The organism is Anaeromyxobacter soli (assembly GCF_022808855.1).
In the GTDB taxonomy this organism is placed as follows: Bacteria; Myxococcota; Myxococcia; order Myxococcales; family Anaeromyxobacteraceae; genus Anaeromyxobacter; species Anaeromyxobacter soli.
Genome location: NZ_JAKZLF010000016.1, coordinates 56,263 through 97,463 on the forward strand (window position 1 = coordinate 56,263; position 41,201 = coordinate 97,463).

45 protein-coding genes (1 of these 45 running past the window's edge) are annotated in these 41,201 nt (G+C 74.0%); 39 read left to right on the top strand and 6 right to left on the bottom strand.

Going from position 1 to position 41,201, the window contains the following annotated elements; genetic code table 11:
• The 3 genes in view from MLV88_RS12800 to plsY are tightly spaced (each overlapping or abutting the next) and all read left to right on the top strand, a layout consistent with a single transcriptional unit that may run on beyond the window.
• Nucleotides 1–511: the final stretch of a YIP1 family protein gene (locus tag MLV88_RS12800; RefSeq protein ID WP_243337636.1), read on the top strand. 629 nt of this gene lie to the left of the window's left edge; the window shows 511 of its 1,140 coding nt (coding positions 630–1,140); the start codon falls outside the window, past its left edge; the stop codon is at nucleotides 509–511.
• On the top strand, nucleotides 508–918 hold the full coding sequence (locus tag MLV88_RS12805; RefSeq protein ID WP_242337089.1) for a DUF2752 domain-containing protein: 411 nt from the start codon (nucleotides 508–510) through the stop codon (nucleotides 916–918). The genes MLV88_RS12800 and MLV88_RS12805 overlap by 4 nt, the downstream gene beginning before the upstream one ends.
• Nucleotides 915–1,526 (top strand): glycerol-3-phosphate 1-O-acyltransferase PlsY, encoded by a 612-nt coding sequence (gene plsY / locus MLV88_RS12810; protein ID WP_243337638.1) that lies wholly within the window; start codon nucleotides 915–917, stop codon nucleotides 1,524–1,526. The genes MLV88_RS12805 and plsY overlap by 4 nt, the downstream gene beginning before the upstream one ends.
• 28 nt (nucleotides 1,527–1,554) lie before the next feature.
• On the opposite strand, the gene MLV88_RS12815 is transcribed toward plsY, so the two are convergent.
• On the bottom strand, nucleotides 1,555–4,332 hold the full coding sequence (locus tag MLV88_RS12815; protein ID WP_242337096.1) for a DNA translocase FtsK: 2,778 nt from the start codon (nucleotides 4,330–4,332) through the stop codon (nucleotides 1,555–1,557).
• Between the two features lie 194 nt (nucleotides 4,333–4,526).
• On the opposite strand from MLV88_RS12815, the gene MLV88_RS12820 reads away from it, so the two are divergent.
• From MLV88_RS12820 to MLV88_RS12865, 10 genes are all read left to right on the top strand, one after another.
• Nucleotides 4,527–5,954: a zinc-ribbon domain-containing protein gene (locus MLV88_RS12820; RefSeq protein ID WP_242337099.1), complete on the top strand. Its 1,428-nt coding sequence runs from the start codon at nucleotides 4,527–4,529 to the stop codon at nucleotides 5,952–5,954.
• Nucleotides 5,955–5,959: 5 nt separating this feature from the next.
• On the top strand, nucleotides 5,960–6,301 hold the full coding sequence (locus MLV88_RS12825; protein WP_242337102.1) for a TFIIB-type zinc ribbon-containing protein: 342 nt from the start codon (nucleotides 5,960–5,962) through the stop codon (nucleotides 6,299–6,301).
• Between the two features lie 7 nt (nucleotides 6,302–6,308).
• Nucleotides 6,309–6,596, top strand: coding sequence for an Asp-tRNA(Asn)/Glu-tRNA(Gln) amidotransferase subunit GatC (gene gatC, locus MLV88_RS12830; RefSeq protein WP_242337105.1), 288 nt, complete (start codon nucleotides 6,309–6,311; stop codon nucleotides 6,594–6,596).
• Nucleotides 6,593–8,068: an Asp-tRNA(Asn)/Glu-tRNA(Gln) amidotransferase subunit GatA gene (gene gatA, locus MLV88_RS12835; RefSeq protein ID WP_243337640.1), complete on the top strand. Its 1,476-nt coding sequence runs from the start codon at nucleotides 6,593–6,595 to the stop codon at nucleotides 8,066–8,068. The genes gatC and gatA overlap by 4 nt, the downstream gene beginning before the upstream one ends.
• Nucleotides 8,069–8,070: 2 nt before the next feature.
• Nucleotides 8,071–8,508, top strand: a complete 438-nt coding sequence (locus tag MLV88_RS12840; protein WP_242355424.1) for a hypothetical protein — start codon at nucleotides 8,071–8,073, stop codon at nucleotides 8,506–8,508.
• A complete protein-coding gene (gene gatB, locus MLV88_RS12845; protein WP_242355426.1) occupies nucleotides 8,508–9,959 on the top strand; it encodes an Asp-tRNA(Asn)/Glu-tRNA(Gln) amidotransferase subunit GatB in 1,452 nt (483 codons plus the stop codon). The genes MLV88_RS12840 and gatB overlap by 1 nt, the downstream gene beginning before the upstream one ends.
• A 76-nt stretch (nucleotides 9,960–10,035) precedes the next feature.
• Nucleotides 10,036–10,248, top strand: a complete 213-nt coding sequence (locus MLV88_RS12850; RefSeq protein ID WP_242337117.1) for a hypothetical protein — start codon at nucleotides 10,036–10,038, stop codon at nucleotides 10,246–10,248.
• Nucleotides 10,245–11,258, top strand: coding sequence for an S-methyl-5-thioribose-1-phosphate isomerase (mtnA, locus tag MLV88_RS12855; protein WP_242337120.1), 1,014 nt, complete (start codon nucleotides 10,245–10,247; stop codon nucleotides 11,256–11,258). Before MLV88_RS12850 ends, mtnA begins: the two co-directional genes overlap by 4 nt.
• A gap of 52 nt (nucleotides 11,259–11,310) precedes the next feature.
• Nucleotides 11,311–12,210: a potassium transporter gene (locus MLV88_RS12860; RefSeq protein WP_242337123.1), complete on the top strand. Its 900-nt coding sequence runs from the start codon at nucleotides 11,311–11,313 to the stop codon at nucleotides 12,208–12,210.
• Nucleotides 12,211–12,274: 64 nt separating this feature from the next.
• Nucleotides 12,275–12,739: a YkvA family protein gene (locus tag MLV88_RS12865; RefSeq protein WP_242337126.1), complete on the top strand. Its 465-nt coding sequence runs from the start codon at nucleotides 12,275–12,277 to the stop codon at nucleotides 12,737–12,739.
• 30 nt (nucleotides 12,740–12,769) lie between these two features.
• Here MLV88_RS12865 and MLV88_RS12870 read toward each other — a convergent pair whose 3' ends face one another.
• Nucleotides 12,770–13,651 (bottom strand): MBL fold metallo-hydrolase, encoded by an 882-nt coding sequence (locus MLV88_RS12870; RefSeq protein ID WP_242337129.1) that lies wholly within the window; start codon nucleotides 13,649–13,651, stop codon nucleotides 12,770–12,772.
• A gap of 59 nt (nucleotides 13,652–13,710) precedes the next feature.
• Nucleotides 13,711–14,205, bottom strand: a complete 495-nt coding sequence (locus MLV88_RS12875) for a hypothetical protein (protein WP_242337132.1) — start codon at nucleotides 14,203–14,205, stop codon at nucleotides 13,711–13,713.
• A gap of 210 nt (nucleotides 14,206–14,415) precedes the next feature.
• Between MLV88_RS12875 and rplU the strand changes: the two genes are divergently transcribed.
• The 6 genes from rplU to MLV88_RS12905 all read left to right on the top strand — a co-directional run bounded on the left by rplU (nucleotide 14,416) and on the right by MLV88_RS12905 (nucleotide 19,304).
• Nucleotides 14,416–14,721 (top strand): 50S ribosomal protein L21, encoded by a 306-nt coding sequence (gene rplU / locus MLV88_RS12880; RefSeq protein ID WP_242337135.1) that lies wholly within the window; start codon nucleotides 14,416–14,418, stop codon nucleotides 14,719–14,721.
• Between the two features lie 47 nt (nucleotides 14,722–14,768).
• On the top strand, nucleotides 14,769–15,026 hold the full coding sequence (gene rpmA / locus MLV88_RS12885) for a 50S ribosomal protein L27 (RefSeq protein ID WP_242337138.1): 258 nt from the start codon (nucleotides 14,769–14,771) through the stop codon (nucleotides 15,024–15,026).
• Between the two features lie 105 nt (nucleotides 15,027–15,131).
• A complete protein-coding gene (gene obgE, locus MLV88_RS12890) occupies nucleotides 15,132–16,199 on the top strand; it encodes a GTPase ObgE (RefSeq protein ID WP_242337141.1) in 1,068 nt (355 codons plus the stop codon).
• Nucleotides 16,196–16,909, top strand: a complete 714-nt coding sequence (locus tag MLV88_RS12895; RefSeq protein ID WP_242337144.1) for a TrmH family RNA methyltransferase — start codon at nucleotides 16,196–16,198, stop codon at nucleotides 16,907–16,909. The genes obgE and MLV88_RS12895 overlap by 4 nt, the downstream gene beginning before the upstream one ends.
• 206 nt (nucleotides 16,910–17,115) lie before the next feature.
• The gene (locus MLV88_RS12900) at nucleotides 17,116–17,964 is read left to right on the top strand and encodes a hypothetical protein (protein WP_242337147.1); all 849 of its coding nucleotides are present in this window, start codon (nucleotides 17,116–17,118) and stop codon (nucleotides 17,962–17,964) included.
• A 146-nt stretch (nucleotides 17,965–18,110) separates the two neighbouring features.
• Nucleotides 18,111–19,304 carry an aminotransferase-like domain-containing protein gene (locus tag MLV88_RS12905; RefSeq protein WP_242337150.1) on the top strand — a complete coding sequence of 398 codons (1,194 nt, stop codon included), beginning with the start codon at nucleotides 18,111–18,113 and terminating at the stop codon, nucleotides 19,302–19,304.
• Here MLV88_RS12905 and MLV88_RS12910 read toward each other — a convergent pair.
• Together MLV88_RS12910 and MLV88_RS12915 are read right to left on the bottom strand one after the other, a co-directional pair.
• Nucleotides 19,301–19,660 (bottom strand): hypothetical protein, encoded by a 360-nt coding sequence (locus tag MLV88_RS12910; RefSeq protein ID WP_242337153.1) that lies wholly within the window; start codon nucleotides 19,658–19,660, stop codon nucleotides 19,301–19,303. The genes MLV88_RS12905 and MLV88_RS12910 overlap by 4 nt on opposite strands.
• A complete protein-coding gene (locus MLV88_RS12915) occupies nucleotides 19,657–20,622 on the bottom strand; it encodes an RluA family pseudouridine synthase (RefSeq protein WP_242337155.1) in 966 nt (321 codons plus the stop codon). The genes MLV88_RS12910 and MLV88_RS12915 overlap by 4 nt, the downstream gene beginning before the upstream one ends.
• Nucleotides 20,623–20,800: 178 nt before the next feature.
• Between MLV88_RS12915 and MLV88_RS12920 the strand changes: the two genes are divergently transcribed.
• From MLV88_RS12920 to MLV88_RS13000, 17 genes are all read left to right on the top strand, one after another.
• Nucleotides 20,801–21,439, top strand: a complete 639-nt coding sequence (locus MLV88_RS12920) for a hypothetical protein (protein ID WP_242337157.1) — start codon at nucleotides 20,801–20,803, stop codon at nucleotides 21,437–21,439.
• A gap of 249 nt (nucleotides 21,440–21,688) precedes the next feature.
• Nucleotides 21,689–22,420 (top strand): 3-deoxy-manno-octulosonate cytidylyltransferase, encoded by a 732-nt coding sequence (gene kdsB, locus MLV88_RS12925; RefSeq protein ID WP_242337159.1) that lies wholly within the window; start codon nucleotides 21,689–21,691, stop codon nucleotides 22,418–22,420.
• A gap of 20 nt (nucleotides 22,421–22,440) precedes the next feature.
• A complete protein-coding gene (locus MLV88_RS12930) occupies nucleotides 22,441–24,114 on the top strand; it encodes a CTP synthase (protein ID WP_242337161.1) in 1,674 nt (557 codons plus the stop codon).
• A complete protein-coding gene (gene kdsA, locus MLV88_RS12935; RefSeq protein ID WP_242337163.1) occupies nucleotides 24,111–24,941 on the top strand; it encodes a 3-deoxy-8-phosphooctulonate synthase in 831 nt (276 codons plus the stop codon). Before MLV88_RS12930 ends, kdsA begins: the two co-directional genes overlap by 4 nt.
• Nucleotides 24,938–25,441, top strand: a complete 504-nt coding sequence (locus MLV88_RS12940) for a KdsC family phosphatase (protein WP_242337165.1) — start codon at nucleotides 24,938–24,940, stop codon at nucleotides 25,439–25,441. The genes kdsA and MLV88_RS12940 overlap by 4 nt, the downstream gene beginning before the upstream one ends.
• A 100-nt stretch (nucleotides 25,442–25,541) precedes the next feature.
• Nucleotides 25,542–26,516, top strand: coding sequence for a lysophospholipid acyltransferase family protein (locus tag MLV88_RS12945; RefSeq protein ID WP_242337167.1), 975 nt, complete (start codon nucleotides 25,542–25,544; stop codon nucleotides 26,514–26,516).
• Nucleotides 26,517–26,715: 199 nt separating this feature from the next.
• Entirely contained in the window at nucleotides 26,716–27,117 is a 402-nt protein-coding gene (locus MLV88_RS12950; protein WP_242337169.1) for an LptA/OstA family protein, read from the top strand.
• Nucleotides 27,114–27,665, top strand: a complete 552-nt coding sequence (locus MLV88_RS12955; RefSeq protein WP_243337643.1) for an LptA/OstA family protein — start codon at nucleotides 27,114–27,116, stop codon at nucleotides 27,663–27,665. Before MLV88_RS12950 ends, MLV88_RS12955 begins: the two co-directional genes overlap by 4 nt.
• Nucleotides 27,662–28,417 (top strand): LPS export ABC transporter ATP-binding protein, encoded by a 756-nt coding sequence (lptB, locus tag MLV88_RS12960; protein WP_242337173.1) that lies wholly within the window; start codon nucleotides 27,662–27,664, stop codon nucleotides 28,415–28,417. The genes MLV88_RS12955 and lptB overlap by 4 nt, the downstream gene beginning before the upstream one ends.
• The gene (gene rpoN, locus MLV88_RS12965; RefSeq protein WP_242337175.1) at nucleotides 28,414–29,919 is read left to right on the top strand and encodes an RNA polymerase factor sigma-54; all 1,506 of its coding nucleotides are present in this window, start codon (nucleotides 28,414–28,416) and stop codon (nucleotides 29,917–29,919) included. The genes lptB and rpoN overlap by 4 nt, the downstream gene beginning before the upstream one ends.
• Before the next feature lie 218 nt (nucleotides 29,920–30,137).
• Nucleotides 30,138–30,698, top strand: a complete 561-nt coding sequence (gene hpf, locus MLV88_RS12970; protein ID WP_242337177.1) for a ribosome hibernation-promoting factor, HPF/YfiA family — start codon at nucleotides 30,138–30,140, stop codon at nucleotides 30,696–30,698.
• Nucleotides 30,699–31,039: 341 nt separating this feature from the next.
• Nucleotides 31,040–31,498, top strand: a complete 459-nt coding sequence (locus MLV88_RS12975) for a PTS sugar transporter subunit IIA (RefSeq protein WP_242337179.1) — start codon at nucleotides 31,040–31,042, stop codon at nucleotides 31,496–31,498.
• A 172-nt stretch (nucleotides 31,499–31,670) separates the two neighbouring features.
• Nucleotides 31,671–31,898 (top strand): sulfurtransferase TusA family protein, encoded by a 228-nt coding sequence (locus MLV88_RS12980; protein WP_242337181.1) that lies wholly within the window; start codon nucleotides 31,671–31,673, stop codon nucleotides 31,896–31,898.
• A gap of 6 nt (nucleotides 31,899–31,904) precedes the next feature.
• The gene (locus MLV88_RS12985) at nucleotides 31,905–33,857 is read left to right on the top strand and encodes a 4Fe-4S dicluster domain-containing protein (protein ID WP_242356331.1); all 1,953 of its coding nucleotides are present in this window, start codon (nucleotides 31,905–31,907) and stop codon (nucleotides 33,855–33,857) included.
• Between the two features lie 6 nt (nucleotides 33,858–33,863).
• A complete protein-coding gene (locus tag MLV88_RS12990; protein ID WP_242340062.1) occupies nucleotides 33,864–35,381 on the top strand; it encodes a hydrogenase iron-sulfur subunit in 1,518 nt (505 codons plus the stop codon).
• On the top strand, nucleotides 35,378–36,895 hold the full coding sequence (locus MLV88_RS12995) for a Ni/Fe hydrogenase subunit alpha (protein ID WP_242340061.1): 1,518 nt from the start codon (nucleotides 35,378–35,380) through the stop codon (nucleotides 36,893–36,895). Before MLV88_RS12990 ends, MLV88_RS12995 begins: the two co-directional genes overlap by 4 nt.
• Nucleotides 36,892–37,359, top strand: a complete 468-nt coding sequence (locus MLV88_RS13000) for a hydrogenase maturation protease (protein ID WP_242340060.1) — start codon at nucleotides 36,892–36,894, stop codon at nucleotides 37,357–37,359. The genes MLV88_RS12995 and MLV88_RS13000 overlap by 4 nt, the downstream gene beginning before the upstream one ends.
• Before the next feature lie 51 nt (nucleotides 37,360–37,410).
• On the opposite strand, the gene MLV88_RS13005 is transcribed toward MLV88_RS13000, so the two are convergent.
• A complete protein-coding gene (locus MLV88_RS13005) occupies nucleotides 37,411–38,229 on the bottom strand; it encodes an SIR2 family NAD-dependent protein deacylase (RefSeq protein WP_242340059.1) in 819 nt (272 codons plus the stop codon).
• Between the two features lie 101 nt (nucleotides 38,230–38,330).
• Between MLV88_RS13005 and MLV88_RS13010 the strand changes: the two genes are divergently transcribed.
• From MLV88_RS13010 to MLV88_RS13020, 3 genes are all read left to right on the top strand, one after another.
• Nucleotides 38,331–39,890, top strand: coding sequence for an ATP-dependent DNA ligase (locus tag MLV88_RS13010; protein ID WP_242340058.1), 1,560 nt, complete (start codon nucleotides 38,331–38,333; stop codon nucleotides 39,888–39,890).
• A 13-nt stretch (nucleotides 39,891–39,903) separates the two neighbouring features.
• Complete coding sequence (locus MLV88_RS13015) at nucleotides 39,904–40,518, top strand: peptidylprolyl isomerase (RefSeq protein ID WP_242340057.1); 615 nt, start codon at nucleotides 39,904–39,906, stop codon at nucleotides 40,516–40,518.
• Between the two features lie 138 nt (nucleotides 40,519–40,656).
• On the top strand, nucleotides 40,657–41,097 hold the full coding sequence (locus tag MLV88_RS13020; RefSeq protein ID WP_242340056.1) for a carboxymuconolactone decarboxylase family protein: 441 nt from the start codon (nucleotides 40,657–40,659) through the stop codon (nucleotides 41,095–41,097).
• Nucleotides 41,098–41,201: the final 104 nt, after the last annotated feature.

Below are 41,201 nucleotides of genomic sequence, written 5' to 3' on the forward strand. Positions count from 1 at the left end.
GCTGTTCCAGGGGCTCTACAGCCTCGCGACCGGCAGCCGCGTCGCGGAGATGCTCGAGTCGGTGGCGGAGAACATGCCCGAGGAGCAGGCGCGCTACGTGCGCATGTACGTCGAGAGCATGTCCGGCGCGTCCACGATCGCGCAGATCGTGCTCGCGCCCCTCGCCGCGCTCGTCGGCGTCTACCTGTGGGCGGCGATCGTCCACGGGATCCTGCTGCTCGTCCGCGGCGCGCCGCGCGGCTTCGGCGCGACGCTCACCGCCGTCGGCTACGCGCTCGGCCTCAACGTGCTGCTCATCGTGCCCGGCTGCGGCGGGTTCCTCGCGCTCGTGTGGGGCGTCGTCGCGATGATCATCGGCCTCGGCGAGACCCAGCGCTGCGGGCCCGGGAAGTCCACGCTCGCGGTGCTCTCGCCCGTGCTGCTCGTGCTCGTCTGCTCGTGCTGCGCCGCGATCGGCCTCGGCTTCGGCGGCATGCTGCAGGGCGGGCGCGGCCACTCGGTGAGCCTGTGACGGAGGCGGTGCGCTGGCAGCGGACGGCGCGGTTCGGGCACGCCGAGGTGTTCGCGGTGATCGGCGCGCTCTCGTTCTTCGCGGCGCGCTTCCTGCCCCTCCTCTCCCTGCCCTTCGTGTGCCCGCTGCGCGGGCTCGCCGGCATCCCGTGCGCCACCTGCGGCATGACGCACGCCTTCGTCCACCTGGCGCACGGCGAGCTCGGCCGCGCGATCGCCGCGAGCCCGCTCGGCGCCGCGCTCGCCGCCGCCGCCTGGCTCTTCGCCGCGCTCGACCTGTCGCGCGCGGCGCTGGGCGCGCCGCTGCCGGTGCCCTCCGAGCGGCTCGCCCGCGGGGCCGTCGCGCTCGGGGTGCTCGCGCTGTTCGTCAACTGGGCGTACCTCGTCCTCCGGGAGATCGGCTCGTGAGCCACAGCGCGCTCGGCGTCCTGCTCGTCGTCGCCGGCTACCTGGCGGGCTCGATCCCGTTCGGCGTCCTCCTCGGCCGGCTGGTGCTCGGCGTCGACGTGCGCACCGTGGGCTCCGGGAACATCGGCGCGACGAACGTCGCGCGCGCCGGCGGCAAGAAGATGGGCGTCCTGGTCCTGCTCCTCGACGCGGCGAAGGCCATCGTGCCCGTCCTCGTCGCGCGGGCGCTCCTCGCCGGCACGCCGCGGGCGGAGCTCTTCACCGTGCTCGTGGCGCTCGCCGCCTTCGTCGGCCACCTCTTCCCGGTGTGGCTCGGGTTCAAGGGCGGCAAGGGCGTCGCGACCGGGCTGGGCATCTTCGTCGTGCTCGCGCCGTGGGCCGCGCTCGGCGGGGTCGTCGCGTACCTCGTCGCCTACGGGACGACGCGCATCTCCTCGGTGGGCTCGCTCGCGGGCACCGCCGTCTGCGCGATCGTGACCTTCGCGCTCCACGGCCCCGCGAGCCCGGTGAGCTGGGCGGGGGTCGCCCTCGCGGCGCTCATCGTGCTGCGCCACCGCGAGAACATCGGGCGGCTCGTGCGCGGCGAGGAGAAGCGGATGCGCGTTTGAGCGCCGCGGCCTTCCCGCGCGCGCCGCGCTACACGTTCGGGATCGGCGAGACCTCGCCCACCGGCCGGATGAGCACCTGGCGAGGCTTCACGCCGTTCGCCGGGCCGACCACGCCCTCGCGCTCCATGCGCTCGATGATCTTCGCGGCCTTGTTGTAGCCGAGGCGCATCTCGCGCTGGAGCTTCGAGACCGAGACCTCCTCCATGCGCGAGACGAGGTCGAGCGCCTGGTCGTAGACCGGGTCGTCGTCGTCGGAGTCGTAGCGGCCATCCCCGCCGCCCTCGCGCGTCTTGAGGATCGAGTCGTCGTAGACCGGCTTGCCCTGCTCCTTGAGGAACTCGACGACGCGCTGCAGCTCCTCCTCGGAGACGAAGGCGCCCTGAACGCGCGTGACCGGCTGCGTGGCGGTCAAGACGAGCATGTCGCCGTCGCCGAGCAGGGCCTCCGCCCCCGGGCCGTTGATGATGGTCTGCGAGTCGTGGCGCGAGGCGAGCCGGAAGCTGATGCGGGCCGGGAAGTTGTTCTTGATCATCCCGGTGATGACGTCCGTCGACGGGCGCTGCGTCGCGACGATGAGGTGGATGCCGGTCGCGCGCGCCTTCTGGGCCAGGCGCGCGAGCGAGATCTCGACCTCGCGCGGCGCGGTCATCATGAGGTCGGCGAGCTCGTCGATGACCACCACGATGTAGGGCAGCTTCTGCGGCAGCTTCTTCTCGTCGCGGGCCGCCACCGGGTCCGCCGGCGGGGGCGCGGTGGGATCCTCGAACTCGGGGCTCGCGAGCACGGGCTCCGGCGCGGCCTCGGCGGCCGCCGCGCGCGCGGCGGCCTCCTCCTCGGTCTCGCCGGCGACCTCGTCGACCACCACGAGCTTCCGGGGCGGCGGCGCGTCCTTCTCCTCGAACGTGCGGCTCTCGGCGCGGAGCTTCTCGACCTTGCCGTTGTAGCTCTTGAGGTCCTTGGAGCCCGTGTCGGCGAGGACCTGCGTCCGGCGCTCCATCTCGTCCACCGCCCACTGCAGCGCCCGGGCGGCCTTCTGCGGATCGGTCACGACCGGGAGGAGCAGGTGCGGGATGTCCTCGTAGAGCGACAGCTCCGTCATCTTCGGGTCGACCATGATCATCCGCACCTCCGCCGGCGTCTGCCGGTAGAGGAGCGAGCAGATCATGGTGTTGAGGCCGACCGACTTGCCCGAGCCGGTGGTGCCGGCGATGAGGAGGTGCGGCATCCGCTGCAGATCCACGCAGTACGGGATGCCCTCGATGTTCTTGCCCAGGCCGAGCGGCATGAACCCGCCCGCGGAGGCGAACGCCTCGGACTCGAGGATGTCGCGCAGGTAGACCGTGGCGCGGTCGCGGTTCGGGACCTCGATGCCCACCACGCCCTTGCCCGGGATCGGCGCGATGATGCGGATCCGCGTGGCGCTGAGCGCCATCGTGAGCTCCTTGTCGAGGTTCTCGATGCGGGCGAGCTTCACGCCCGCCACCGGAGAGAACTCGTAGAGCGTCACGACCGGGCCGGGCCGGATGTGCTTGATGACGCCGTCGACGCCGTGCTGCTCGAGCGTCGCGACGATGACGTCGGCGACGCGCGTGAGGGCCTGCTCGTCGACGGCCTTGGCCTTCTCCTCGTGCGCGTCGAGGATCTCCGCCGAGGGGAGCTTGAAGACGTCGCCCGCCTTGGTGAAGGCGAACGCGGGGACCTCCTTCTTCTTGTCCTTCTTCTTCCCGCGCTCGAGCATCGCCTGCGAGACGATGATCTCCGGGCGGGCGGGCGGCGTCGGCGGCTCGGGCAGCGGCTCGGGCGCGGCGGCCTCGGCGGCCGGCAGCTCCACCACCGCAGCGGCCTTCGCCGCGGCGGGCTCCTGCTCCTCGCGCGCCTTGCGGCGCTTCCGGGCCGGGGGCTCGGCGGGCTCCGGCTCCTCGGCGGGGGCCGGGGCGGCGAGGCCGCTCACCCAGGCCGGATCCTCGAACCCGGTGCGGCGCGCGTGCTCGATGGCGAGCGCGGTCGCGACGGCGCGCGCCTCCTCGCGCGAGTCGTCGTCATCCGCCTCGACCGAGGCGGCGTCCGCGAGCGCCTCCTCGCCGGCGCGGCGCTTCCGGTCGGCCTCCTCGTCCGCGCGCAGCTCGGCGACGGCGATGCGGTGCTCCTCGACCGCGGCCGCCACCCGGTCCGACGCGAACCCGAACAGCCCGCGCGCGAGGTCGGTGAGGAAGCCGCCGATCGTCTGCGGCTTCACGTCGGCCGCCACGATGAGGGCGACGACGCCGGTGGCGGTCACGACGATGGCGCTGCCCCAGGTCGAGAGGAGCCCCTCGGCGTTCGCGCTGAGCGCGCGCCCCACCGCGCCGCCCGCCGGGAACGACGCGACGACGTGGGCGCCGAGCGCGAGGTGGCCGAGCGTCGCCACGCAGAGCGTGAGGACGGCGTAGGCGACCGCGGAGACGATGGAGAGCCGCGGCGACGCGCCGCGGAAGAGCCGCCAGGCGGCGGCCCCGAGCGCGACGGGCAGGACGAGCGCGGAGAACCCCAGCACGCCGTAGACGGCCGCGGCGAGGCTGTGCCCGACCGGGCCGACGAGGTTCGAGGGGGCCATGCCGCGCGCGATGAGCGCGCCGTCGAGGGACGAGTAGGTCGCGAGGGCGAGGCCGCTCGTCGCCGCGAGGGCGAGGAGCACCACCGCCCCGACGTCGCGGGCCATCCCGGTGCGCGGCGCCTTCTGCGCCCCGCCGCGCGGCTCCGCCTTCCGATCGCCCTTCTTCGGGCGCTCCTTCTCGGGAAGACGACGGTTGGACCTGGCCTTGCCCATGCGCGCGACCACCTGCCCCTCGCTCCGTGAAACGCCCGCGCCGCGGTGCTGCCACGCGGGCGCACCCGGGCCCGCCTCGAACGGACGAGGTCCCGTCCAGCCGAGGATATCGGGGTGACCCCGGGGGTCAATTTTTCGGCGGACGGCGAAACCTCGCGTAAAATCCGCGGAACTCGCGACTTTTTCGGAGCGCCATGGACGTCCGCTGCGAGCGCTGCAAGGCCCAGTACGTCTTCGACGACGAGCAGATCACGCCGTCGGGGCTGGCGGTCCAGTGCACCAACTGCGGGCACCTCTTCAGGGTGAAGAAGAAGGAGCTCGTGGTGACCGTGCCGGTGAAGCCCGGCGAGCTCGACTTCGCGCCCATGCCGGCGAGCGCGGCCGCGCCCGGCGCGACCGCCTCGGCCGCAGCGCGGAGCAGCGCGCGAGAGTGGCGCGTGAGGCGCCCCGGCGGTGCCGTGCTCACCTGCCGCGAGCTCACGACCGTCCAGAAGTGGATCGTGGAGGGGAAGGTCGCGCGCGAGGACGAGATCTCGGCCGGCGGCGACTCCTGGAGGCGGCTCGGCGAGATCGAGGAGCTCTCGAGCTTCTTCTCGGTGGTGGCGGAGGCGGAGCGCGCTCGAGCGACGCCCGTCGAGACGCCGCGCCCGCCCACGCGCGTGCCGCCACCGCCGCCCTCCGGCTTTCCGCCGCCTGCGCTGCCGCTCCCCCCGCCCGGAGAGCTCACGTGGCCGGCGCGAGCGAGCGAGGCACGCGCGGCCGAGCCGTCGGCGCGGCCTCGCCGCCGGGGCCTGCGCGCCGCTCTCCTCGTCGCGCTCCTGGCGGTCGCCGCGGGCGCCGGGGCCTACGCGCTCGTCCCGGGCAGGATGGGACGGATGGTGCGCGGGGTCCTGGGGCGCGGCCCGACCGAAACCACGATCCCGACCGCGACCGCGACCGCGACCTCAACCCCGACCGCGACCGCGAGCGCGACCCCGTCTGCGACTCCGACCGCGCCCTCGGACGCGCCCGCTACCCCGACGGCGAGCGCGGCGGCGACACCAGCGGCCGACCCCTCCGCAGCGCCAGCCGGGCGCGCCCCCGAGCCCGCGCCTCCCGCTGAAGCCGCCCACGCGGACGGACGCCCTGCTGGCTCACCGGCTGCCCCGGGCCCTGAGCTCTCGCCCTCCGCCACGCCTGCCGTCCTCGCGCCCGGGGCGGCGCCCGCCGCCGTGGTCCCTGCCTCGGCAGAGGCCGCCCCGGCGGCGAAGCCGGCGCGCCCCCGCGGCCCCAAGGCGCTCCTCGCCGAGGCGGGGCGGCTCCGCGCGCGAGGCGATGCCACCGGTGCGCTCGAGCTCTACGGCCGGCTCGTCTCGGACGATCCCGAGAACGTCGCGGCCCTGACGGGCCGGGGGCTGTGCTATCTCGATCTGTCTCGTTACGCCCCGGCCGCGGCCAGCTTCGAGAGCGCGCTGAAGCTCGTCCCGTCGCACGCGGACGCGCTCCTCGGCCTCGCCGAGGCGTACCGGGCGCAGGGACGGGACGCGGACGCCATCCGCTGCTACGAGAGATACCTGGCGGAGCACCCCGACGGCGAAGAGGCCGCCGTCGCGCGCAACGCCATCGCCGAGCTGAGGAGATGACCGACATGCCGGATCGCGGAACCCCTGGGAAGCCGTCCACCACCGAAGACGAGTACTTCGTCCGCGAGGACGCGGAGAAGAAGCGCAGGCTCGCCCTCCAGGTGAAGAAGCAGACCGAGGCGGCCGAGCTGCAGCGGCTCAAGGAGCTGCACTGGATGCGCTGCCCCAAGTGCGGGATGCAGATGCACGAGGTGCGGCTGCGCGGGGTGGACGTCGACGTGTGCTTCTCCTGCAACGGCGTCTTCCTCGACGAGGGAGAGCTGAGCCACCTCGAGAAGCCCGAGTCGAAGGGCGTCATGGCCTCGATCCTGAACTGGTTCAAGCCCGAGACGAAGAAGCCGGTCTAGGCGCGACATGGCCCTCACGCTCGACGAGGTCCGGCGCATCGCGGCGCTGGCGCGGCTCCGGCTTTCGCCGGAAGAGGAGCAGACCTTCGCTGGTCAGCTCTCGGCCATCCTCGATCACGTCGCGCAGCTCTCCGAGCTCGACGTGTCGGGGGTGGAGCCGATGACGCACGCCCTCGCCGAGGGCGTGCCCCTCCGCGCCGACGAGGTCCGCCCCGGCCTCCTTCCCGACGAGGCGCTCGCGAACGCGCCCGCCCGCGAGGACACGTTCTTCGTCGTGCCGAGGATCATCGAGTGAGCGCGCCGTCCACGGAGCTGACCACCCTCTCGCTCGCCGACGCGAGCGCGCTCCTCGCCGGGAGGGGCGCCTCGTCGCGGGAGCTCGTCGCCGCCGCGCTCGACCGCATCGCCGCGACCGACGGCCGGATCGGCGCGTTCCTCCGGACGACGCCCGAGCGCGCCCGCGCGGCCGCGGAGGCCGCCGACGCGCGCGCGGCGAAGGGGGCGCGCCGCTCGCCCCTCGACGGCGTCCCCATCGCCCTCAAGGACATCTTCCTCACGAAGGGCGTCGAGACGACCTGCGCGTCGCGGATCCTCGAGGGCTTCGTCCCGCCCTACGACGCCACCGTCGTCGAGCGGCTCGAGCAGGCCGGCGCCGTGGTCGTCGGCAAGCTCAACATGGACGAGTTCGCGATGGGCTCGTCGAACGAGAACAGCGCGTTCAAGCCGTGTCACAACCCGTACGACCTCGCGCGCACGCCCGGCGGCAGCTCGGGCGGCAGCGCCGCGGCCGTCGCCGCCCGGCAGGTGTACGGGACGCTCGGCACGGACACGGGCGGCTCGATCCGGCTCCCGGCCGCGTTCTGCGGGGCCGTGGGCGTGAAGCCCACCTACGGCCGCGTCTCGCGCTACGGCGTCATCGCCTTCGCCTCCTCGCTCGATCAGGTCGGCCCGCTCGGCCGCACCGTGCGCGACGCGGCGCTCCTGCTCCAGGCCATCGCCGGCCACGACCCGCGCGACCTGACCTCCTCGACCCGGCCCGTGGACGACTACCTCGCAGGCCTCGAGGGCGGCGCGCGCGGGCTGCGCATCGGCGTGCCCCGCGAGTGGCTCGCGGGCGGGCTCGCGCCCGGGGTCGAGCGCGCGGTGCGCGAGGCGCTCGCACGGTACGAGCGGCTCGGCGCGACGCTCGTCGACGTCTCCCTGCCGCACTCGCGCTACGGCATCGCGGCCTACTACCTCATCGCCCCCGCGGAGGCCTCCTCGAACCTCGCCCGCTACGACGGCGTGCGCTTCGGGCTCCGCGCGGGCGAGGCGCGCGGCCTCAAGGAGATGTACTCGGAGACGCGCGAGCGCGGGTTCGGCGCGGAGCCGAAGCGCCGCATCATGCTCGGGACCTACGCGCTCAGCGCGGGCTACTACGACGCCTACTACCTGCGCGCGCAGAAGGTCCGCACCCTCGTCCGGCGAGACTTCGACGAGGCGTTCCGGGCCTGCGACGTGGTCGCCGGCCCGGTCGCGCCCACGGTCGCCTTCCGCCTGGGCGAGAAGACCGCCGATCCGCTGCAGATGTACCTCGCCGACGTGTTCACCATCACCGCGAACCTCGCCGCGCTCCCCGGCCTGTCGGTGCCCTGCGGGCTCGAGCGCGAGAGCGGGATGCCGGTGGGGCTCCAGCTCGTGGGGCGCCCGTTCGACGAGGCGACGCTGCTCCGGGCGGCGCGCGCGCTGGAGCGCGAGGCGGGGCCGCTGCCGGCGCCGGAGGTGTGACCATGACCCGCCGGATCGCCACGCTCCTGTGGGCGGCGCTCCTCGTCCTGCCCGTCGCCTTCCTGGGCGTGGCGGTGACCCGCGCGCGCGGCGCCTCGCCCGGCGGGCACGCCGCGCTGCTCCTCTGGCTCGCCGTCGTCGCGTCGGCCTTCAACGTGGCGCTCTCGCGCGTCATCCCGCCGCGCCTCGAGGCGGCGCGCCGCGGCGGCCGCGACGCGGTCACGCTCACGCGCTTCCTCGTCGCGTGGGCGCTGTGCGAGGCGGCGGCGCTCTGTCCGCTCGTCGCCTATCTCGTCACGCGCGATCCCCGCCTCGTCGTGGTGCTCCTCCTCGACCTGGCGGCGCTCGCCTTCCTCTATCCGAGCGATCGGCGGTGGGACCGGCTCGCGCCGGCCGGCCCCGGCGGCGCCGCGCTCGGGCCACGCCGGGAGGCGCGCTGATGCCGGTCTCGGACTTCCAGGTGGTCCTCGGGCTCGAGGTCCACGCCCAGCTCCTCACCCGCAGCAAGATCTTCTGCGCCTGCTCGACCGCGTTCGGCGCGGCGCCCAACACGCAGGTCTGCCCGGTGTGCCTCGGGCTGCCCGGCGCGCTGCCCGCGCTGAACGCCCAGGTGCTGGAGCTGGCGGTCCGCGCCGGGCTCGCGCTCGGCTGCGAGATCCGCGCGAAGAGCGTGTTCGCGCGGAAGAACTACTTCTACCCGGACCTGCCGAAGGGCTACCAGATCTCGCAGTACGAGCTGCCCATCTGCGTGGGGGGCGGGGTGGAGATCGCGGTCGACGGGGCGACGCGGTCCATCCGGCTCACGCGGATCCACATGGAGGAGGACGCCGGCAAGAACGTGCACGACGTCACGGCGGCCGGCTCCGGCGTCGACCTCAACCGCGCCGGGGTGCCGCTCCTCGAGATCGTCTCGGAGCCGGACCTGCGCTCGATCGACGAGGCCATCGCGTACCTCAAGACCCTGCGCGCGATCCTCATGACGCTCGGGGTGAACGACGGCAACCTGCAGGAGGGCTCGTTCCGCTGCGACGCGAACGTGTCGGTCATGCGGAAGGGCGCGACCGAGCTCGGCACCCGCTGCGAGCTCAAGAACATGAACTCGTTCCGCTTCCTCCGGCAGGCCATCGACTTCGAGGTGCGCCGACAGGTCGAGCTCATCGAGGCGGGCGGCAAGGTCCAGCAGGAGACGCGGCTGTTCGATCCCGATCGCGGCGAGACGCGCTCGATGCGCTCCAAGGAGGAGGCGCACGACTACCGCTACTTCCCCGAGCCGGATCTCCCGCCGGTCCTGGTCGACGAGGCGCTCGTCGAGCGGGTGCGGCGCGCGCTGCCCGAGCTGCCGCGGGCGCGCTCGGCGCGCTACCAGCGAGCGCTCGGGCTCTCCGCCTACGACGCGGAGCTGCTCGTCGCCGACAAGGCGGTGGCCGAGTTCTTCGACGCGACGCTCGCCGCGTACGGCAGCTCGCCGGAGGCGGCCAAGCGGGCGGCGAACTGGCTGAACGGCGACCTCGCCCGGCTCGCGAACGAGCTCGGGCAGGAGCCCGCCGCCTGGCGCATCACGCCGGCGCAGCTCGCCGAGATCCTGCGACTCCAGGACGCGCAGACCATCGGCGGCCCGGGCGCGAAGCAGGTGGTGGAGGAGGTCTTCCGCACCGGCGCCGCGCCGGCCGAGGTCGTGCGCGTGAAGGGGCTCGCGCAGGTGTCGGACGAGGGCGCCATCGAGGCGGCGGTGGATCGCGTGATCGCCGCGAGCGCGGCGGAGGTGGAGCGCTACCGCGGCGGCAACACGAAGCTCCTCGGCTTCTTCGTCGGGCAGGTCATGAAGGAGATGCGGGGCAAGGGCAACCCGGCCGTCGTGAACGCCCTCCTCAAGAAGAAGCTGGGCGAGTAGAGTCCCCGCGCGGGGTCCGCGCGTGACGGCGCCGGCGCGGGCGGTCTCGTGGCGCGGCGACGGATCGGAGCGAGCCATGGCGAGGTGGGCGGGATGGGGCGCCGGGCCGGCCGGTGCGGGCGCGGCGGGTCCGACGAAGGTGTTCCTGGGGATCGCGCTCGTGAGCTGCGTCGTCGTCGCGGGGGTGCTCGCGAGCGAGCGGCGCCTGCCGGCGGCCGCGGTGGCCGCGCTCGCGGCCGTTTACTTCGCCCTGCGGCTCTTCGCGGGGCTCGGAAGGGAGAGGCGATGAACGCGGAGCCGCTCAGGCCGGTGCTCTACGACGAGGCGCGGGACGTGGTCCGCGTGCTCGACCAGCGGCGCCTGCCGGCCGACGAGGTCTGGCTCGAGCTCGCCTCCGCGGACGAGGTCGTGCAGGCCATCAAGGACCTGACGGTGCGCGGCGCCCCCGCCATCGGCGTCGCCGCGGCGTACGCGCTCGCCCTGGAGTCGCGCCGCGGGGCCGAGCCGCCGCGCCTGCGCGAGGCCGCCGAGCGGCTGGTCCACGCGCGCCCCACCGCCGTGAACCTCGCCTGGGCGGTGCGGCGCATGTCGCGCCGGATGGGCCTCGGGGCGGTGGCGCTCCTCAAGGAGGCGCACGCGATCCGGGACGAGGACGAGGCCGCCTGCCGGCGCATCGGCGCGCTCGGCGCGCCGCTCCTCCCGCCGCGCGCGAGCGTCCTCACCCACTGCAACGCCGGCGCGCTCGCCACCGCCGGCTACGGCACCGCCCTCGGCGTCGTCCGCGCGGCCGTGGAGGCGGGGAACGCCGTCACGGTGTTCGCGGACGAGACGCGCCCGTTCCTGCAGGGCGCCCGGCTCACCGCGTGGGAGCTGAAGCGCGACGGGATCCCGGTGACGCTCCTCACCGACGGCATGGCCGGCTGGCTCATGGCGCGCGGAGAGATCGCCTGCGTGGTCGTGGGCGCCGACCGCATCGCCGCGAACGGCGACGTGGCGAACAAGATCGGCACCTACGCCCTCGCCGTGCTCGCCGCGTACCACCACCTGCCGTTCTACGTGGCGGCGCCGTGGAGCACGGTCGACCTGCAGACCGCGGACGGCGCGGCCATCCCCATCGAGGAGCGCGGCGCCGACGAGGTGCTGATGCTCGCCGGCCAGCGCATCGCGCCCGCCGGCGTGCCGGCCCGCTACCCCGCCTTCGACGTCACGCCTGAGCCGCTCGTCACCGCCCTCATCACGGAGCGCGGGGTGGTGCGCCGTCCGTTCGGGCCCGGCCTCGCGGCGCTCGCCGCGAGGTAGGCAAACCGGCGCCTTCCCGCGCCCGACACCCTCCGTCTAACATCCGCGCCGCATGGCCGACATCGGCTCGACCCGGGTGTTCGGGCACGCTCGCCGCAGCGTGAAGATCATCGGGCTCCGGCGGCGCCCGCTCGCGGACCTCTACCACCGGCTCGTGACCGGGAGCTGGACCCGCCTCGTCACGATCTACGCGCTCGTCTTCTTCGGCACGCAGGCGCTGTTCGGGCTCGCGCACCTCGCCCTCGCGGCGGAGTGGCCGCCGGGCGCGTCGGTGATCCCCGCGCTGCTCGCCGCCGCCGACGCGCCGCCCGCGCCGGCGCCGCCCCTCTCCGGCCGCTGGCTCGCCGGCGGCGCGGTCTCCGCGGTCGAGACCTTCGTGCGCTGGCTGCTCGCCGTCATCGGCGCCGGCATCCTCCTCGCCAAGTACTCGCGCATCCCCGCGCGCGTCATCTTCAGCCGGGTCGCGGTCGTCGGCCCGCACGCCGGCGGCCGGGCGCTCCTGTTCCGCATGGCGAACGAGCGGACGAGCCACATCCTCGACGCCAAGGTCTCGGTCATGCTCGTGCGCAACGAGCGCGGCGAGGACGGCGAGGTGGTGCGCCGCGCCCACGATCTCCCCCTCGCGCGCGACGGCTCGGCGCTCTTCTCCCACGCCTGGACGGCGGTCCACCCGGTCACCCGCGAGAGCCCGCTCTTCGGCGAGACGGAGGCGTCGCTCGCCGGCGAGGACGCGGAGCTCGTCGTGACGCTCTCCGGCTACGACGAGGGGCTGACCCGCGTGATCCACGCGCGCCGCACGTACCTGCCCGAGGAGCTCCGCTGGGACGTGCGCTTCCGCGACATCGTGAAGGTGCTCCCCGGCGGAGATCAGGCCGTCGACTACCGCCGCTTCCACGAGGTGGTGGCGATCGAGCCTCCCGGCGAGCGGACCCCGCGGCGCGCCGCGCGCTGAGCTGGCGCCCACCGCGCCTGGGGCGCAGGCGGCCGCGACGGCCCCGCGCTAGATTGGGGAGACGATGGCCACCCGGACCTGCCCCGCCTGCGCGCGCCCGCTCGGCTCCAACGCGGACTGCCTCTCCTGCCGCGAGGCCGCCGCGAGCGAGCTCGCGCGCGAGGCGAAGGACATCACGCCCGAGAGCCTCCCCGGGCGCGCCTCGGCCGCCCGGCGCTTCCTGCGCCGGCCGCCGTGGTACGCGCGCCGCGCGCCGGGCGCGTTCCGCGCGAAGCTCAGGCTCCTCTGGATGGTGCTGCGCGATTACGCGAACGGGACGTACCGGAAGGTGCCGTGGAAGTCCGTCGCCGCGCTCGCCGCCGCGGTGGCCTACGTGCTCTCGCCCGTCGACCTCGTGCCGGACTTCCTCTTCCCGGTGGGCCTCGCGGACGACGCGGTGCTCGTCGCGCTGACCTGGGGGCTCGTGAAGCGCGAGCTGCGCGAGTACTGCGCTTGGAAGGGCCTGTCCCCGGCGCACTTCGGGCTGTAGACGGCGAACGATCCCGGGCGGCGGCGCCTCCTACCGCTCCCGCATCTCCGCGGCGAGGTCGCGGACCGCGGCTTGCGCCGCGTCGATGCTCTGCGCGCGCCAGGGTCGCCCGTGGCCGGGGATGACCCACTCGAACCGGTGCGCCGCGAGCCGCTCCATCGAGCGGGTCTGCGAGTCCCAGTCCCACCAGCACACCGACCGCGACGCGCCGAGCCTCCCCTCGGCATCGCCCCACAGGTGGTCGCCGGTGAAGAGGTACCGCTCGCCGACGAGGAGCGCCGTCGAGCCGGCGGTGTGGCCGGGGACGGGGATGGCGAGGAGGTCGTTCGTGAGGGCGGTGGGCGCGTCGCCCTCGAGCCGGACCTCCACGCCGCGGGTCCCGGCGGTCACGTCGCGCGCGTGGAGCACGCGGGCGCAGCCGAGCGCCTCCGCCCAGCGGGCGTGATCGGCGACGTCGTCGCGGTGACTGAGGAACAGGAAGCGCGCCCCGCCCAGCGCGCGGAGGCGTGCGAGGAGCGGGGCCGTGAAGCGCGGCGAGTCCACGAGCACGTTCCCGCCGCGGCGCAGCACGAGCCACGACGCCGCGCCGAAGGAGGACTCCGCCGCGTAACCGCAGTCGAGGACGTCGGGGGCGTCCTCCGCGAGCGGGACGGGGAGCGCGCGCGAGGCCTCGCGCACTCCCGCGCCGGAGGTGGAGCCGATCGCGGCGACGGGGCAGGAGACGAGCGCGAGGAGGGCCCGCCGCCGCGCCTCGCCGTCAGACGGCTGCGAGGCGACGAAGGCGCGGTCGTCCTCGCCGCCGCCGAACGTCGCGGGCGCGAGGCGGCGGCAGGTGTCGCAGGAGATGCAGCGATCGTCGACGAAGAGATCGCCGGGCGCGTTCTCCGGGACGGCGCGCGTGCGAAGGGCCACGCCGCTCTGATAAGCGGGCGTGGCCCTCGGTTCAGCGGGCTTCGCGCGAGCGCTCCGCCCTAGTGCTTGCCCTTGTGCTTGCCGTTACCGTGGCCGCCGTGGCCGTGGTCGTCGTCGTGATCGCGGTACTCGCGGCGATCGTAGTCCCTGCCGCCGTCGCGGAAGTACGCGGGCGCGGGCTGCGGGCGGCCGCCGTAGTAGGCGGGGCCGTGCTTCTCCCCCTTCCAGCCCTTCTCCGGCTTCCAGTGCTTGTAGTGACCGGGCGGGACCTTCACGAGGGCCACCGGCACCGCGCGGGCGGGCGCCATGACCCAGCCGCCCCGGTGCGAGCGGGAGCGGTACCAGACGTCGTCCTCGCGGACCCAGTAGTAGCCGTTCGTGTAGAACACCTCGTGATCGCACTCGGGCACGACCTGCACGCCCGGGCTGACGACGACGAGCTGGGGCAGGACGACCGGCAGATCGAAGCTGATTCCAGCCGAGGCGCGGAGCTGGGCCTCGGCGATCGACGGCAAAAGGAGCGCTCCGGCGAGCGCGAGCGTGAGCTTTCGCATAAGGGCGGCAGGATCGGGTGATCGGGCGCCCCGCGCAATGTGAGGCGGGGAGGCAGGCGAGCCCACCCCGGGGCGGTCCGGTCCAAGCCCCGGGATTCCTTGACAGCCCCGGCGGCCTGATCGTATATGACCGCCCTTCCGGAGGCCCGGAGGCGCGCCGTTTCGCGGCCGCGCGCTGGTGAAATCCTCCCAGATTTCGAGGAGAAGGCGATGTACGCGGTGATTCGGACCGGCGGGAAGCAGTACCGCGTCGCGCAGGGCGATCGGCTCAAGGTCGAGAAGCTCGCTGGCGACGTCGGCGGCAAGATCAGCTTCGAGGTGCTGCTCGTCGGCGGAGAGGGCGAGGCCAAGATCGGCGCGCCGGTCGTCGCGGGCGCCGCGGTCGAGGGCGAGATCGTCGCCCAGGACAAGCACAAGAAGGTCGTCCACTTCCGCAAGAAGAAGGAAGGCTGGACGAAGAAGCGGGGCCACCGGCAGCCGTACACCGAGGTCCTCATCACGACGGTGCGCGCGTAACGCTCGCGCCCCCGACGACCCGGTTCCGGGTTCAGGTGGAGTAGAAAATGGCTCACAAAAAGGGACAGGGCTCCTCGCGCAACGGCCGTGACTCTCCCGGCCAGCACCGCGGCATCAAGGTCTACGGGTCCGAGAAGGTCGTGGCGGGGAACATCCTCGTCCGCCAGGTCGGCACCCTCGTCCACCCCGGCGCGAACGTCGGGATGGGCAAGGACTTCACGCTCTTCGCGCTCGTGGACGGCACCGTGAAGTACAGCCGCGCCCGGGGCGATCGGCGCTTCGTCTCCATCGTTCCGGGGGCGTAGCGCTCCGCCGCTCCGGTCCGCCCCCGGCGGACGAGGCGGCCTCCACTCATCACGGCGCCGCGGGCCACCCAGGTCCGCGGCGTTCGCGTTTGTAAAAGGCTCCGAATGAAGTTCGTCGACGAGGTCCGCATCCACGTGAAGGCCGGCGACGGCGGCAACGGCGCCGTGGCGTGGCGGCGGGAGAAGTTCATCCCGCGCGGCGGACCGGCCGGCGGCGACGGCGGGAACGGCGGGGACGTGGTGCTGGTCGTCGACCCGCAGCTCTCGACGCTGCTCGACTACCGCTACGTCCGGGAGCACCGCGCGAGGAGCGGCGAGCACGGCCAGGGCTCGGACATGAACGGCAGGGACGGCGACCCGCTCGTCCTGCGCGTGCCGCCGGGCACGGTCGTGAAGGACGCCGGCACCGGCGAGCTCGTCGCGGACCTCGGCGGCGAGGGCGAGCGGCTCGTCGTCGCCAAGGGTGGTCGCGGCGGCCTCGGCAACATGAACTTCGCCACCTCGACGAACCAGGCGCCGCGCTACGCCGAGGACGGCACGCCCGGCGAGGAGCGGGAGCTCGTCCTCGAGCTGAAGCTCCTCGCGGACGTGGGCATCGTCGGCTACCCGAACGCCGGCAAGTCGACGCTCATCAGCCGCATCTCCCGGGCCCGGCCCAAGATCGCGGACTACCCCTTCACGACGCTCGTGCCGAACCTCGGCGTCGTCTCCTGGCGAGGCGAGAAGAGCTTCGTCGTGGCCGACATCCCCGGCCTCATCGAGGGGGCGCACGAGGGCGCTGGGCTCGGCCACCAGTTCCTCCGTCACGTGGAGCGCTGCCGCGTGCTCGTGCACCTCGTCGAGGGCGCGAACCCCGAGGAGGGTCGCTCGCCGAAGGCGGACTACGAGGCCATCAACCGCGAGCTCGCGCTCTACTCGCCGGCCCTCGCGGAGAAGCCGCAGATCCTGGCGGTGACGAAGATCGACGTCCCCGAGTCGCGCGCCGCCGGGGAGAAGCTCAAGAAGGCGTTCGCGCGCCGCAAGCAGCCCGTCGACGTCCACCTCGTGTCGGCGGTCACCGGCGAGGGGATGCCGGAGCTGCTCGACGCGGTGGGGCGCGCCCTCTTCGAGGAGGCGCGGCCGCGGCGCGGCGGCCGAGGGCGCCGGCTCGGGAAGCCGAGGGCCGAGAAGTGAGCCGGCGGGGCGAGGGCGGCGCCGAGCGCGCCGCGGAGGCGCCGGAGCCGGGCGGGCCGGACTTCCTCGTCCCGGAGCGCCGCGCGCGCATCGACGCGGTCGTCGCGAACCGCACCCGGACCCTCACCGTGGTGATGGAGGCGTTCTGCGATCCGCAGAACGTGAACGCCGTCCTCCGCACCTGCGAGGCGTTCGGGATCCAGGAGCTGCACGCGATCGAGGGGCCGATGAAGCCCTTCGACCGCAACAAGAAGATCAGCCAGAACGCGGACAAGTGGCTGGACGTGCGGCGCTGGAGCTCCACGGGAGAGTGCCTCGCGCACCTCAAGGCGGAGGGCTTCGCGATCTACGCCACGCACCTCGGCGAGGGGTCGCGCTCGCTCGACGCGCTGCCCTTCGCCGGCAAGGTTGCGCTCGTCTTCGGCAATGAGCACCGCGGCGTCTCGGCCGAGGCGCTGGCCCTCGCCGACGCCTCGTACGCCATCCCGATGCGCGGGTTCGTGCAGTCGCTCAACGTCTCGGTCGCGGCGGCGGTCTCGCTCGCAAAGGCGGTCGAGCGGCGCGAGGCCGAGCGCGGCCGTCACGGCGACCTCTCCGAGCTCGAGGCGGCGGCGCTGCGCGAGCGCTTCTACGTGCTCGCCGTGAAGCAGCGCGCGAAGATCGCCAAGGCCGAGCGCGCCGAGGCGCGGCGCGCGGCGCACCGGCGCTGAAACGGTGGCCGCGCGCGCCTCGCCCGCGCGTACGAATGCTGGCGCGGGTAGGAGCCCGCCGTGTCCGTATCGGTGGTCCGTCGCGCGGCCGGTGAAGGGCGAGTCGCGGTCTCCGCGCTCAGCCGTGCCGAACCTCCGGGGTGGAAGAGGCGGAGCGCCGCCTGGCATGAACGCCGCATCGCTCGTGGCGCATGACCATCGCTCACGTGCTGCTGCTCGTCACCGCTGCCGCCTCTGCCGTGTCGCCGATCTCGCGCGAGGGGCGGGTCTCTGCGCCCGAGGGGTTCCGCGCCGCGCTACCCGCCGGTTTCGAGTATCTCGTCCAAGCCGGCAACGATGGGCGTCCCATCTACGGGGCAACGGCGCGAGACGGCCGTTCGGCCGTGACCGTCTCCACCTCGGTCGCGCAGAGCTCGTTCGAGTGCGGATCCGAGGAAACGGCAGCACTCGGGCTCGAGGAGTTCACCTCGCGCACCGGGTTGCACGGCTGCAAGATCGTGCGTGCGAGCGAGGACGGCACGGCGGCCCTGGCCTTGGCGCTCGTCGGCTCCGGGCGGGCGGTCGTGTTGGTCACCGCGGCCGCACGCTCAGCCAGCGCGGCGGAGCGCCTCGTCGAACAGGTCACGCATTCCGTCGAGATCCGGCCGGAGCTGGTGCGCGCCGCCGCGGAGGCGGACGACCTCGTGCGCGCGCCCGACCGCCGGCTCATCGGGTGCTTCGATCAGGAACTGGGCGTCGGAACGCTGAACAACGGCGCGCGCTCCTTCAAGAAGCGCTGCTTCCGCGAGGACTTCACGTTCGTCGAGACGACCCAGGTCTTCACGTCCTCCACTACGTACGACGAGCCCAACGGCGATCGGCCGTTCACGACCGCGAATACGGTCGCCCGTGCGACCGGGCTCTCCGCGCCGATCGCGGTCGAAGGGACATGGTGGGCCGAGGACGACATGCTGACGCTGACGTTCGAGGACGGGGACGTGGAGGGCGAGCTCGTGATCGGCGACGCCGGGATGATCTTCCGCGGCAACTTCTGGGAGCGCGGGGGCGAGGAGTGAAGGCGTTCGCCAAGGAGGGCTGGGCCGTCGCTTCGGCGCTGGGTCTCATGTCGCGCCGCGCGCGGCGCCGCTGGCGAAAAATCGTCGGAAACGGGCCGTTCGCGAGTCGAGCGGCCTCCGCCCGCGCTTTCCCCTAGACTGGGGGAATGCCGGCCGCCCCCGAGTACCCCTTCTCCACCCGCGTCGCGTCGCTGAAGAGCTCCGCCATCCGGGAGATCCTGCGCGTCGTCGCCCGCCCCGACGTCATCTCCTTCGCCGGGGGACTGCCCGCGCCCGAGCTCTTCCCGACCGAGGCCCTCGCCTCGCTCGCGCGGGAGCTGCTCTCGTCGCCGCGCGGCCCGGCGGCGCTCCAGTACGCCGAGACCGAGGGCCACGAGGGCCTGCGCGCGCGCATCCTCGGGCGCGTGCCGTTCCCGGTGGGCGCGTTCGGTGACGACGGGGTCCTCGTCACGCAGGGCTCGCAGCAGGGGCTCGATCTCCTCGCCAAGCTGTTCCTCGACCCGGGCGACGAGGTCCTCGTCGAGACTCCTGCCTACCTCGGCGCGCTCCAGGTGTTCCGCTTCTTCGGGGCGCGCGTCACGTTCCTGCCCTGCGACGCCGAGGGGCTCAGGCCCGACGCGCTCGCGGACGCGCTCCGGCGCCGCCCGAAGCTCCTCTACCTCACCCCCACGTTCCAGAACCCGAGCGGCGTCTGCTACCCGGAGGCGCGCCGGCGAGAGGTGCGCGAGGTCCTGCGGAGCTCCGAGGTGATCGTGGCCGAGGACGATCCGTACCGCGACATCTGGTTCGACGAGGCGCCGCCCGCGCCGGTGGTGCTCGGACACGACCCGGCGCGCAGCGTGTACCTCGGCAGCTTCTCCAAGACCGCGGTCCCGGGCCTGCGCGTCGGCTTCCTGCTCGGGCCCCCGGCCATCGTCCGCCGCTGCGTCCTCGCGAAGCAGGCGACGGATCTCCAGACCAACTCGCTCGGCCAGCACCTGCTCTTCGACCTGCTCGGCCAGGAGGGCTTCGCGCGCCACGTCGAGGGGCTCCGGCGCGAGTACCGCGCGCGCCGCGACGCGCTCGACCGCGGCCTCGCGGCGACGCTCGGGGAGCGGCTCACCTGGAACCGGCCCGGGGGCGGCATGTTCCTGTGGGCGCGCCTCACCGGCGGCGGGGACGCCGCGGAGCTCCTCACCCACGCCCTGGCGGAGGGGCTCGCGTTCGTGCCGGGCGGCGAGTTTCACCCGGAGGGCGAGGGCAAGGCCACGCTCCGCCTCAACTTCACCCACAGCGCGCCCGCGCGGATCGCGGAGGGCGTGGCGCGGCTCGGGCGCGCGTTCGGGCGGTGGGGACGCTAGGCCTCCGGCTCTCCGGGGGCTGCCGCCGTTTCCGCCTCCTCCGCCCGCGCGCGGCGCCGCGCGCTCCGCAGCGCCGAGAGGACCGCGACGGCGAGGATGAAGGCGGCGAGCCACGGCGCGCCGCGGTCGAGCTCCCGTCGCAGCACGCTGCGCTCCGCCGCCCAGAAGAGCGCGATCCCGGAGAAGACGAAGGTCGCGCCCGCGGAGAGGAGCCCGCGCGCCACGCGGCCCTTGCCGGGACGGCCCCGGACCAACGCCAGGCGCAGCCCGGCGCCCGCGGCGAGCAGGAGCCCGAGGAGGACGAGCCACAGGCCGGCCACGCCGCCGACGAGCCCGGGGAAATCGTAGAGGGTCATGCGGCCTCCTCGGTGCAGCCGTCCCAGAACGCCGCGAGGTCGGCCGGGAGCGGCACCTCGAGCCGGACCGGCTCCCGCGTGCGCGGGTGCGGGAGCTCGAGCCGCCACGCGTGCAGCGCGTGGCGCGGCAGCCGCAGGCGCGCGCGGTCCTCGTCGGTGAGGGCGTGGCGGGTGAAGCGATCGAAGATGTTCTCGTCGGGCCCGTAGATCTTGTCGCCCACCATGGGCAGGCCGGCGTGCGCGAGGTGGGCGCGGATCTGGTGCTGGCGGCCCGTGCGGGGCCGGCAGGCGAGCAGCGTGACCGGGGTTCCGCCCGCGAGGACGCGCCTCGACAGCACCTCGAAGTCGGTCGCCGACGGGAGCCCGCCCGCGGTCACGTGCATGCGGACGCGCACCGCCGACGCGCCGGTGAGCGCGAGCGGCGCGTCCACCGTGAAGGCGTCCTCGCGCGGCGCGCCCTCGGTGATGGCGAGGTAGGTCTTCGCGACGCGCCCGCCCGCGAAGTCGCGCTTCATGCGCGACGTCCACTCCGGCGCGCTGCCGCAGGCGAGCAGCCCCGAGGTCTCGCGGTCGAGGCGGTGGGCGGGGTCGACCTTCCGGTCCGGGAAGCGCGCCCGGGCGAGCGTGGTGAAGGTGTTCGCCGAGTAGCGGGCGGTGGGGTGCACGGGCAGCCCGGCGGGCTTGTCAACCACGAGGAGCGCGCCGTCGTCGTGGACGACGTCGAAGACCTGCGGCGTCTCCGGCTCGGGCTCGGCGTCCTTGAGGAGCGCGAAGGAGAGGCCCGGCGTGACCCGCGTCGAGGGCTTCAGCCGGCGACCGTCCTCGGTCTCGAGGCGGCGCTCGATGAGCCGCTGCACGCGCTCGCGGGAGAGGCGCCGGATCTTCTCCTGCAGGTAGCGATCGAGCCGCCAGCCCGCGTAGTTCGGCTCGACGGTGAAGCGGACGCGGACGACCTCGGGCACGGGCGGACCATACCACCGCGACCGCGCGGCGGTCGCCGCCGGGCCTGTCGCCGCGGTGCAGGGCGCGGCGACGGTGTCGCACACGCGCCTCCCGCGCGAGCCGGCGCGGACGATGACCGATGAATCCCCGAGCAGGTAACATCGTCCGTTCGTTCGCCCACCCCTCCAGGAGCCAACCATGCGGAAGCTGCTCGCCCTGCTCATCGCCTTCCCCCTCGCCGCGGCCGCCCAGGATCCGGGGCCGCAGCCGCCCTACACGCCAGGGTCGCGCGCGCCGCGCTACGCGCCCGCCCAGCAGCGCGACAACTGGTACATCGGCTTCGGCGTCGGCATGGGGGACGGGAGCGTCTCCGGCCAGGGCGACAGCCTGTCGTTCAAGGAGCTGAACTACGATCGCGACCCGACCCGCCTCGCGCTCAACTTCAAGGTCGGCTGGACCGTCACCCCGCGCCTCCTCCTCGGCCTCGACATCACCGCTGCGCGCGCCCAGGCGAGCGGCAGCGGCCTGACGACCTCCGCCCAGATCACGAACTACGACGCGGTCGCGACGTTCTTCCCCATGGAGCGGGGCTTCTTCGTGCGCGGCGGCCTCGGCCTGTCCGCGCTGTCCCTCGCGTACGACGACGGGTTCGACGACGTCACGGACACCTACGGCGGCACGAACATCCTCGGCGGCCTCGGCTACGCGTTCTGGCTCGGGAAGCAGTTCAACCTGACCGTGAACCTGGACGCCTCGAAGCAGTTCTACGGCTCGAGCGACACGGCGCCGGAAGGCTCCCAGTTCTGGATGCTGTACGCCGGCTTCGACTGGTACTAGGGCTCCGCGTACGCCGACGTCTCGCGCGCCGGGCCTCGAGGGGGGCCCGGCGCAGAGCGAGCGAACCGCGCCGGCGCGTGGCGCCCGCGGCAGACGGGCGCCGTTCGCCGACCCGGGTGCCCCGACGCGAGGGCCTGGGCCCGCGAGCCGCCACGCGCACGCTCTCTCGCGCGGAGTGGGATCCACATAGGCCGTGCGGCAGTCGCGGGTTGACGCGATCGGTCCCTTCCCGTACTTTGCGGTCCCGGTTTGAGACGCATCGCCGTCATCATCCCGGCCCGGTTCGGAGCCCAGCGCTTCCCCGGAAAGCCCCTCGCCGAACTGGCAGGCCTGCCCCTGATCGCCCATGTGGTCGACCGGGCGCGTGCTGCGCGTGGCGTCGACGCCGTCGCGGTCGCGACGGACGATGACCGCATCGCACGTGCCGCGGCCGCCGCGGGCGCGGAGGCGATCCTGACGGGTCCGGCGAGCACCGGGACGGACCGGGTGGCGGAGGCGGCGCGGCGGCTCGCGCCGGCGCCGGACGTCGTGGTGAACCTGCAGGGCGACGAGCCGCTCATCGAGCCGGCGGCGATCGAGACGCTCGTCCGGGCGATGGACGGCGACGTCGAGATGGCGACGCTCGCCCGCCCGCTCGAGCCGGAGGAGCTCGAGCGGACGCAGGTCGTGAAGGTGGTGACCGATCTGCGGGGCGACGCGCTCTACTTCTCTCGCGCGCCGATCCCGCACCGCCGCGCGGGCGGACAGAGCCCGCTCGCGCGCGCGCACGTGGGCATCTACGCGTTCACCGCCGCGTTCCTCCAGCAGTTCGCCGCGTTGCCGCCCGGGCGGCTCGAGGCGGAGGAGTCGCTCGAGCAGCTGCGCGCGCTCGAGCACGGGCACAGGATCCGCGTGGCCGACACCGCCTACCGGGGTTTCGGCATCGACACGCCAGAGGACCTCGACCGGGCGCGGGCGCTGCTCGCCGCCGGTCGCGCATGAGTGAGGGGAAGGGGACACGGATGGTGAAGCGAGGCAAGAAGACCAAGTACCTGTTCGTCACCGGCGGCGTCGTGAGCTCGCTCGGGAAGGGCCTCGCGGCCGCGTCCATCGGCGCGCTCCTCGAGAACCGGGGGCTCGAGGTCACGCACCTCAAGCTCGACCCGTACATCAACGTCGATCCCGGGACGATGAGCCCGTTCCAGCACGGCGAGGTGTACGTCACCGACGACGGCGCGGAGACGGACCTCGACCTCGGGCACTACGAGCGCTTCACCAGCGCCAAGATGACCCGGAAGAACAACTACACGACCGGGCGCATCTACTCGAACGTCATCCAGCGCGAGCGGCGCGGCGAGTACCTGGGGAAGACCGTGCAGGTCATCCCCCACATCACCGACGAGATCAAGGCGGTCATCCGCGAGGCGGCGGGCGGCGTCGACATCCTCATCGTGGAGGTCGGCGGCACCGTGGGCGACATCGAGTCGCTGCCGTTCCTCGAGGCGATCCGCCAGATGAAGTACGACGTGGGCGAGGAGAACGCGGTCTACGCGCACCTCACGCTCGTGCCGTTCATCGCCGCCGCCGGCGAGCTCAAGACGAAGCCCACCCAGCACTCCGTGAAGGAGCTGCGCGAGATCGGCATCCAGCCGGACCTCCTGCTCTGCCGCTCGGATCGCGAGATCTCGCGGGAGATGAAGGACAAGATCGCGCTCTTCTGCAACGTGGACCCGTCGGCGGTGTTCACCGCGCTCGACGTGAAGTCGATCTACGAGGTGCCGCTCGAGCTCCACAAGGAGGGGCTCGACGACAAGCTCGCCGAGCTCTTCAACATCTGGAGCCGGGCGCCGCGCCTCGACAAGTGGGAGCAGATCGTCCAGAAGGTGAAGGCGCCCAAGCACGGCGAGGTGCGCATCGGCGTGGTCGGCAAGTACGTCGAGCTGCACGAGAGCTACAAGAGCCTCAACGAGGCGCTCGTGCACGGCGGCATCGCCGGCGACGTGCGGGTGACGCAGGTCTTCATCGACTCGACGAAGCTCGAGGAGGGCGATCTCTCCGAGCTCGACCAGGTGGACGCGATCCTCGTCCCCGGCGGCTTCGGCGTGCGCGGCACGGAGGGGAAGATCCTCGCGGTGCACCACGCGCGCGAGCACAAGATCCCGTTCTTCGGGATCTGCCTCGGCCTGCAGATGGCGGTCATCGAGTTCGGGCGCACCGTGCTCGGCCTCGAGCGCGCGAACTCGCTCGAGTTCGACGAGCAGACGCCGCACCCGGTCGTCACGCTCATGGAGGCGCAGAAGGCCGTGGCCGAGAAGGGCGGCACCATGCGGCTCGGCAGCTACCCCTGCGCCCTCAAGGAGGGGACGAAGGCGCGCGAGCTGTACGGCGTCGAGCTCGTCCAGGAGCGCCACCGCCACCGGTACGAGTTCAACAACGCCTACCGCGCGCAGTACGAGGCGCAGGGGATGGTGTTCTCCGGGACGAACCCCGAGCTCAACCTCGTCGAGATGATCGAGCTCAACAACCACCCGCACTTCGTAGGCTGCCAGTTCCACCCCGAGTTCAAGTCGAAGCCGTTCGCCCCCCACCCGCTCTTCGCCGGGTTCGTGCGCGCGGCGCGCGAGCACCGCGACCAGCAGGCCGGCCGCCACGCGGCGGTGACGAAGCTCCCGGTCGGGAAGAACGTCCAGGGATGAGCGAGCGCGTTCTCGCCCGCATCGGCGGGCACGAGGTCGGCGACGGCCGGCGGCTCCTCCTCATCGCGGGGCCGTGCGTCATGGAGTCCGAGGCCCACGCGCTCGCGCACGCGCGCAAGGTGAAGGCGCTCGCCGAGAAGCACGGGCTCCCCGCGGTGTTCAAGGCGAGCTTCGACAAGGCGAACCGCTCCTCCGGCAAGAGCTACCGCGGCGTCGGGCTCGAGCGGGGGCTCGCCGCGTTCGAGGCGGTGAAGCGCGAGACCGGCCTCCCCTGCACGACCGACGTCCACGAGACCTGGCAGGCGGAGGCGGCCGGGCGCGTGGTGGACGTGCTGCAGGTGCCGGCGTTCCTCTGCCGGCAAACGGATCTCGTCCTCGCCTGCGCGCGCCACGGCAAGAGCGTCTCCGTGAAGAAGGGGCAGTTCCTCGCGCCGCGGGAGATGCGCCACGCGGTGGCCAAGTGCCGCGAGGCCGGCCAGGAGAACGTGCTCCTCGTCGAGCGCGGCGCCACCTTCGGCTACGGCAACCTCGTCGTCGACATGCGCGGGCTCGTGATCATGCGCGAGCTCGGCGTGCCGGTGTGCCTCGACGCGACGCACTCGGTGCAGCTCCCGGGCGGCGGCGGGGACACCACCGGCGGCGAGCGGCAGTACGTGGCGCCGCTCGCGCGCGCCGCCGCCGCGGTCGGCATCGACGCGCTCTTCATCGAGATCCACGAGGACCCCGCGCTGGCGAAGTCCGACGGCCCGAACTCGCTCGACTTCGACATGGCGGACCGGCTCCTCACCGAGGTGCTCGCGGTCCGGCGCGCCCTGGGGCAGCCGTGAGCCCGCAGGACGACCTCCTCGCGCGCGCCGCGCGCGTGCGGCTCGTCCTGCTCGACGTGGACGGCGTCCTCACCGACGGGCGGATCTGGTACGGCCCCGAGGGCGAGGCGCTGAAGGCGTTCGACGTGCGGGACGGGCACGGCGTCGTGCTCCTCCGCGACCACGTGGACTTCGGCGTCATCTCCGGCCGGCCGGGGAAGGCGACCGAGGTCCGGCTCGTGGAGCTCCGCTTCAAGCACCTCATCTTCGGCGAGCGCGACAAGCTCGAGGGCTACGCCCGCCTCGCGCACCTGGGCCTTCCGGACGAGGCGGTCGCGTACATGGGCGACGACGTGAACGACGTGCCGCTCCTCCGCCGGGTGGGGCTCGCCGCGGCGCCCGCCGACGCCCGCCCCGAGGCGAGGGCCGCCGCGCACCTCGTCACCGCGGCCCCGGGCGGCCGCGGCGCCGTCCGGGAGCTCTGCGACCTGCTCCTCGCAGCGAAGCACATCGCCGTCTAGCCCGCACGAGGGGGGCGCGCGCGAGCGCGCCGAAACCCTCGAAGTCAAGGGCCCGCGCCCCTGCCGATCCCCCCGGATCACGTGCTAGTTTCGCGCCGCCATGACGGTCCCGCTGCGCAAGCGGATCAAGCGGAGCGTGCGGTCGGCGATCGTGCGCGCCGCCATCCGGCTCCTCTCGCTCCTGCCCCTCTCCGTGGCGCTCGCGCTCGGCGGCGCCCTCGGCCGGCTCGGCTACCTCCTCGCCGGCAAGACGCGAAGGCTCGCCCTCCGGCACCTCGCGCTCGCGTTCCCGGAGAGGTCCGAAGCGGAGCGCGAGGCCATCGCGCGCCGCATGTTCGTGCACCTCGGCCGCGCCGCGATGGAGGTGGTGACGATCCGCTCCTACGACGCGCGGCTCGAGACCTACGTGGAGCTCGCGAACGGCGAGGTGCTCCGCGAGGTGATGGCGCGGGGCAAGGGGATGATGTTCGTCACCGGCCACGTCGGGAACTGGGAGCTCCTCGCCCGGCGCATCGCCCGCGCGGGCGTGCCGAACGCGGTCATCGCCAAGGCAGGCCACGACCCCAGGCTCAACGCGCTGGCCGAGGAGTTCCGCGCCTCCGGCGGCGTGACGACGCTCTGGCGCGAGAACCCGGAGACCGGCCGGGCCATCATCCGCACCTTCCGCCAGGGGCGGGCCCTCGGGCTCCTCATCGACCAGGACACCGACGTGCAGGGCGTCCACGTGCCCTTCTTCGGCCGCCTGGCCTACACGCCTCGCGCGGCGGCGGACCTCGCGCTCCGCTTCGGCGCGCCGGTCGTGGTCGGCACCATCCGCCGCAGGGGGCCGCGCGCCGGGGACGGGCACCTCCTCGAGGTGGTGGAGATCCCGTACGACCCGTCCGCGCAGGACCGAGAGGCCGAGGCCGTCCGGCTGACCGCCGCCTGCTCCCTCGCGCTCGAGACCGCCATCCGACGTAGCCCGGAAGAGTGGGTCTGGATGCACGAGCGCTGGAAGACCCGCCCGCCCGCCGAGGCCGGCTCGCCGCAGCAAGCAAGCACGATGCCGAAAAGCTCTGAGCTTTCCGGCGCCTAGGCGCACCCCGCATAGCAAGGTGTGTGCCCGTCGATCGGGGTTGGAAAGAATGCTACCGTTTCCGCGGTTTTCGACATGGGCAGTGCGGGCGGTCTCGCTCGCTGCCGCCCTCCTGGCGACGCCGGGATGCCGTTCGAACCAACCACGGGAGGCCGAGCAGGTGGCGCCGGAGCTGAAGCTCGAAGGGGTACGATTCCGCATGTACCGGCGGGAAGAGCTGCGCGCCTCGGGCGAGGCGGCCTCCGCCACGCTGCGGCGTGACTCGACCCGCGTCACCGCGCACGACCTCGTGGCCGTCCTGCCCGGGGAGGGTGCGCCGGTCCGGATCACCGCCCCCCGCGGCGAAGGGGTGCTCTCGAAGAGCGTCTTCTCCGCGACCGGCGGGGTGGTGGTGAGCAGGCGCGAGGACGTCGCCCGGACCGCCAGCGCCCGCTACGAGCCCTCGGATGGCGGCGGCCTCGTCCGCGGCGACGAGCCCGTCGTCGTCGAGGGGACCGGCTACCGGCTGACCGGGCCGCGCTTCACGCTCGACCCCGCCGTCGGGCAGATCGTGATCGACGGGGGCGCCCACCTCGAGGCCGGGCGTGGGGCCGCACGATGACGCTCGCCGCCCTGCTCGCCCTGGCCGCGCTCGCCGGTGCGCCGCAGGCGCCCGCCCGCGCGAAGCCGCAGCGCGCCGCCGCGAGCGCCGCGCCGCGGGGCGCCGCCGCCGCCGCGGGCGAGGGGAAGGTCCGGATCGACGCGGACGAGCTCCACTACGCCTTCCAGAAGCGCGAGGTGATCTTCACCGGGAAGCCGGTCGTCCTGACGCGCGGCGACGCGAAGCTCACCTGCGCGCGGCTCGTCGCGACGAACGACGCCCGGGGCGAGGTCTCGCAGGCGATCTGCTCGGGCGACGTCCGCTTCGAGCGCGGCGAGCGGCTCGTCACGTGCGAGAAGGCGACCTACGAGGCGGCGGCGGCGCGGCTCGTGTGCGAGGGGAGCCCGGTGCTGCGGGACGGCCCGAGCGAGGCGCGCGGGACGCGGCTCGTCTACGACCTGAAGCGCGACGAGGCCAAGCTGGAGGGCGCGAAGATGCTCCTGCCCGGCGACGAGGTGGACGCGCGCCGGCGCGAGCTCGAGGCGCGACGCAAGGGGGCCACGCCGTGACGGCGGACGTCCTCCGCGCCGACGGGCTCGTGAAGAGCTACCGCCGCCGCCGCGTCGTCGACGGCGTCTCGTTCCACGTCTCGCCCGGCGAGGTGGTGGGGCTGCTCGGGCCGAACGGGGCCGGCAAGACCACGTCCTTCAACATGGTGGTCGGCCTCGTGACGCCCGACGGCGGCACCGTCCGGCTCGGCGACACCGAGCTCACCCGCGAGCCGATGCACCGCCGGGCGCGCCTCGGAGTCGGCTACCTGCCGCAGGAGGCGTCCATCTTCCGGCGGCTCACCGTCCGCCAGAACTTCACCGGCGTCCTCGAGGCGCTCGGGGTCGGGCACGCGGAGCGGGAGCGGCGGGCGGAGGCGCTCCTCGCGGAGTTCCGGCTCGAGAAGGTGGCGGAGAGCCTCGGCGAGCAGCTCTCGGGCGGCGAGCGCCGCCGCGCCGAGGTGGCGCGGAGCCTCCTCTCGAACCCGAAGTACATCCTCTTCGACGAGCCGTTCGCGGGCGTCGATCCGATCGCGGTCGGCGAGCTGCAGCGCCTCATCGGCTCGCTGCGCGATCGCGGCATCGGCGTCCTCATCACCGATCACGCCGTGCGCGAGGCCCTCGGCATCTGCGGCCGGGCCTACATCCTGTCCTCGGGGACCATCCTCGAGGCGGGCACCCCCGCCGAGATCGCGGCGAGCCCGCGGGCGCGGGCGGTCTACCTGGGAGAGAAGTTCCGGCTGGACGACGCTCCGGCCATGGAGCGGCGATGAGCCTCGAGCTGAAGCAGCACCTCAAGATGACGCAGCAGCTGGTGATGACCCCCCAGCTGCAGCAGGCCATCAAGCTCCTCCAGCTCTCGCGCATGGAGCTCGTCGACCTCATCCGCACCGAGATGACGGAGAACCCGCTCCTCGAGGACCCGGCCGAGGGCGAGGAGGAGTCGCGCGCCGAGGGGGCGAGCCCGGCGGAGCAGGCGCAGCTCGAGGCGGAGCCGCAGCACAAGGACGCCGAGAAGTCCGAGGAGGTGAAGGGCGAGGAGGGCGCGAACGAGATCGACTGGGATCAGTACCTCGACCACTACCAGCTCCAGGGCCACACCGCGCCGTCGAACCGCGGCCTCACCGACGAGGAGCTGCCCGGCTACGAGGCGACCCTCACCAAGAAGACCGACCTCGTCGACCACCTCGTCTGGCAGCTCCGCCTCTCGAACCTCACGCCCGAGGAGGAGCGCGTCGCGATGCTCGTCATCGGGAACCTCGACGACGACGGCTACTTCAAGATGCCGGCGGTGGAGGGCGAGAGCGAGGAGTCGATGACCCGCGATCCGCTCGTGCGCGTGGCGTTCGAGTCGGGCATGGGGGTCGAGTTCGCCGAGGGCGTCCTCAAGAAGGTCCAGTCGCTCGATCCGCCCGGGGTCGCCGCGCGCGACCTCCGCGAGTGCCTCCTCATCCAGGTCCGCCACCTCAACGCCGACACGCCGGAGATCGTGGCGATCATCGAGCGCCACCTCAAGCACCTCGAGTCGAAGAACTACGCGGCCATCGCGAAGGACCTGAAGATCTCGATCGACGAGGTCGTGAAGGCGGTGAAGGTGATCAGCCGCCTCGAGCCGAAGCCGGGCCGGGCCTACTCGGGGGAGGAGGCGCAGTACATCACCCCCGACGTCTACGTGCACAAGATGGGGGACAAGTACGTCACCGTCCTCAACGACGACGGGCTCTCGAAGCTGCGCATCAGCGGGATGTACCGCGCCGCGCTGAAGAACGGCCAGGCGGGCGAGGCGAAGGAGTACATCCAGGAGAAGCTGCGCAGCGCGGTCTGGCTCATCCGCTCCATCCACCAGCGGCAGCGGACGATCTACAAGGTCACCGAGTCGATCGTGAAGTTCCAGCGCGAGTTCCTCGACAAGGGCATCGCGCACCTGCGGCCGCTCATCCTGCGCGACGTGGCGGAGGACATCGGGATGCACGAGTCGACCGTCTCGCGCGTCACGACGAACAAGTACGTCCACACGCCGCAGGGGATCTACGAGCTCAAGTTCTTCTTCAACTCGGCCATCAACCGGACCGGCGGCGACGAGATCGCGAGCGAGGCCGTCAAGAACCACATCAAGCGCATCGTCGCGGCCGAGGACCCGAAGCACCCTCACTCGGACCAGCGCATCGTCGAGATCCTGAAGGACCAGGGCATCGAGATCGCGCGCCGGACGGTCGCCAAGTACCGCGAGGTGCTCGGGATCCTCCCGAGCTCGAAGCGCAAGAAGTACTTCTGAGGCGCGGGCCCGCGGCCGCGGCTCCGCCCCGGCGACGCCCCCGAAGAGCCTCGGGCGGGGGGACGGGGGGAGTGCCCTCCGGCGCGCCTCTGTTATGATTTCACGTGAGCATGTTGCCAGCGTGGGCAGCATCGGCGGCGGCCGCGGCTCCGGGGGACTCGAGGTCCCACCGGTCCGCGGCCGAAGTATTTTCAGCGATCCCGCACAGGAGGCGGTCAATGCAGGTGAACATCACCTTCCGGCATCTCGAGCCCACCGAAGCGTTGAAGTCCCATGTCAAAGGCCGCGTCGAGCACGTCCAGCGCTACATCGACCGGCCGAGCGAGGCCCACGCGGTGCTTCACGTCGAGAACCTGGATCACCACGCCGAGCTCACGGTGAAGGCCGGCCGGTTCCTGCTGCGCGGCACCGCCCGCTCCCAGGACATGTACGCGTCCATCGACCAGGCCGCGGACAAGATCGAGCGGCAGCTGAAGAAGCACAAGGCGAAGCTCTCGAGCCACTACAAGGCGAACGGCACGCCGCCGCCGTGGGCGCCGGTCGAGGTCCGCCACGACGTGCTCGACATCCTCGAGCACCCCGAGCGCCCGAGCCACCGCGTCGTGAAGAGCAAGCAGTTCCAGGCGAAGCCGATGACGATCGACGAGGCGATCCTCCAGCTCGAGCTGCTCGACGCGAAGTTCTACGTCTTCCAGAACTCGGAGGACCGGGCGGTCAACGTCGTCTACCGGCGCGACGAGGGGGGCTTCGGCCTCATCGAGGCGCGGAACAGCATCTAACGGGGGCTGCGCCCCCGCCCCGCCGGCGGCTGCCGCCGCCGTCGGGGCCCGGTGGTCGTGCCGGGGGGACGCACGAGGCGCGTCCCCCCGGACCCCCCGCTCGCTCCGGCGCAGCCTCATCCGGCTGCGCCTCCGCTCGCACCACGCCGCGAGCGACGCATTCCTCCGCGGGCAGGTTCGGGCTCGGGGGGCTCGCTTCGCTGGCGGTCGCGGCCCGTCGCGGGGCGCCGGTCGGGCTCGCCTCGCTCGGCGACGATCCGTTCGCGAGCGGCCGTGCGACGGCTCCGCTTGCCGTCTTGCCGACGCGTTGCCACCTGTGTTAGCTGACGCCCGGTTCTCTCATGAAGATCGTCGAGTTCCTGCGGCCTGACGCGGTGATCGCGAACCTCTCCGGCCAGACCGGTCAGGCGACGCTCGCGGAGCTCTGCCGCCCGCTCGCGTCCGCCTACAAGGTCGACGGGCAGCGCCTCCTGGAGACGCTGCTCGAGCGCGAGAAGCTGGGCTCGACGGGCATCGGCGAGGGCGTCGCGATCCCGCACGGGAAGGTCCCCGGGCTCCCCGGCCTCATCGCCGCCTTCGGCCGCTCCACCACCGGCATCGACTTCCGCGCGATCGACGGGCGACCCACCCACCTGTTCTTCGCGCTGTTCGCGCCCGAGAACTCCGCGGGCGCGCACCTCAAGGCGCTCGCGCGCATCAGCAGGATCTTCAAGAACGCGACGTTCCGCGAGGCGCTGCTGCGCGCGGGATCCGCCGATGAGATCTTCCGGCTCATCGAGGCGGAGGACGCCAAGTACTGAGCGGCCGACCGGGCGGGTGCCCGGTGCGGCGCCGCGGCGCATCCCCCGCTCATCGCCGGCTCTGCGATCGTTTGATGGTAATGTCGGGCCGCGTCAGGCCCGCTCGAAGCGCCGCCGCTTTGCGATCACCATCGGCCGAGCGCCTCGCGTCCTCGCAAGGAGAACGTCTTCAGTGGCCTCGAACTTCATGCGGATCGACTGCTCCGGGATGCGCTGCCCCCAGCCGGTGCTGAAGCTCGCCGTAGAGACCGCCGAGACGCCTGCCGGTACGGTCGTGGAAATCGTGGGCGACTGCCCGACGTTCGAGAAGGACATCCGGACCTTCTGCGAGCGGCGCAAGAAGACGCTCCTCTCCGTCCGTCCCGATGCGCAGAGGGTCGTCATCCAGATCCAGTACTGAGAGGCCGTGACACAGAGCGGAGCGCGGCAGCCCGGCCCGACAGAGCCCACCCCGGACACGCAGCACCGCGCGACCGGCGTCTATCTCTGCCGCTGCGGCCCGAACCTCGGGGCGGTGGTTGAGCTCGGCTCGCTCGGCGCTCCGTCGGCGTGGCCGGGAGCCGGCGACGTCGCGGTCCACGACGTGCTGTGCTCCGAGGAAGGGAAGGCCTGGCTCGCCGCCCGGATCCGGGAGCGCGGGCTCGAGCGCGTCGTCATCGGCGCCTGCTCCCCACGGGAGCACGAGGCGACGTTCCGGGCGGTGCTCGAGGGGGCGGGCCGTTCGCCCGAGCACCTGCAGCTCGTGAACCTGCGCGAGCAGGTGGAGTGGGTGGGGGGCGATCCCGCGGAGGCCACCGAGCGGGCGCGCCGGCTCCTCTCGGCGGGGCTCGCGCGGGTCCGCCTGCACCGGCCGATTCCCCGCGCGGAGGTGGCGGCCTCGCCCGACGTCCTCGTCGTGGGCGGCGGCGCGGCGGGGATCGCGGCCGCGCGCGCGCTCGCCCGGCGCGAGCGCAGGGTCTACCTCGTGGAGCGCGCGTTCGCGCTCGGCGGGCTCGCCAACCGGCTCGACGAGATCTTCCCCGCGGGCGAGTGCGCGAGCTGCTTCATGGAGCCGGTGCTCGACGAGGTGCTCCACTCCGAGCGGATCGAGGTGCTGACGGGCGCCGAGCTCCGCCGGGTGCGCGGCGCCCACGGGAGGTTCGCGGTCGAGCTCGCGATCGCGCCGCGCGGCGTCGATCCGGCGGTGTGCCTGGGATGCGCCTCCTGCAGCGCGGCCTGTCCCGCCGTGCGCGCCGACCCGGACGGCGGACCGGCGCGGAAGGCGATCGGCGTCCCGTACCCGGGCGCGCTCCCGCACGCCTCCGCCATCGATCGCGCGGCGTGCCTGCGCGCCCGCGGCGAGGCCTGCGACGCCTGCGCCCGGGCCTGCCCGTTCGGCGCCGTCCGGCTGGACGAGCCGGCGCGCACCCGCGAGGTCACGGTGGGGGCGATCGTGGTCGCCACGGGGATGAGGCCGGGCGAGGTGGCGGGGCCGGACGGCGTCGTCTCGACGTACGCGCTCGAGCGGATGCTGCACCCGGACGGCCCGACGGGCGGCGAGGTTCGCGGCGCGGGCGGGCGGCCGCCGCGCGCGGTGCTGCTCGCCGCGACCGCGGACGAGGACGGGTCCCTCCCGGGGGAGGAGCTCCTGAAGCTCGCGAGCCGGCTCCGCGCGCGCCTGCCGGCCGCTCGGATCGCGGTCGCGGGCGGGCTCGATCGCGCGCCCGGCGCGGCGCGGCGGGCGGCGGCCCTCGCGGCGAGCGGGGTCGAGCTCCTGCCCGCGGCGCTCGTGCCCGGCGCGGTCGAGGCGTGCGCGGACGGACTGCGCGCGCGCCTCTCCGACGGGGCGGAGCGGAAGGCCGACCTCGTCGCGATCCACGCGCCCGCGCGCGGCGCGGACGGGGCCGAGGCGCTCGCGCGGCTCCTCCGCGTCGACTCGGACGCGCGCGGGTTCCTCGCCGACGGGGGCGCGAGCCCCTTCGAGCCCACGGCGACGCGCATCGCGGGCGTGTACGTCGCCGGCGCGGCGGCCGGGCCTCGCCCCATCCACGAGGCGATCCGCGACGGCACCGCCGCCGCCGGGCTGGTGCTCGCCTCGCTCGCCCCGGGCGACCTCTTGCCGCTCGAGCCGCTCGCCGCGGAGATCGACCCGGCCCGCTGCGGCGGCTGTGCGCTGTGCGTGGCGGCCTGCCCCTTCGGCGCCGTCGGCCTCGACCCCGCGACCGGGCGGGCGCTGGTGGCGGCGGTGCACTGCCGAGGCTGCGGCACCTGCGTCGCCGCCTGCCCGGCGGGCGCGGCGACCGCGCGGCACTTCACCGGCGCGCAGATCGCGGCGGAGATCACGGCGCTCCTGCGCGGCGCGCCGGGGAGCGGGGGGTAGCCGCGGATGGCGCACGAGCCCCGCATCGTCGCGTTCCTGTGCAACTGGTGCGCGTACTCGGCGGCCGACCGCGCCGGGCAGGCGCGCCTCGAGTACCCGCAGAGCCTCCTCACCGTGCGCGTCATGTGCAGCGGGCGCGTCGAGCCGGCCTTCGTGCTCCAGGCCTTCCGCGAGGGCGCGGACGGCGTGCTCGTGGCGGGCTGCCACCCCGGCGACTGCCACTACCTCGACGGCAACCTCAGGGCCGCCGCGCGCCACGCGGTGCTGGTGCGCGCCCTCGAGCAGGCGGGCATCGAGCCCGCGCGCTTCCGGATCGCCTGGGCGAGCGCGGCGGAGGGCGAGCGCTTCGCCGCGACCGTACGCGAGATGACCGAGGCCCTCCGGGCGCTCGGGCCGCTCGCCTACCCGGCCCGCGCCGCCCTCGACGGCGTGGAGGAGGTGCGCGCGCTCTCGCCCGCGCTCGACGGCGTCGAGGACGGGCGTTCCCTCGCGCCCGCGCGCGGAGGGCCGTCCGGGTCCGCGGCGCCGCTCCCGCCCCGCGCCCCCGGCAAGCCGCGCGTCGCCTTCTACTGGAACGCCTCCTGCGGCGGCTGCGAGGAGGCGGTGATGGATCTCGGCGAGGGGCTCGCGTCCCTGCTCGAGCGCGTCGAGGTGGTGCTCTGGCCGGTGGCGCTCGATCACAAGCGGGCCGACGTCGAGGCAATGCCCGACGGCGGGATCGACGTCGCGTTCGTGAACGGCGCGGTGCGGCTCAGCGAGCAGGACGAGTGGTCGCGGCTCCTGCGTCGCAAGGCGCGCGTGCTCGTCTCCTTCGGCGCCTGCGCGCACATGGGGGGCGTGGTCGGGCTCGGGAACCTCTCCTCGCCGGCCGAGCTCCTCGACGCGGCCTACCGCCGCCCGGCGTCGGTCTCGAACCCGGACGCGCCGCTCCCGGGCGGCCCGGTCGCCGGAGGAGGCGGCCTCTCGCTTCCCGTGCTCCTCTCCCGCGCGCTCCCGCTCGCCGAGGTGGTCCCGGTGGACTACACCGTCCCGGGCTGCCCGCCCTCGCCGGCGATCGTCGAGGCCGCGCTCGACGCGCTGCTCGGCGACGCTCTCCCGCTGCACGGCGCCGTGCTCGCGCCGAACGTCGCCCTCTGCGACGGGTGCCCGCGCAAGGGCTCGCGGCCGGAGCGCCTCTCGGTGGCGTCGCTGCGCCGCATCGCCACCACCGCGCTCGACCCGGAGCGCTGCTTCCTCGCGCAGGGGCTCGTCTGCCTCGGGCCGGGGACGCGAGCGGGCTGCCAGCCGGGCTGCATCGAGGCGGGCATGCCGTGCCGGGGCTGCTTCGGTCCGCTCGACGGCGTGCGCGACCCGGGCGCGGCGATGCTGTCCGCCTTCGCGTCGCTCTTCGCGGGCGGAGAGGCGGAGGTGGTCGCGCTCGCGGACGCGCTGCCCGATCCGGCGGGCACCTTCTGGCGCTACTCGTACGCGGCCGGGCTCGTGCCCGCGCGCGTGCGGCCCGCCTCGGAGGGGGGCGAGGGATGACGCGCCGGATCACCATCGACCCGATCACGCGCCTCGAGGGTCACGGCAAGATCGAGGTCTTCCTCGACGCCGACGGGAACGCGGAGAGCGCGTTCCTGCAGGTGCCGGAGCTGCGCGGGTTCGAGCGCTTCTGCGTGGGCCGGCCGGCGGAGGAGATGCCGCAGCTCACCGCCCACGTCTGCGGCGTCTGCCCGGCGGCGCACCACATCGCGGCCGCCCGCGCGCTCGACGCGCTGTACGGCGTCGTCCCGCCCGCCGCGGCCCGGAAGCTCCAGGCGCTCTACTACAACCTGTTCATCTTCGAGGATCACCTCCTCCACTACTGGTACATGGGCGGGCCGGACTTCTACGCCGGCTCCTCGGCGCCCGCGCCCATGCGGAGCATCGTCGGCGTCCTCGCGAAGGTCGGCGCGGACCTCGGCCGGCGCATCCTCGGCGCCCGCAAGGAGGCGCGCGAGCTCATGGCCGCCATCGCGGGGCGCACCATCCACCCCGTGTTCGCGCTGCCGGGCGGAGTCTCCCGTCCGCTCGACCCCGAGACCGTCCGCCGCGCCCGCGAGCTCGCGCCCGGGCTCGTCCGGTTCGCGGCCGACACGCTCGAGTCGTTCCGCGCGGCGGTGCTCGGGAGCGGCGAGTACGGCGAGGCGCTCTCGAGCGAGGTGTACCGCGTCCGCTGCCACTCGATGGGCATGGTGGACGAGGCGGGGCGGCTCACGTTCCTCGACGGAGCGCTGCGGGTGGTGGATCCGCAGGGCGGCGAGCTCGCGCGCTTCCAGCCTAGAGACTGGCTCCTCCACCTCGCCGAGCGGGTCGAGCCCTGGACCTACGCGAAGCTCACCTTCCTCAAGGCGAAGGGCTGGACGGGATTCACGGAGGGTGACGAGAGCGGGCTCTACCGGGTCGGGCCGCTCGCGCGGCTCAACGTCGCGCGCGCGATGGCGACGCCGCGCGCCGAGGCGGAGCGCCAGCGGCTCTTCGACGCGCTCGGCTGGCCGGCCCATCAGACGCTCGCGTTCCACTGGGCGCGCCTCGTGGAGGCGCTCCAGGCGGCGGAGGCGGTCGAGGCGCTCGCGGCGGATCCGGACCTCGAGGCGCGCGAGCCGAGCCAGGTCCGCACCGTGCCCGCGCCGCTCGCGGGGCCGTCCGAGGGGGTCGGCGTGGTCGAGGCGCCGCGCGGCACGCTCATCCACCACTACGCCACCGACGCGGACGGCCTGCTCACCGCCGCGAACCTCGTCGTGGCCTCCCAGCACAACGCCGCCCCGGTGCAGATCTCGGTGCGCAAGGCGGCGCGCGGGCTCATCCGGAACGGGAAGGTCGATCCCGCGCTCCTGAACCAGCTCGAGATGGCGTTCCGCGCCTACGACCCCTGCAACGCCTGCGCGTCGCACGCGCTCCCCGGCGAGCTGCCCCTCGTCGTCACCGTGCGCGGGCCGGACGGCGCGGTGCGCGAGGTGATCCGGCGGCGGGTGTCCACCGAGGATGACGGTGCCGATGCGGGGGCGGGGGAGTGAGCGTCCCGGTCCTCGTCCTCTGCCTCGGGAACGCGCTCCGCAGGGACGACGCGGTGGCGCTCCACGTCGCCGACGCGCTCTCGCGCGAGGGTGCGCCGGGCGTCACCGTCCGGCGCAGCGCCGCCGCCGGGCTCTACCTCCTCGACGACATGGAGGGCTTCGACCGCGTCGTGGTGGTGGACGCGGTGCGGACCGGTGGTCATCCGCCCGGGACGGTGCTCGCCTTCCCGCTCGACGCGCTCCACGCGCCCGAGGGGCCCTCGCCCCACGCCATCGGCCTGCCCTCAGCGCTCGCTCGCGCCGCGGCGTCGGGCGCGCCGGTCCCATCGCGCATCGAGGTGGTCGCCGTCGAGGCGCTGGCGCTGGACGAGGTGGGCGAGGGGCTCACGCCCGCGGTCGCCGCGGCGATCCCCGCGGCCGTCGCCGCGGTGTGGCGGGCGGTGGCCGCGCTCGCCGCGCCGTGAGGACCCGCGCTGCGAGGGCCCACACGGGACCTCGGCAGCGTGCAGCGCTCATCACAGCGCCGCGTCGATCCGCTCCAGCGCCTCGCGCGCGCCGCTCGCGATGGAGAGGTGCGGCGGGCGCACCTCCGGCTCGCGCGGGTTCACGCGCACGAGCGTCGCGCCCGGGCGGGCGCCGAGCCGCTCGGAGTGCCAGCGGATCGTCGGCACGGCCGTGCCCGCCCCGAGCTCCAGGATCACGAGGCGCGCCTCGCCCCGCTCGTCCAGCCACGCCTCGAAGCGCTCGGCCTGGGCGTCGGTGCGCGAGGAGAGCCACGCGCCGTCGCCGAACATGAGGATGTTCGGGCGCGCCACGCCGCGGCAGCGGAGGCAGCGGGGGATGCGCTGCGCGCGCATGGTCGCCGCGTCCACCGCGACGTCCTCCTCGTTCGGCCAGATCGTCCCGCAGCACGGCTCGGTGCACTGGAGGTGGTGGATGGAGCCGTGGACCTCGAGCACCTGCTCCGCGGGGAACCCCGCCTTCTGGAACTGACCGTCCACGTTCGAGGTGACGACGAAGCAGGGGAGGCCGAGTCGCTCCGACCAGCGCAGGAGGAGCGCGAAGCCGGGGTGCGGCGCGGTCTCCCGGTAGAGGCGCGCCCGGTGCCCGTAGAAGCCCCAGCCGAACGCCGGGTCCGCCTCGAAGTGGACCGGGTTCGCCGCGTCCACGAACGAGATGCCGAGCCGCTCGTAGGGCGGGTACGCCTTCCAGAAGCCTCGGTCGCCGCGGAAGTCCGGGAGCCCGGAGTCGACGCCCATGCCGGCGCCGGCGGTGACCACGAGGGCACCGGCCGAGCGGAGTGCGGCGGCGGCGGCGGCGTGCGGGTCGGGCATGCGCCGGATTGTACGGCGACCGGCCCCGAGGCGGCGCGGCGCGGCGCGCTCGTGAGGGGCCCCGGCTCGTCCCGGGCCGGGGGGCCGGTTAGGGAACGAGGGTGCAGCTCGCCGAGCTCGTCCAGGCCTCGAACGCCGTCGCCCGCACCGCCGCCCGGCTGGAGAAGATCGCGCGGCTCGTGGAGGCGCTGCACGCGCTCGCGCCGGAGGAGCGGCGCGCCGGGGCGAGCTGGCTCTCGGGGGAGCTCGCCCAGGGGCGCATCGGGCTCGGCCCCGCCGCGGTGCGGCGTGCGCTCGCGGCGACGGAGCCGGCGGGCGCGGCGACGCTCTCGGTCGCGGAGGTGGACGCCGCGCTCGACCGGATCGCGGCGGCGCGCGGCGGCGGCTCGGGCGGCGAGCGCGCGCGGCTCCTCGCGGCGCTCCTCGCGCGCGGCACCGCCGAGGAGCGCGACTTCCTCGGGCGGCTCCTGCTCGGCGAGCTGCGCCAGGGCGCGCTCGAGGGTGTGCTGGTGGAGGCGGTGGCGCGCGCCGCGGGGCTCTCCGCGAGCGACGTGCGCCGGGCGGTGATGATGGGCGGCGCGCTCGCGCCGGTGACCGAGGCCGCGCTCTCGGAGGGCGCGGCGGGGCTCGCCCGGTTTCGGCTGCGGCTCCTGGAGCCCGTCCAGCCGATGCTCGCGCAGCCGGCCGGCGGGGTGGACGAGGCGCTCGACGCGCTCGGCGAGGCCGCGCTCGAGTGGAAGCTCGACGGCGCGCGCGTGCAGGTCCACAAGGACGGGGAGCGGGTGCGCGTCTTCTCGCGGACGCTGCGCGACGTGACGGTGGCGGTCCCGGAGGTGGCGGAGGCGGTGCGCGCGCTCCCCGCCTCCTCGCTCGTGCTCGACGGCGAGGCGATCGCGCTCCGCGCCGACGGCTCGCCCGAGCCGTTCCAGGTCACCATGCGCCGCTTCGGCCGGAAGCTCGAGGTGGGGCGCCTGCGCGAGGAGCTGCCGCTCTCGGTGCTGTTCTTCGACGCGCTCCACGCCGGGGGGGAGGACCTCGTCCTCTTGCCCTTCCGCGAGCGGCACGCCGCGCTGGCGGACGCGCTGCCCGGGCCCCTGCGCGTGCCCCGCCTCGTCACCGCGGACCGCGCGGCCGCCCAGGCCTTCCTCGACGGCGCGCTCGCGCGCGGTCACGAGGGGCTCGTGGCGAAGTCGCTCGCGGCGCCCTACGAGGCGGGCCGCCGCGGCGCGAGCTGGCTCAAGGTGAAGCGCGCGCACACGCTCGATCTCGTGGTGCTCGCCGCGGAGTGGGGCAGCGGCCGCCGCCGGGGCTGGCTCTCCAACCTGCACCTCGGCGCGCGCGATCCCGCGAGCGGCGGGTTCGCCATGCTGGGCAAGACGTTCAAGGGCATGACCGACGAGATGCTCGCCTGGCAGACCGAGCGCTTCCGCGCGCTGGCGCTCGGCACGACCGACGGGTACGTGGTCCACCTCCGCCCGGACGTGGTGGTGGAGATCGCTTTCGACGGCCTGCAGGAGAGCCCCCGCTACCCGTCGGGCCTCGCGCTGCGGTTCGCGCGCGTGAAGCGCTACCGTCCGGACAAGCGCCCCGAGGACGCGGACACGATCGAGACGGTGCGCGCGATCCACGCGCAGCAGCTGGCGGGGGAGCGCCGGCCGTGATTCACTGACCGTCATGCGCTCCGCCGTCGCCGCCGCGCTCGCCGCGTGCCTGCTCCTCGCCCCCGCTGCCCGCGCCCGCCCGGTCCGCGCGCCGGAGCCGCCCGAGCACCCGCGCGTGCGCCTTGAGACCGAGCTCGGCGCGATCGAGCTCGAGCTCGATCGGGCGCGTGCGCCTCGCACCACGGCGAACTTCCTGCGCTACGTCGAGGCGGGCCGCTACGACGGCGGCCGCTTCCATCGCACCGTGCGCGCCGACAACCAGCCCGACGACCGCGTCCGCATCGCGGTCGTCCAGGCGGGCGTCGATCCGGCGAAGGAGGCCGAGGACTTCCCGCCGATCGCGCTGGAGCGGACGCGCGACACGGGCCTCCGTCACCGCGCCGGGACGCTCTCCATGGCCCGAGCCCGACCGGACACCGCGACGAGCGACTTCTTCGTCTGCCTCGACGACGAGCCCGAGCTCGACTCGGGTGGACGCCGGAACCCGGACGGTCAAGGCTTTGCCGCCTTCGGGCGCGTCATCGCCGGAATGGACGTCGTGCGCCGCATCCACGCGTCGCCCGCCAAGGGCCAGGCGCTCGATCCGCCCGTCCGCATCCTGCGCGCGCGCCTCATGGGGACCCGCTGATCGCGGGAGCCTCCGTCGATTGCGGCGTTCCGCCGCATCGCTAGATCCCTCCCCGACGCCGCGCCGACCGGGCCGCGCGGCCGGCGGCGACCCCGATCGCCGCGGCCCGCGATCGACGAGCGCCACGAGGAGAGCGACATGGCCGACGTGAAGGCGATCCATGACGAGGTGAAGCAGCTGTTCGGGCTCGTGCCGACCTGGGTGAAGGAGATGCCCGAGTCGGCGGTGACCGGCTTCTGGACGCTGATGCGCGACTTCCAGCTCGCGGAGACGCGCATCCCGAACAAGTACAAGGAGCTCATGGGGCTCGCGGTGGCCGGCGCGACCCGCTGCCGCTACTGCGCGCTGTTCCACACCGAGGCGGCGCGAATGTTCGGCGCCACCGACGAGGAGATCGCCGAGGCGAGCATGATGAGCGCCGCGACGATGGCGGGGAGCACGTTCCTCAACGCGCAGCAGACCGACTACGACACCTTCGCCCGCGAGCTGCGCGAGATGCTCGAGTACATCCGCGCCCACCAGCCCGCCGCGGCCGCCGCTACGAGCGCCACCCAGCAGCAGCCGCCGATGCAGCATTGAGGGTCTAACCGGGGCTCGCCACACGCATGCTTCGCGGGAGGGGCCCCGCGCAACGCGCGGGGAGGGGCGAAGCCCCTCCCCGCCCCCGCCTGAGCACGGGGTGA

Bases quoted from the DNA above. Each gene is read 5' to 3' on its own strand.
- gatC (WP_242337105.1), top strand. From the start codon at position 6,309: ATGGCCCTCACGCTCGACGAGGTCCGGCGCATCGCGGCGCTGGCGCGG.
- MLV88_RS12815 (WP_242337096.1), bottom strand. From the start codon at position 4,332: ATGGGCAAGGCCAGGTCCAACCGTCGTCTTCCCGAGAAGGAGCGCCCG.
- MLV88_RS12990 (WP_242340062.1), top strand. From the start codon at position 33,864: ATGGCGCACGAGCCCCGCATCGTCGCGTTCCTGTGCAACTGGTGCGCG.
- MLV88_RS12995 (WP_242340061.1), top strand. From the start codon at position 35,378: ATGACGCGCCGGATCACCATCGACCCGATCACGCGCCTCGAGGGTCAC.
- rpmA (WP_242337138.1), top strand. From the start codon at position 14,769: ATGGCTCACAAAAAGGGACAGGGCTCCTCGCGCAACGGCCGTGACTCT.
- MLV88_RS12945 (WP_242337167.1), top strand. From the start codon at position 25,542: ATGACGGTCCCGCTGCGCAAGCGGATCAAGCGGAGCGTGCGGTCGGCG.
- gatB (WP_242355426.1), top strand. From the start codon at position 8,508: ATGCCGGTCTCGGACTTCCAGGTGGTCCTCGGGCTCGAGGTCCACGCC.
- MLV88_RS12930 (WP_242337161.1), top strand. From the start codon at position 22,441: ATGGTGAAGCGAGGCAAGAAGACCAAGTACCTGTTCGTCACCGGCGGC.
- MLV88_RS12905 (WP_242337150.1), top strand. From the start codon at position 18,111: ATGCCGGCCGCCCCCGAGTACCCCTTCTCCACCCGCGTCGCGTCGCTG.
- MLV88_RS12850 (WP_242337117.1), top strand. From the start codon at position 10,036: ATGGCGAGGTGGGCGGGATGGGGCGCCGGGCCGGCCGGTGCGGGCGCG.
- MLV88_RS12825 (WP_242337102.1), top strand. From the start codon at position 5,960: ATGCCGGATCGCGGAACCCCTGGGAAGCCGTCCACCACCGAAGACGAG.
- obgE (WP_242337141.1), top strand. From the start codon at position 15,132: ATGAAGTTCGTCGACGAGGTCCGCATCCACGTGAAGGCCGGCGACGGC.
- MLV88_RS12950 (WP_242337169.1), top strand. From the start codon at position 26,716: ATGTACCGGCGGGAAGAGCTGCGCGCCTCGGGCGAGGCGGCCTCCGCC.
- hpf (WP_242337177.1), top strand. From the start codon at position 30,138: ATGCAGGTGAACATCACCTTCCGGCATCTCGAGCCCACCGAAGCGTTG.
- MLV88_RS12920 (WP_242337157.1), top strand. From the start codon at position 20,801: ATGCGGAAGCTGCTCGCCCTGCTCATCGCCTTCCCCCTCGCCGCGGCC.
- mtnA (WP_242337120.1), top strand. From the start codon at position 10,245: ATGAACGCGGAGCCGCTCAGGCCGGTGCTCTACGACGAGGCGCGGGAC.
- MLV88_RS12975 (WP_242337179.1), top strand. From the start codon at position 31,040: ATGAAGATCGTCGAGTTCCTGCGGCCTGACGCGGTGATCGCGAACCTC.
- MLV88_RS12910 (WP_242337153.1), bottom strand. From the start codon at position 19,660: ATGACCCTCTACGATTTCCCCGGGCTCGTCGGCGGCGTGGCCGGCCTG.
- MLV88_RS12875 (WP_242337132.1), bottom strand. From the start codon at position 14,205: ATGCGAAAGCTCACGCTCGCGCTCGCCGGAGCGCTCCTTTTGCCGTCG.
- MLV88_RS12860 (WP_242337123.1), top strand. From the start codon at position 11,311: ATGGCCGACATCGGCTCGACCCGGGTGTTCGGGCACGCTCGCCGCAGC.
- MLV88_RS12865 (WP_242337126.1), top strand. From the start codon at position 12,275: ATGGCCACCCGGACCTGCCCCGCCTGCGCGCGCCCGCTCGGCTCCAAC.
- MLV88_RS12955 (WP_243337643.1), top strand. From the start codon at position 27,114: ATGACGCTCGCCGCCCTGCTCGCCCTGGCCGCGCTCGCCGGTGCGCCG.
- MLV88_RS12840 (WP_242355424.1), top strand. From the start codon at position 8,071: ATGACCCGCCGGATCGCCACGCTCCTGTGGGCGGCGCTCCTCGTCCTG.
- MLV88_RS13015 (WP_242340057.1), top strand. From the start codon at position 39,904: ATGCGCTCCGCCGTCGCCGCCGCGCTCGCCGCGTGCCTGCTCCTCGCC.
- MLV88_RS12820 (WP_242337099.1), top strand. From the start codon at position 4,527: ATGGACGTCCGCTGCGAGCGCTGCAAGGCCCAGTACGTCTTCGACGAC.
- MLV88_RS13005 (WP_242340059.1), bottom strand. From the start codon at position 38,229: ATGCCCGACCCGCACGCCGCCGCCGCCGCCGCACTCCGCTCGGCCGGT.
- MLV88_RS13020 (WP_242340056.1), top strand. From the start codon at position 40,657: ATGGCCGACGTGAAGGCGATCCATGACGAGGTGAAGCAGCTGTTCGGG.
- rpoN (WP_242337175.1), top strand. From the start codon at position 28,414: ATGAGCCTCGAGCTGAAGCAGCACCTCAAGATGACGCAGCAGCTGGTG.
- rplU (WP_242337135.1), top strand. From the start codon at position 14,416: ATGTACGCGGTGATTCGGACCGGCGGGAAGCAGTACCGCGTCGCGCAG.
- kdsA (WP_242337163.1), top strand. From the start codon at position 24,111: ATGAGCGAGCGCGTTCTCGCCCGCATCGGCGGGCACGAGGTCGGCGAC.